The following is a 57,671-nucleotide window of genomic DNA, read 5'->3' on the forward strand; positions in this document are numbered from 1 at the left end:
CTCTAATAAAGTAATGGAGCGGGATTATGAACAATCCCACCCCAACTATTGACATAGAGCCTTTTTAGAGTTATCCATTTTATAATGTGTTTTTTTAGCAATGTAAAGAAGAGACCAGCTAACTAAAGTCAATTTTATTTACTTCCGAACTGGTCTGATATATTTAAAAAACCGTTCCGGATTAAAATAAAAGTAAATTATTCTACCGGGGGAAGTATCAAAGCAGTAACCAGTGCCTGCAAAATCAAAAGTTGCCATTGCCTTTTCAATCTTTTCCTCCACACTATGATTTTCCTGCTCATAATCGAATGGCCCATGTTCAAAAACAATATACTCGGCTTCGGGAACATCAATCATAAGCATTTGTGGTGGTACTTCGCCTTTATAATCAAAAGGAAGACGTACACCATAACACTCTGTACGTGGAATACCCCAATCGCAGAGTCTGCCGTCCGGGTCATTAATGTATGCCATAATCTGACCGCTGTTGCTGTTAGATTCGCTTCCACCATCGTCATCTAATTTGCCCTTGATACTATCGAGTAAGCCGCAAATTGTTTCGCAGTCCTGCCCCGGAATAAGACTTTGCTTTTGCCAAAAATCCCAATACCCATTACTCTCATAGTTTTTAATGTGCAAAAATTTGTGTGCGGGAATGGTTACAAAATAAATTTTAACATCATCTGTAGATTTCATCATACCAATCTCTCCAAATCCTAAAAAGTAGCGATCGAAAGGGTTTATTTTTGTACGAAGAACGACAGGCTTAGGCTTTTTTCGGTATTCACTTGGAGTTACACCATATGATCTCTTGAAAGCTCTGGTAAAAGCTTCATGTGATGAAAAACCATAATCAAAAGCAATGTCCAAAATACTTTTTTCACTATCCCGAACCTCTTTTAGTGCAAAGGCTAACTTTCTAAGTCGCAAATAATCTCTAAACTTCATACCCGATATTTCCTTAAATTTTCTGGTAGTATGAAATTCAGAATAACCCAACTTGTGAGAAAGAAACCGTAGTGTTAGTGCTTCATCGTGATGATGTCTGATACACTCGTCAATTTCATCAACGATTATTTGGATATGCTTGTGCCACTCGTACATTTGTCTATTCACCTCGTTTCAATCACCCTACATTTATTATAAAGGAATAGAGAGATTACTGCTTGATTTTACTTGCTGTTATTTCATTTTCCTTTTTTAAGTGCTCCATTTTTAGGAGGCAGCTTTCACAGAAATGTAATCCATATCAATTATCATTATCATACTTTCGCTAAAACGATATGCATCCAGTATATACATAATAGGGAATAATCGCAAATTTATACCCAAGAAACACGAAAACAAATACTACATAACATAAAATCTAATTTCGTTCTCATATCGTCACCAGAAATGAAATAAGCAAGGAACAGTTACAATATAATAAATAATGATGAAAATACAAATACTACTTCTAATTATAAAAAGAGAGGAAGTAGTTTTTGTATGCTAAGAGTAGCTAAAATTGATAGATGTAAATGGAACAGATATATCTAAAATCATGAATTGTATAAATTTTTGCTATACCCAAATATAGAAAGAACTTCTAAGTATCAATAAAACTAGAAGTTCTTTTTGAGTTTACTATGGAAGATGGCTATAGAAAATTAGTTTATGAAAAACCATAACTGTCCCATTAGTCCATTAGTCATTGATAAATTAAAAGCTATTAAATAGAAAATTTATGTATTAAAAGAGCATTTAGGTGAAAAGCTAGGAATACCTAAACAGCATCAAAAAGCTCATAATGCACAATTATCTTCAGTAGTTGAACAATCTAAAACTCAATTGACCTTTACTAGCCTTATCTTTCAAAACGTATATTTTCCACATCTAGCCTTAATTTATAAAATTGCTTTAACCACTCAGGTTGGGCACTTACTTTATCTTTAAGCTTATAAAGTGTTCTTTTACCAATTCTTCTGTCTAGTATTGCAAATAATCTCACAAGAGGATTTGTTGAACTTATGCTCTCTGTTATTGAATGGTGTAGATAAAAATTAAGGGCTATTATGAATAGATAGGAATCAATTATACCTTTATTAATACAAATTTCATCGACTCTTTCTTCAAGCTCATTATTTTCATTATCATAAAGTGTTTCATCTCCATTCCATAAACGTTTTGGGATTTTTTGTTCTGCTCTAATTTTATTTGAAATAGGATCAGCTTCTCTATAAAAATCAAATATATTACCACGTACAACTTCTTTTTTATCTATTAATATGGCTATTCGAGACTCATCATCATGAGACTTCCTATATTTGGTAATAAAATATCTAACTCTACCTCTTAATTTTTCACATAATAAATCTTGTTCTAGTTTTTTCTTAATTCCACTCCATGATTGTCCCATACGTACCTCCTAAACAATTTTTGTAGCTATTCTTTTTAACTTAAACACCATAATGTATAATATATTTATTTTCACTTATAGCCTTTGTAATCAATGTCATAAGATTTGCTAATTCTTCTGAAGTTTTAGATCTGCTGTCATTAGCTACAATACTATAAAAGGCTTCTAACGATTCTGGCGGTATTAATGTTACGCACCATCTTGCTAGTGCATATTCTGGTCTATTATAATTATGAAAATACGTCTTTATTAACATTAGTTCATTCCACCAATTATTTATTATATCGTCTTCAATGGCAATACAATTATATTTTTGTGGTTCATATTCTGAATAATCCTTGTTTTTATCAAAGTTGTCTACTATACCAAATTCAGCAACACACGCCATCTTATAGTCACCCCCAACTTTTATAAGTTATGATACCACAAATCAAAATCTAATAGAAGAAGGCTATAAGAAAATTAATTTATGAAAAATTATAACTGTCCCATACATATGAAAAATTATAACTGTCCCATAAGCCATAAGCTACATAAAATTTTTAGCTTTTTTAGAGTATGGATTAAGAACGCTTTGATAAATGTCTATATTCAATGGGACATAAACCAGTGCTTTTTTTAAATAGTTCTGAAAATCTACTAGCACTTTTATAACCTACAATTTTAGAAATTTGACCTATTGTCAAATCCGTATCTGTTAAAAGATGCTCAGCTTGGCTCATACGACGATGCTGTATATATTCAGTAGCAGTACATTTATATAGTTCTTTGAAGGATTTTTTGAATTTAGTAGTTCCCATGCATGCCATTTCACACAATTTAGATAGGGGTAATTCATTAGCATAATGATCATTAATATATGAAGCTACACTTTGTAAATGGTCTATATCTATTTGAGAAAGATTTGAATAAGTTTTTTTATGGGGGTTATATCTTTCGTATATAAGTGCCATTGCTTCTGAGACTTTGCCATCATAAAATAATTTAGCAGAAATACCATTGCCTTTATAATTTAATATTTGATGTAGTAACAAGACCATTTCTGGAAAATCCGTTGTTTCATTAATGTTTATTAAAGCTGAGCGAGGATTTATATACTCATCTGAAAATTTATTTGATAAAAATTCATCGCAATATTTTGGCATAAATTCTATTCCTATAGATTTTATAGGAATGTTTTTATGTAATAATGCTTTATATCTAGTTTTATTACACCAGTAACTTTTAACACATCCTGCATTTAAGCGAGAATAAGGATTTAATTCTTCGCCAGAAACAGATTCGTAATATGAAATACTAAAATACTCAGGAAGTAAACTTTCAAAATAAAAATCTTCGTGAAAATAAAAATCATGAATTACTATAGAGAAAAGATTTTCATGAATATAAATCCAATAATAACCTGATCCAATAGCAGGGTCTAATTCATAACAAGTTCCAATAGAATTATATTTTTTACAGTTATTACATTTATGAAAACCGTTCTTTAAAAGCAAAGATTCATGAATATTTAATTGTTGATTCATTTTCAGCCTCCTTTGCCGCGATTGGACTCTAATATATCGTGAATAGACGAATGATAATAATGTGCATTCTCAATACCGTTATTATAATATATACTATATACTAAAAATAGGTTTTATAAAATGTTAATTAGAAGATAGGTATAGAATTAGATTAACTAAATCAATATTTTAGGGGGAATACTTATGTCAAAACAATTAAGTAAGGCAAATAAATTAACTGTGAAGGATATGGTAACCACAGGGATTTTTTCTACAATTTTCACAGTATTTATGCTTTTAGGAGGAGTATTTTTTGCAACCAATCCTGTTCTAACTTTTCTTATGCCATTAGGGGCAGCATTACTTCCAGGTCCAGTGTATTTACTTTTATCTGCAAAAGTTCCAAAGAAAGGTAGTATCACGATTTTAGGAATTTTAGTGGGAATTTTTATGTTTATAACTGGTATGCACTGGAGCATGGCTGTTGGGTTTATGGTTTTAGGAATTATTGCAGATAGTATTACAGCAAGTGGAAAATATAAAAATTTCAAACTTACAATAATAGGATATTCATTATTTATGTTAGCGAATATAACATCATATGCCATGTTTTTTTTAGATCAAAAGAATTATTTGGCTTATATGCAAAAGAACAGTACAGCAAATCCAGCGTATTTTGATACAATGGTTTCAACTGGTCAGAGTTGGATGTTGCCAGCTATTATTATAGGTACAATTATTTGTGCTGTTATAAGTGGTTTAATAGGTAAAAGATTATTAAGAAAGCAGTTTAGAAAAGCTGGAATAGTGTCATGATTAATTATATTACAGTAGAAAACAAAGGGGAAAAAGGTGTTTTGAAAATTGATCCTCGAACAAAGATTATTTTAATGATATTAGGAAATGTGTCAATATTTCTTGCATTTAGTATTCAAATAAAAATGAGTCTTATAATTTTTTATTTAATTTTTGGTTTTTTATGTGGTGCATATAAGTCTCCAGTAAAGATATCACTTGGATATTTTTGCCTTATTTTAGTAGAATATTTGGCTAAAAAATATTTAAGTGGAACATTGGCGCTTATGATAATGACATTTTCACAATTCGTAAAGATGATATTACCATGTGCATTATTAGCAAGTATTATGATTTCTACAACAAAAGTTAGTGAATTTATGGGGGCTCTAAACAAGATGGGGGTATCCAAAAAAGTCATTATTCCACTAACAGTTATGATTAGGTATTTTCCAGTAGTATGTGAGGATTGGAAGAATATAAAAAATTCAATGAGAATGAGAGATGTAAGTCCTACATTTTGGGGATTCTTAAAAAATCCATCAGATACTATTGAATGTATATATGTTCCAATGCTTATGTCAGCTTCTAAAGTATCAGATGAACTATCAGCAGCAGCTATAACAAGAGCAATTGAAAATCCAAATCCAAGAACATGTATGGTAAAAATGAAAATGAGATTTTGTGATTATTTATCTATTGGTTTAGTGGTTATAGTTATTGTTTTAGAAGTATTAAGATAAGGAGATGGATTTTTTTGATTAATTTTAAAAATGTTTCATTTACGTATAAAGGAAAGGAAGAACCTTCTATAAAAAATATTAATCTTACAATAAAGGAAGGTCAATGTATAGTTTTATGTGGAAGAAGTGGTTGTGGCAAGACAAGTAATACACGTCTTTTAAATGGCCTTATACCAGATTTTTATCCAGGAGATTTAAGTGGAGCTGTAGAGATTGATGGTAAATTAATTTCAAATCTTCCAATTTATAAAATATCAGAAAAAGTAGGGTCTGTATTTCAAAATCCTAATACTCAATTCTTTAATACAGATACAGATAGTGAAATTGCTTTTGGTATTGAAAATCTTTCAGTTTCAGAAGAAAAATTAAGACCAATTGTAGATAAGGTATTTTATGATTTTAAAATAGAAAAATTAAGAAATAGAAGTATTTTTGAGTTATCAGGAGGAGAAAAGCAAAAAATAGCGTTTGCCTCTATTTATGCTATGAATCCAGATATTTATGTTTTAGATGAACCATCTTCTAATCTAGATAGTGATGCAATTAATGATTTAAAAGCCATATTAACCTTTTTAAAAAGTAAAGGAAAAACAATTATTATAACAGAGCATCGATTATATTATTTAAAGGATTTAGCAGATAATATTTGTTATATAGAAAAGGGAGAAATAAAGTCTATATATTCTCCGGAAACTTTTTTAAAACTTTCTGTTAAAGAAAGAGAAAATAAAGGATTAAGAGCATTAGATCTAAGTAAAGTTGAACCAATAAAAAAAGAACAATTAGAAAAAAATAACTATTTAACAATAAAAAATATGATTTTAAGATATGGAAAAAAACAGATTATTAAAAAAGGTTTTGATATAACTGCATCTAGAGGTGAATGTATAGGTATTATAGGTCATAATGGAGCAGGAAAAACAACATTTTCAAAAGCTTTATGTGGATTACACAAAGACTATGATGGGCAAATTGTTATAAATGATAAAGAATTTACAGATAAACAGCGTCTAAAAAAGTGTTATTTAGTTATGCAGGATGTTAATTATCAGCTTTTTGCAGAAAAAGTTGAAGAAGAATGTTGTTTTGGAATAAAAAATTTTAATAGAGAAGAAGTGCTTCAAGTACTTAAATCTTTAGGACTTTATGAATATAAAGATCATCATCCAAACACCTTGTCAGGAGGTCAAAAACAAAGGCTTGCTGTTGCAACAAGTATTGTAAGTAAAAGAGAAATTTTAATATTTGATGAACCCACAAGTGGATTAGACTATGATAGTATGATTAGAGTTTCAAAACTTATAGATAAACTGAGAAAAGACGGAAAAGTTATATTTTTAGTTACTCATGATTATGAATTTATTTGTAATACTTGTACTAGAATATTGTATTTCGATAAAGGTACATTAATGGAGGATTATTTTTTATCAGATGAAGAAGTAAAAGATAAATTAAAAAAATTTTTTATTCAATAATAGAACTATATGAGTTATGATGTGTCTTTGTAATATGGAAGCAAAAGAAATTTGTAAAGTGATGAGCAATATTACTTCAGGGAGAGTATCAAATTTTTCCAATAGTTATTGATTATTGTTCTATAGGTGTAGTAAAATAGAAATAATTATTTTAAGTTAAGAGCTTTAAGAGAAGAAATAAATTTTGTTATCTTATGGAATGATTATATTTCAATCATCTATAAATTAAACGATAATAAATGCAGGATTTAATGTAGAAGTAAATCTTTTTGTAAGGAACAATGTTTATACATTGTAAGTAAATCGAGAAAATTTAAAGAAGGAGAATATAATGATAGAAAAAATATTGGATTTTAATCGTACTTTTGTATCTGAGAAAAAATATGAAACTTATAGAACAAGTAAATATCCAAATAAAAAAGTTGCTATTGTTACTTGTATGGATACTCGTTTAATAGAATTGCTTCCAGCAGCATTAGGACTGAAGAATGGAGATGCTAAAATTATCAAAAATGCTGGAGGAATCATTTCCCATCCTTTTGGAAGTGGGGTTCGCAGTTTATTAGTTTCCATATATGAATTGAATGTTAATGAAATTATTGTCATTGGACATACTGATTGTGGAATTCAACATATGGATAGTGAAAAAATACTTGATCATATGAAACAGAGAGGAATTCCTTCAGAAAGAATTGAACTAGCTCGAGATTTTGGAGTGAATATAGATGCTTGGTTAAGAGGTTTTGAGGATGTGAATACCTCAGTACAAAATTCAGTAGCATTGTTACGCCGTCATCCACTTATTCCAGATGATGTGAGTATATATGGATATGTAATGAACTCTGTTACAGGAGAGCTTACATCTGCTTGTGATCATTATTAGAAAAAATGAAGCTGATCTATATGGCATCGAAAATGAAAATACTACTTCTAATTATAAAAAGAGAGGAAGTAGTTTTTGTATGCCAAGAATAGCTAGAATTAAAAGTATAAATTCCATACTTCCATGTGCAGAAAGCCTTCTGAAGGAATGTAAATTAGACCAAAAATAAAGAAAGGGATGATACCTATTAAATTTAGGTATCATCCCTCATGATCTTTTATTTGTTGTCTATTTATTAATTAGGATCTGTTCATGTTGATACATATTTTCTCTATTACTATCAATTGCATTATTATATTGATTTGCTAAATGATTTATACGTTGTTGGTCTTCAGGAACAACTTGATACATATTTCCAATCTTGGAAGTCATTTGCTGATCTGCTTGCTCTAAAGGATAATATCCTTTGTCCACCATATATTGCCATACATCATAAGCATGAGAACTACTCATTAAAAATGCTGTTTCTAAAAAACCACGAATTTCAGGATTAGCTGTTTCCATGGCAGCCCATGCATATTCTCTTCCAGCACGTTTTAAAGTAAGCAAGTATGCTGTAGCCATTTCTCGATCATCCATATCTGTAACAGTAGTTCGAGGTTGAATTGGTAGATATTCACTAATTATTGATTGAGCATAATTTGTTAGATTCCCATTGATTTTAAATCTAGGAAGTTCCTTTTGTGCACCTTGCTGATTATTAATAAATTCTACTTTCATATTGTAATCACGAACATGATATGGAAAATGTCTTTTCAACATGTCTTTAAATTCTGGATCTTTTACATGATCTAGCATATAGGCCATATTGGTTATACTATTAACACAACTCATTGTTAATTCATTTAAATCGTGTAACTCATGTGCTGCTAATTTCATAAATAAAAAGTCCTCCTCCTATAATTTTTTAATCAAACATAATTTGTACATTTTTAATTAAATATATTCTTATTTAAATGTCAAACTGAGTTTTTAAATCTATAATAATCTACTTTAAGAGCCTTCAGTAAAGGCTCTTAAAGTAGATTATTGTAGTGGTGTTGTATTCTGAGATTTATTGTATGCATTTGTAAGTTGTTGTGAAGGGGCATTGTAAGGATCTTCCCAAGCAAGCTCCATTAATGCAGTGTGTCCTCCTATTACTTGATTTAAACTTGATCCATACATTGGTATACCTTTAATTCTACCTTCAATTTTTATTTTTTCATCTATTATTATCTTCATTAAATAGTATTTTAATCATTCAATTTATTAAATTATTTTAACATCACTTGGTAGATATATTAGGTTATAATGATACTAGCAAAGCCTGAAAATCTTTACTATGTATCTGTGTATTTTACAAAAAACAACTGGGAAAGTAATTTAATTTCTTGCTCAAAAAACGCTATTTCAAGATTAGAAGACGAATTGAAACTACATTTTTACAATTAACATGGTAGCTAAACATCGATAAAGTCTTGGAAAAATCTTTATTATGGTTTGTGATAAGGTTTAGAACAAAGGTGTTAGCTCATAATCTCTCTCATTGTATCAATAGAATTCTCGGTAAAGATATAAATTTAGGAGGAAAAATTATGACAAAAAAGTATAAGCTATATCAAATAGACTCATTTACAAAGGCGAAATTTACAGGAAATCCAGCTGGAGTAATAACAAATGCTGATGGGTTAACTACTGATGATATGCAGAAAATAGCTAGAGAACTTAATAATTCAGAGACAGCTTTTATGTTTTCTTCTAATAGTGATGAGTATGATGTTTATATACGCTTTTTTACTCCAATAAAAGAAGTGCCAATTTGCGGCCATGCTACTATTGCTGCTCATTATGCTCGAGCTATTGAAAATAAGCTTGATGCTTCAAGAGTTTATCATAAGACAGGTGTTGGAATTTTACCTGTTGATATAGAGAAGGAAGATAATGATTATAAAATTGTTATGACACAAGGCAATATTGAGTTTGGAAGTATTATTGATGGAGCAAATAAAAAAACTCTTTTATCAGCACTTAATATAAGTAATGATGACTTGCTAGAAAATTATGAGATGCAGATTGTTTCAACAGGGCATTCTAAAGTTATGATTGGAATAAAAAGTATTGAAATCTTAAACAAAATGAAACCAAACTATGATGAACTTTCTAAATTGAGTAGAATTATTAATTGCAATGGATATTATGTTTTTACAATTAATTCGCAGGATAGTGATATTTTAATACATGGTAGAATGTTTGCACCTGCAATAGGTATAAATGAAGACCCTGTAACTGGAAATGCAAATGGTCCTTTGGGAGCATATCTTGTTCATCATAATATGATTAAGCATAATAATTCTTTATTTAGATTTAAGGCTAAGCAAGGTGAAGCTATGAAGCGACCAGGGATTATTGAAGTTGAAGTAAAAATAGAAGATAAAGAGCCTGTAGAAGTTAAAGTCTTAGGAAACGCTGTAATAATATTTAAGTCTGAACTGTCATTAGAGAATTAAAAGAATCAAAGAATGATATGTATATTAAAGAGGATCATATAAAATGTATAAATATTATAAAATCAATATAAAATAATGTATTATTTACGATATGCTTCAAAAGTAATGATTTGATTTTTATCTGTAGGATAGACATTAAACTTATAATCAGAAGAAATAATAATATCTTTAAATCCAATTTTCTCTAGAATTAATCTGAATTCCTCTACTCCATACCATCTAAGTGACAAACGTTCCAATTCAGTTTGTATCAACTGATTGTTGCACCATTTTTCATATCGCAAATGGGAAACTGTATATTGATTAATAAAATTAACTTCGACAAGGGATTCGTTTAAGGTGATTAAGTCTCCGGGAGGAGTAACCCAAGTCCTTGTTGAAGTATATCCAGTATTAAAATTTGATGGTATAAATAGATCTATAATAAGACGTCCATCTATATCAAGATGTTCATAGAAGCATTTTAATCCATTAATAGCATCGATTGAATTTTCAAGCAGTAAAAAGGAGCCTGTAGGGATAATGATTGCTTCATATTTATAAGGTAAAGAAAAAGATTGCATATTTTTCTGATGAAGGTCAGCCTTAAGACCTTTTTGTTCACAATGAGAGCTACATAAACTTAGCATCTCAGGAGAAGAATCTATCCCATCTACAATGAAACCTGCTTCTAATAGAGGAACTAAAATACGACCTGTTCCTACTGCTGGTTCAAGAATTCTTCCTTTAACAGGTTCAAGTCTTTCTTTGTAAAATTCCACATCACCAAAGGAGTATCCAATAGGTTTGTCTATATTGTATACTTCTGTAGAGAGCTTACCATAAAAACTAAACATATTCCTTCACCTCGATATAATTATTATAATGGAGAAATTCACTATACTATTTAATAGTATGCAACTTTTTTAATATTCATCTCAGGTAACTTAAATCAAAGAAGTATAGTATATGAAAATCCACCATGCTAGAGAGATACCCTATAAATTAATAATATCATGTAAGCATATAGTTTGCCTATCCTACTTTTTTAATTTTAAAAGTCTAAAGAAAATCATTTTCATTTCAAGAATTTTATAAGGATAGTAAGATTGCAATCATGCTTGATATCATAAACCACTTATGTTGGGATAGTTGTTGTATGATATAAAAAATGATATAGTTAAATATCAGATTTAGGCGCGATAACTATGAGTGACAAAACAATAAAAAATAGGGCTTATTAAACAAGATTGACATAATCATAGTTATAAAATAGTAGAAGGTGATGAATTTGACAGATAGCAAAACTAAAAAAATATATGATCATAAAAAAATACAAATAAATCAAGACTATCATAAAGAATATGATGAAAATGGAAGGAACAGTAAAGAAAAAATCAAAAGATGGATGGAAGAAATAAAAAAATCAAAAGAGAACTATGTGAGGTGAAATGTTGTGAAACGTTTAAAAGAAACATTTACTAACAGTATCAAAAAAATTTCCCTAGCAGGATTTCGGTTTCCAATGACGGTGGCTAACTTATTGGCAGTAGCTTCCATTATTTTTAGATTGATCGCCATTGATGAGGCACCGTCTGTGATGCTTCAAAAGCTCATGTTTACATTTGTAGTAGGTGCAGTTTTTGGAATGGTTGCACAATTTGCAGTTGAAAGATTTCACAAGCTTTCCGAAAAGAGGGTTTTAGTTTATGGAGGAGTACTTCTACTTCTTGCAGGTTATTTTCTGATTTTGTTGCCTGCACCCGAAATTAGTGCTGAGATTACAATAAGAAGTTTAGTTGCAGTTTTTGCTCTGGTTTGCATGGTATTGTGGATACCACCCTATAAGTCGGAAGTTAATTTCAACTTAGTTGCTTTGGTTCACTTTAAATCTATTTTTACTTCTGTGCTCTATTCAGTAGTTCTTTCGGCAGGAATTGCAGCCATTATTGGAACTATTGATATTTTGCTTTTTAAAGTTAATAATGATCTTTATGCGTATACCATGACAATTATTTGGGTAGTATTTGCCCCAGTCTACTATTTATCGCTCCTGCCAAGATTCAATTCAGAATTTGAAGCAGATCAAAGCATGATCAAACATGCCAGTAGTTATCCCAAATTTCTTGATATTTTGGTATCGAATATTGCAATTCCTTTGATTAGTATATATACGTTGGTATTAATTGCTTATTTTCTAAAGATACTTTTCACACTTACTTGGCCGTCTGGGCAGGTTGGACCAATGGTATTGATTTATTCTATAGCTGGTATTTTGATTTTTGTATTATCAAGTTTACTTGAAAATCGATTTGTTTTATTCTATCGCAAGATATTCCCCAAAATTCTTATTCCTATTGTTATTATGCAGTTAATATCTGTGGGCATTCGTTTGAATACCTATGGGGTAACTGAGTCAAGATACTATATTGCCATCTTTGGAGTCTTCTCCATCATAGTAGGAGTGCTTTTAAGTTTTAGCAGTGTTTCAAAAAATGAATGGATTGCTTTACTTGCTGCTACATTTGCGATTATTTCAATTATTCCCCCAGTTGATGCTTTTACTGTTTCTCGAAGAAGTCAAATTAACAGAATTCAATCCATCCTTGAAAATGAAGGGATGCTTATTGATGGTAAAATTATCAAGAAAGAGGATGCTTCTGAATATACCAAAGTTGAGACTACTAATATTTTGTATTATCTCGAAAGAAGCAGCTCACTAGAGTATATAGATTGGATACCAGAGGATTTTAAAATCTATAATGATTTCAAAGCAACATTTGGATTTGAACCGACGTATTCTATCCATAAGAATGGGGATCAACAATATATTAATGTGGAATTAGATACACAGCAACCTTTACCAGTTTCAGGGTATGATGTTCTACTCAATACTTTTGTAGGCAGATATATGAATGAAAAAGAGATGAAAGACCTTGCTTTTGAATTAAATGGTAAGACTTATGGATTGAAAGTAAATAGGATTTCAAATGATGAAGTGCGTGTTTCTATTTTGGATTCATCAGGGACTGAACTTGTTGGAACAGGTCTCAATGAATTTGCTAAAGGAATCGTGGGGGAAACTCATGTGACGAAGGAAGCTTTATCGCCAAAAGAGATGAGCTTTGATGTCATAAAAAATGGGTATAGGTTGAAAATTATTTTCCAAAACATAAGTTATACATCTGGAAGGGGATCTGATTCAGGCACTGATTATGCTATATATGTTTTGTTTGCAGCGTCTAAGTAAAAAAATACATCTTTATATTTGTTTAGAGCTTATGGAGGATTATCATGGGAGCAAAATAACCTTTCAATTTATATCAGAGAGATTCAGCTATTTGCTGAGGTTCTTTTTCTGATTTAAAAGGATACATAAATCATGCTAATGAATATGAAATATTAGATAAGAGTTTTTTGGGAGACGTGGTTAAATTATATAATAAAAAGAATTTTAAAGATAGACAGAAAATATATATGGAAGTAAATTATAAAAATTCAGATGATTATAGAGAAAGAAGCCCTTCTATTGGAAATACTTTAAGGAAAAAGGATAAAGAAAGGGAAGTATTTTAAAATAGATATAATAGGTTCAAGAGAAAAATATTTTGCAGATAAATTTGATCTTAAATCTATAAAATATGATATAATTTTTAAAAAGCTACAAGGTGGTGGTATTTATGGATAAAGAAATTTTAGATATTTTAAAATCAATGCAAAATGATATGAAGTCGATGCAAAGTGATATGAAGTCGATGCAAAGTGATATAAAAAATATCAAAACAACACAAGATGAGCATACTCAAATTTTAAGAGCGTTAGAACATAAAACTAATATTATAGCTGCTGAACAAGAAAATTTAAAGCATGAAGTTGCTGAAATTAATGGAGAAGTAAAAAATATAAGAAAAGATTTAAGTAATGTTGAATTGATTACAGCAAGTAATTGGTCGGATATTGCAAAATTAAAAGCTATAAAATAGAAAGTAAAGTATAATAATGGCATTTAATCTTATTAGGTTAAGTGCTTTTTTAGTATAATATACTGAAGTGGTTTTATATAAATAAAAGCAAACTAAGCACTAGATACAAAAAGTATTTAGTGTTTTTTGCTTGAATTTAAAAGGAAATCTGCATAATATATAAAAAATATATTGTTGATAAATTGTGTAAATAAGTGAAAAATATAGGGGTGAATTTGAGTAGAGATAGATGGATAAATATTAAGAAAAATTCTTTTATGCTTAGATGTGATATACTGAATAAAATGAAAATATAAGTAAAAGGGACGAATTGTATGGAAAGATTACGTGGAGTAGTAGAACGTATTACTTATGCTAATGAAGAAACTGGATACAGTGTGATCAAAGTGAAATGCAAAGGATACATGGAACTTGTAACAATTATCGGAAATATGACTACGGTTAATATAGGGGCAGTTGTTTATGTAAAAGGATTTTGGTCAAATAATCCTAAATATGGAAGACAGTTTGAAGCAAAAGAATGGGAAGAAGCACTTCCCGCTAGTATTTATGGAATAGAAAAATATCTAGGAAGTGGTCTTATTAAAGGCATTGGTCCTGTATATGCTAAAAAGATTGTTCATTTATTTCAAGAAAATACTTTAAATATTATAGAAGAAGAACCAGATAGAATTATAGAGGTACCGGGTATAGGTAAAAAACGTGTAGAAATGATTAAAAAGGCTTGGCAGGATCAAAAGGAAATTAAAAATATTATGTTATTTTTACAATCTAATGGAATTTCTACTTCTTTTGGTAGTAGGATTTATAAGGTATATGGGAATGAGAGTATAAATATTTTAAAAGAAAATCCATATAAGCTTGCTGATGATGTATATGGGATAGGTTTTAAGACAGCAGATCAATTGGCATCCAATTTAGGGATAGATAAAGATTCTTTTAAAAGGTGTAGAGCAGGAATCTTTTATACACTTAGTCAATTTTCAGAGGAAGGACATTGTTATGCAACAAGTAAACAGCTCATTTGCAAATGTGTAGAAATACTTGAGATTGAAGAGCCTAAAATTGTGATGACTATGGATCATTTGCTAAAGGAAAAAGAGTTAATCAAAGAAGAACCAGATATTATTTATCTACCTCCTTTTTTTTATAGTGAAAGAGGAGTAGCACGTAGATTAAAGCAAATTATGGAGGAAAGAACTAAGAAAAGCATAGTAAATAGTGACAAAGTGATTTATTTGTTAGAAAAGAAAGAAAATATAAATTATGATACAATACAAAAAAAGGCTATTAAACAAGCTGAAAACTCTAAAGTAATGGTATTAACAGGTGGACCGGGTACAGGAAAAACTACCACAACTCATGGAATTATTAGTTTATTTAAACATTCAGGAATGGAAGTTGTATTAGCAGCACCTACGGGTAGGGCAGCTAAAAGAATGAGTGAAGCTACAGGTATGGAGGCTAAAACCATTCATCGTCTATTAGAATATAAACCACCACATGGATATAAAAAAAATGAAGAAAATCCTATTGATGCAGATGTACTTATTATAGATGAAGCATCTATGATCGATATTATTCTTATGTATAATTTATTAAAAGCTGTTTCGGATCATATGATTCTTATTATAGTGGGAGATATTGACCAACTTCCATCTGTAGGTCCAGGAAATGTTCTAAGAGACATTATTGCATCAGAAGCAGTGCCCACTATTAAACTAGAGCATATTTTTAGACAGGCTATGGGAAGTAAAATTATTACCAATGCCCATAGGATTAATAAAGGAGAAAATCCAGACCTTACAGGAGGTAAATCTAGTAATTTCTTCTTTATAGAAAATGAAGAAAATAATCATGTGATTAATAGCATTGTACAACTTTGCACAAAGAGATTACCTAAATACTATAAGGTAGACCCTATTCAAGATATTCAAGTACTTACACCTATGCAAAGAACTGAAACGGGAGCTGCTAATCTGAATGTAGTATTACAATCAGCTTTGAATCAAAATACTATTTATTTAAAAAGAGGAGCTATAGAATATAGACTTTATGATAAAGTCATGCAGATTCGTAACAATTATGACAAGGAAGTTTTTAATGGAGATGTAGGATTTATTTGTAATATTGATACAGAAGAAAAAACTTTAAAAGTAAATTTTGATGGTAGAGAGATAGAATATGAAGCATTAGAATTAGATGAAATTGTTTTAGCATATGCTACAACAATTCATAAGGCTCAAGGAAGTGAATACCCTATTGTAGTAATGCCTATAACTTTTAGTCACTACATAATGCTTCAACGTAATTTGTTATATACAGGCATCACTAGAGCAAAAAAAGTAGTTGTTTTAGTAGGAAATAAAAAAGCAATTTATTCTGCTGTAAAGAATAATAATGTAAAAGACAGAAATACAAAACTTGCTCAAAGATTAAGGGAAGAGTTGTTAGATTTGAGTTTTGATCTTGGTTTGAACCAAGCAAATAAAAAATAGGGAGCTATCTATAAGACGAATAGAAACATTAAGAGGGATTAGTTTTAGTGTAATAAGAAGAGATTTTTTAATTTACAAGTTGATTTTAAAAAGATATACAGGGTATATGTTTTAATATATACCATTTTAATATAAAATAATGACAATAAAGGGGATTGACAATGTTTAAATTTTCAAAGAAAAAACCATGTGAAGAAGCAAGTTGTATTATTAAATATGTAGAGGAGAAACTTGAAGGAAAGGAAACTTTAGTACCGAAAGTAGAGTATCCTATACATAAGAATCTGCTCAAAAATTATGAAAAGCTTTTTTTAAATGAAAAAATCATGTCTTCTTCAGCAAAGAAGTTGTTAGATGTAAATGCTTCTTTGAGTGATTTTGATGTACAAATGTCAAGCATTTCTTATCAACTCATTGACTTTGCAAAAGAAATGGCGACTCTCAGTGAATCTAACTTAGCTGTAGTGGAGCAAATTACAGCGAGTATGAATCAAGTGAATTATACTATTAATGAAACTTCTGAAACGTTAAAGGACTTGTCTATATCTTCTACGGAATTAATAGATCAAAATCATAAAAGTCTTTCTGAAATTAAGGAGATTAATCAGTTGAAGCAAGAAGTTCTAAATGATGCAAATATTATGAGTATGCAAATTGAAAGGTTAGTTGAAATGGCCAATAAAGTAAATGATATTGTAATGGGTGTTGGAGCCATAGCAGATCAAACTAATTTGTTAGCTTTAAATGCTTCTATTGAGGCTGCAAGAGCAGGAGAATATGGTAGAGGATTTACTGTAGTAGCAGAGGAAATTAGAAAACTTGCAGATGATACAAAAGCTAGTCTTAAAGGTATGGAAAGTTTTGTAAGTCATATTCAAAATGCTGCTACAGAAGGTAAACAAAGCATGGATAATACAATTTTATCTACAGAAAAAATGAGCAAAAAAATTGATTCTGTAACAGATACTACAAAAAAGAATGTACAGATGCTTGAGGACACAGTAAGTAATGTGTATACAATCAATGAGTCCATGGGTGGAATTAGTGCAGCTGCAATAGAAATTAATCAAGCTATGGATATTTCAAGTAAGGATGCAGAAAGTTTAAGTATGATGACTAATGTTATTCATCAAGATGCATTAAAAAGTGCAGATTATGCTAAGAAAATTTCAAAAATAGATGATGTACTTTCAGGGACTTTAAAAGATATGATGCAAGGATTAAATGGAACTGTTCATGCTATTGATAATGACGAATTTTTAGAATATATGCAAAAAGCTAAAATAGCTCACAAAATATGGGTAGATAATTTAAAATATAGTGTAGATACAATGAAAATTCATCCATTGCAAACAAATAGCTTTAAGTGTGCATTTGGACATTTTTATCATTCAATAAAAATAATACCTAAAGTTATTGAAAAAGATTGGAAAGAGATTGATCATTTTCATGAGGAACTTCATAAATTAGGAGAAAGTGGATTACAAGCAATTAAAGATAAGGATAATTTTCAGGCTCAAAAATATTATGGAGATGCTGAAAAATTATCAAAGAAGATCTTTGAGTTAATTGATGAAGTAATTACACAAGTAAAGAGTCAAAGCAAAGAAGGTATTGAAATATTTCAATAATCATACTTATTTTACCTCCAATTCTATGTGTTTTATTATAAATGAAAATACCTTATAAGGCAGACCTTTTTTAGTGTCTTGTTTAATAGGGTGTTTTTTAAAATAAAGAAATAGTTTTTATTTATATTATTTTTAAAAGGAATAGACGATAGAATGTAGAAATAATATCTATAAATAGTATTAATTTACAAAAAATAGAAAGGGGATAATAAGATGTATTTAAAAACTAAGGGTTTTGCTACAAAAGCCATTCATGGAGGACACAAAGATAATGGAGTAGGGGCATTAGCTACACCTATATATCAGTCCTCTACCTTTGTTTTTGATTCTGCAGAACAGGGAGGAAGAAGATTTGCATTAAAAGAGGATGGATACATATATACAAGACTAGGAAATCCTAATTGTACTGAATTGGAAGAAAAAATTTCTTTGCTAGAGGGGACTGATGCTGCAATAGCAACAGCTTCAGGAATAGGAGCTATAACTTCAGCCTTTTGGACTATCTTAAAAGCAGGAGATCATGTAGTGGCTGCGGATACACTTTATGGATGTACGTTTGCGTATTTAAGACATGGACTTACTAGATATGGTGTTGAGGTAAGTTTTGTTGATATAAAAGATCCAGAAAATGTTAGAAAAGCTATGAAAGAAAATACAAAGATAGTGTATCTAGAATCACCTGCAAATCCTACTTTGGATATAACAGATATTAAAACCATAAGTATGATAGCTCATGAAAATAAAGATTGTCTAGTAATGGTGGATAATACTTTTTGTACTCCTTATATACAAAGACCCATTGAATTAGGAGCAGATATAGTAATTCACTCGGCTACTAAATATTTAAATGGACATGGGGATGTGATAGCCGGAGTAGTTGCAGGCACGAAACAATTTATTGATCAAGTTCGTTTCTTTGGAGTTAAAGACATGACAGGTGCTAGCCTAAGCCCCTTTGATGCTTTTTTAATATCTAGAGGAATGAAGACATTAGAAATAAGAATGAAAAAACATTGTGAAAATGCCATGAAGATAGCTCAATTTTTAGAAAAACATCCTGCTGTAGAAAAAGTATATTACCCTGGTCTTAAAAGTTTTCCTCAATATGAATTAGCTAAAAAACAGATGAAACTTCCAGGGGCTATGATAGCCTTTGAAGTAAGAGGAGGAATTTCTGAAGGAATAAGAGTTATGAATAGTGTGAAACTTTGTGCACTAGCAGTAAGTTTAGGTGATGCTGAAACACTTATTGAACATCCAGCTTCAATGACTCATTCTGCTTATACTACGGAAGAAAGAAATGAAAGTGGTATATCTGATGGGCTTATAAGATTATCTATAGGCTTAGAAGATCCAGAAGATATTATGGAGGATTTAAAAGAAGCTTTAGATACTATTTTGTAAGGTATAGAATTTTAGAAAATTTTTATGGAGAAAATGATTTTAATAAAATAGGAAATTGAAAGTAGAGCCATCAAACTATATTGTATAGGTTAAAGTGATGGCTTTACTTTATAGGTGTATTTTATAAAAAAAAGATTGTACATATTATATTTGAATATAGTGAGATTTATGATGGTATCATAGTACATATATTGTTATAATAGTAATTGATTTGAATTTAATGATAAAGGATATAGTGTAATGAGAAGAAAAACTAAATCAATTTTATTGATAAAAATATTTTATTTACGACTAGATTTATCTTATTATGAGTAAAAAAGATAAAAAAGGAGTTGGTTAAATTATGAGTATTAAAATCATTAGAGCAAAGGAACAAAAAGAATCTTTATGGAGTGGAGGATCGACAAAAGAAATATATATATATCCACAGAAAACATCTTATGAAGAAAGAAATTTTGATATTCGAATTAGCAGAGCTGTTGTAGTAGATGAAAAATCAACATTTACAAAATTAAAAGAATTTGATCGTAAACTAATGATTTTAGATGGAAGTTTAGAAATTCAACACACTTTACCAGAAGGAGAATGTATTAAGAATCATCTAAAACCTTATGAAGTGACATCCTTTGATGGAGGATGGGATACAACTAGCATAGGCAAAGTAAGTGATTTTAATTTGATGATGAAAAAAGGTCTAAAAGGAGATCTAAAAAGATTAGTGGTTCATGAAAATGAGAAGATACAACTTCAATTTCATAATAAAAGATTGGCATTACTTTATTGTTTAAATGGAGTAGTAGAGATATATATACAAGAAGAAACATACAACAAACAATTTTTATATGATGGAGATGTACTTGTTATAGAAAATGCAAACAATCAAAATATAAAAGATTCTATATATTTCAAAAAAATAGATCCAAAAACACAAATTATTAATGCATATGTTTTTTGAGATTAAGAAGGGTCGTGGTTGCATTCAAATGTAAAATCTTTATCTCAAATGATATATTTATTATAAAATAGAATATATAAAACAGATAATGGTATTCTTAAGGACAGTGAAAGAGTTGAATTATTTGATGAAATATATAATAAAATCTACTAAGGAGAGATGAGATTGAAATTTGGAATTGATACGAAACTTTTTAAAAAAATTGATTGGGGCCTTGTATTTATAATAATAGTACTTTGTACTTGGGGAGTCATTATGGTTGCAAGTGCTACTAGAGATTTGGATAGTGCAAGATATGTAAAAACTCAAATTTCTTCTGTTGTAGTGGGAATAGTTGCTGTTTTTATAATTCTTTCTTTTGATTATAAATTGTTTGAAAAAATATATATTCATATATATGTTATTAGCAATGTATTGCTTATAATTGTGTTGTTATTTGGACAAGGTAAAGAACAATGGGGTGCAGATCGCTGGATTAGAATTGGAGGATTTGGATTTCAACCTTCTGACTTTGTTAAAATTGCAATGATTATTTGTTTAGCTAAAGTTGTAGATGATCATAAAAAATATATTGATTATATTCCTACTCTAGGAAAAATACTTGCTTTTATAGGATTTCCTATGTTACTTATTTTAATTCAACCAGATTTAGGAACAACTCTAGCTTTTGGAGTATTTACGTTTGGAATTTTATTTATTGCTGGATTAAAATATAAATATATTCTAAATTCAATAATGATAGGTATTTTTAGTCTTCCTTTTCTTTGGATGGGATTAAAAGATTATCAAAAAAGTAGAATAATGGTATTTTTAAATCCAGAAGAAGATCCAACTGGAAGTGGTTATCATATTTTACAATCTAAAATAGCTATAGGATCAGGTGAATTTTGGGGTAGTGGAATATTTAAAGGAATACAGCATATACATGGTTTTTTACCAGAGAAACATACAGATTTTATATTTTCTATGCTCACGGAAGAACTAGGGTTTTTAGGATCTGGAATACTTATTTTATTATATTTATTTTTAATTTATAGATGTATTAATATTGCTCGTAATGCTAGAGATGACTTTGGTAAGTATTTAGTAATGGGAATTACTTTTATGATATCATTTCATATTATTGCTAATATTGCAATGACAATGGGGTTGATGCCTATTACTGGAAAACCTCTTCCATTCATGAGTTACGGAGGAACTTTTATGCTTTCAAATATGATTGCAGTTGGAATTGTATTGAATGTTAATATGAGAAGAGATAAAATAAATTTCTAAAAAGAATATAATGTTTAAAAAAAAAGAAAAAAACCTATTGACTTATTTTTAAAATAGTATATCATTAAAGAGAACCTTAATTCAAAAGTAAATAATTTATTATGAGAAAATTTTTCGATTGATCTAAAATGAAGCATAATTTTAAGTATAGATTTAGAAATTTTTATAGATAACTTATATTTACAAAGAATTAAAGGAATAAAAATTTCGGAGGTAAGAAAACATGACTGGTACAGTAAAATGGTTTAACGCAGACAAAGGATTTGGATTTATTACAACAGAAGAAGGAAATGATGTATTTGCTCACTTCTCACAAATTAACAAAGAAGGATTCAAAACTTTAGAAGAAGGACAAAACGTATCATTTGATGTTGTTGATGGAGCTAAAGGTCCTCAAGCTGAAAATATTACAATCATCTAATAATATTAAATTTAAAAATGATTATTTAAACCTGAAGATTGATCTTCAGGTTTTTTTAGTGTATAAGAATTAATAAAAATGAAATATGACATGAAAGAATATTTTTTATTTTGTATAAAGAGAAAATAAGTTATTGATATCAGATAGAAGTTGTAGGATTTTTTCTAGATGATAGTTATATACTAAATCTAAATTGTTATTACTTTTTATGTCAAAGTGAGGAGGTACTTCTTTGTTAAATAAACATTTTAAAGATTTATTATTGATATCATCTATATAAGAAGAGTTTTCTATGGAAGTGATAATGCTTAAGTGATTATAAGTATGTTCGAATAATTCAAATATATATTCAAAGTTAAAACAATTATTATTTTTACACAAATTTAATTTTGTTTCATTTTTTAAAGTATCGCATTCTTTTTCCATACTAAACAAGTTTTTTCTTAGAGCTTCTAACTCGATATGTTCTTCCTTCCATATTATAATTTCAAGCATGTTTTTAATTTGTGAGTACATATTACTAATAGATTCGTTTATATTATTTACTACGTTATTTGGAAGTATGAAGTAATTTATTAATGTACCTATAATTAATCCAACTAAAGTATCTAAAGTTCGATAAAATGCATAGATGAGTCTACTTCCTTCTTCATAATTTACAAGAATAGATAAAAAAACTATAGTAGAGATCTTTACAGATTCTCTCCACCCAAACATGTTGCATGTATGGATTATGATGATTATTCCAACACCTATAAAAAAAGGATTGATCGGTGTTATTAATGAGAATAATAAGGCTATAATACCACCAAGTAAAGTACCGTACATTCTATTTCTTCCTGAAATAAAAGATGCTGATACAGAAGATTCCATAGACATAATTGTAGCAACACCTACAAAAAAAGGACTTTTTATATTAATTAATTCAGCAATAATCATAGTTAGAAAAACTGCAAAAGCTGTTTTTATTGTACGCATTCCAATTTTTTTTATTTTCAAAAAAATCACCCTTTTGATATTGTGTGTATATTATATCAATCAAATACATATATGACAAGATACTTTATAGTTTTACAAAAAACACAATATAAAATGAGATAATTAATAAAAATATTAATTAAAATGAAGGCGTTGTTTGGAATTGTTAAAAATAGTAGTAACTAGAATAGGCTTTTAGATTATGATAAAGGATTTTGTGTTAAATGATAAAAAGTAGGTAATGGTACTAGTTGGAGGTATAGATCTAAAAAGTAGAAAGTTTAGGATAGAAATGTTATACTATAGAATATATTCCTAGATTTGTAATATGTGAAATGAGTTAGAACTTAATAAAAAATATATCTAGAATTAAATAGGAGGGTTTCAATTGAGTAATTTAGATTTTATATACAAAAGAAAAAGTGTTAGAAAATTTAAAGAACAAGATGTTCCGATGGAAGATATTAAAGAAATGCTAAAGGCTGCAACCTATGCTCCTTCAGGAAAAAATGTTCAAAATTGGCATTATGTAATTGTAAAAGATAAAAATAAGATTGAACAAATAGCACAAGCCATAGAAAACGTGTACGATAGAATTATAGAAAAAGTAAATGATCCAGAAAAAACAAAAGGACTTACAAAATTTTTAAAATATTATACAGTATTTAGAGAAGCTCCAGTTTTAATTATGGCATACATGGGACATTATGAAGAAAAAGAAATAGAACTTTTAGAAGAAATAGGTATGTATGATCAGGCAAATGTAGTAAAAAGAACTGCTTCAAGAGTGCAAAATGTTGCAGCTTCATTAGAAAATTTTATGTTAGCTGCTGCAAATATGGGTTATGGAACTTGCTGGATGACAGGAGCTTGTTTTGCAACTTTAGAAATTGAAACTCTTATTCCTATGGAAAAAGAAGGTTTTGATCTTATGGCTATATCTCCTCTAGGAATACCTTTAAAAGATTCTACAGCACCGAAAAGAAAAGAAGTTGAAGAAATTTTTACTTTGATTGAGTAAATATTGATTTTTTATGAGTACCCTTCTTATTTTGAGTAGGGTACATTTTATATTATGAAAAATATAGATAACTATAAAATAAAAAAGTTTCATTTTTTTATAGATACAAAGGATAAAATTTTAATCAATAAAGCAAATAATAGATGGATTAAAAGTATGAGTAAAAATAATTTAGAAGAAAAGACAAGTTTAGAAGACCAAGATAAATTTAAAAATATGGATTTAAAAGAAGAAAAAGTAGGTATATGTATATGATAAGCGGTTAGAAAAATCACTGGCATAGTTAAGATCACAAAAACACCTGAAAAAATAGAATGAACAATTTTAGAGAAAATATAAATACTTATACTTAAATCAGTTTTACTAATTAAGCTAGAAGCTTGAGCATGAATAGAAAAACCACTAAAAGAAATAAGAATGGTAGACAATAAAGATTGTTGTAAAAAAGAAAGATTAGTGATTTCAGATAAAGTTTTACAACCTACAGTCATTTCAAATATTCCACCGATGAATGCATTGCAAATGTTTTTAGGAATAGGCAAAATATTTTGTATACAAGAACAAAGATAGTTTAGTATACCTAAAGTAGTCAAAAGCTTGATAATTACAGAAAATAAAATAATAAATCCCCCTATACTTAGAAGTGTTTCAACGGAATTTTTTACAGCTTTGCCTAAAAGGATACCAAAAGTATTTTCTTTTTTTTGTGAAATATTAAATAGGTCTAAAAAAGCTTTTCTGATAGATGTGTGTTTTTTTTTTCTAGAAGGTTCTCTTTGTAGTGTAAAAGGATAAAATCTAAAAAGAATACCTGTTGCAATAGCTCCTAGATAGTGAGAAAGAGCAATACTTGTACCAAGCTGTGGATTTTTAAACATTCCAATAGATACAGCTCCAATCATAAATAAGGGTCCAGATGTACTACAAAACGAAAGAAGCCTTTGGCCTTCAACACGAGTGCATATTCCATTTTCTCGAAGCTGTGTAATAAGCTTTACACCCATAGGATAACCTGAGGTAACACTCATAGCCAAGATAAAAGAGCCTTCTCCTGGCACGTTAAAAATAGGTCGCACCAAAGGCTCTAACAAAACACCTAAAAAATTTACAACACCAAGGCTTATGAGCAATTCAGCTCCAATAAAAAAGGGAAGAAGAGCAGGAAATACAATATAAAACCAAGTATCTATTCCTAGTTTTGCAGCTTCAAAAGATTCTTTTGGAAATTTAATAATACTAAAAACTAAAAAAGAAACTACAAAAATGATGAAGCACTTTTTTATTATAAAAATAAAATTAGAATTTTTCACTTTACAATTCATCAGATACAATCCTCCTAAAATTCTGCTTATATTATATATATTTTCAAAGAGGATCTTTATGCTTTCATTTATTTTATAAATGGGGTTTGATAATAATCTTGCCCAGCTTTTTTATAAGATATATTTTTATGACCTAGTGCATAGATATCTGTAGCTAAAATATCAAAATCAAGCATCTTTTGAGAGAGTGGATTTTCTAAAGTTTGTTTATTTATATTTGTAAGAACAGGAATTTTAGAAGTTTTTTTCATTTTTTTCAATAATTCAGTTCCAGCTTTAGAAAAAGCTAGTATTCGTGCATATTGAGCTTTTGAATTTTTATGAAAGGACAGAAAATCTTCTTTTGTAATTTTTAAAAGAGTATGAATGAAAATTCGTTGTAGTCTTGTTTGGGTATATCTCTTTGACTTGGATAAAGAAATTAAGGTATCTATGTTATAAGCACTGTTAGAGGCTGATTTTAACTTGTTTTCAAGACCCTCTACTACATCCGTAATTTGTATAAGTTCATCAACAGGTGTTGTGCGAAGTTTGTATAAAATTAAATCTTCAAAATTTGTATATTCCATAGGACCATGTTGATTTTTTATACTGTCATTTAAAATAGAAAAGCTTTTTTGTGGCATTACTCTTTTTAAATAGTCAATACAATCTTTATGATGAAAAATATATTCTCTAATGGCAGTAGCACTACATATATCTTCTTCTATATTTTTAGAATGATAATCTGCTTTGATTCTTGAAATAGTATAAGGAGTTATAGAGCTATTTAATTTGATTAAACTTTTTATGTATTCAATTGCTAAAATATTATTAGGCATTAATAGATCTTGATGAAGATTTGAATTTTTAAAATAATTTTCTATAGCCTTTTGACGTGCTTTAGGAAAAGACATGCCTTGTGATAAAAAATCTTTCAAATGATTTTTATAAGAAGTAGGTTCTTCTATAAAAATTTTTGCTATTTTTTGTAGATTATCAATATTTGCTGATTCACTTCCAAAACAAATACAATCTACAATTCCTATATTTTCAAGCAATGATATGGCTCCGCATGCAAAAAATTCAGCACTGTTACATGCATATATTACAGGAAGTTCGATGACTAAATCAATTCCTTCAGCTACAGCCATTTTAGAACGAATCCATTTGTTTAATAGTGCAGGTTCACCTCTTTGTAAAAAATTCCCACTCATAATGGCGATAGTGTGAGTAGAATTAGTTTTTTTCTTAGAAGATAAAAGATGATATTTATGACCATTATGAAATGGATTATATTCTGTAATAAGTCCTAATACTTTCAATGAAATTCCTCCTTAATAAAATGATAAAGTTATATATAATATTACAAGATTTGGTTAATAATATCAAAAAATAAGATAAATATTGTTTTTCCTACTTGAAAAAGTTTTATAGTCCATTATAATTAAAATGGTAAACGATACAGTGTATCAGATTTGTAGTAAATTTATCTGATGACTAAGAATTCGAATATACATATTTTTATAAGTGTAGTATAAGGATTGTGTAGTCCATAGATAACATGACTTAGATTATAGATGGTGAAAAGATCCTATCTATAATTAGTCTTAGTTTATGATATAAAATATATTAAGGAGGATATGAAATGAACATATTAGTTATTAATTGTGGTAGTTCATCACTTAAATATCAATTAGTAAATATGAGTGATGAAAGTGTTTTAGCAAAGGGGCTTGTAGAAAGAATAGGGATTGAAGGTTCCGTTTTAAAACATGAAATAGAAGGAATGGATAAGGTAGTTATAAAAACTCCTATGAAGGATCATAAAGTAGCTTTAGGTTTGGTTTTAAATGCTTTAGTAGATGAAAAACATGGAGCTATTAAAGACATGAGTGAAATTGGTGCAGTAGGACATAGAGTTGTTCATGCTGGAGAAAAATTTAGTGCATCTGTGGTGATTACAAATGAAGTAATGAAAGCTTTAGAAGAATGTATAGAATTAGCACCTCTACATAACCCTGCTAACTTAATGGGAATAGATGCTTGTAAAGAATTAATGCCAAATACACCAATGGTAGCAGTTTTTGATACGGCATTTCATCAAACTATGCCAAAAGCATCTTATATCTATCCTCTTCCTTATGAACTTTATGAGAAATATGGAGTTCGTAGATATGGATTCCATGGTACAAGCCATAGATACGTTTGTCAAAGAGCTGCAGATTTTATAGGAAAAAAACTAGAAGATTTAAAAATTATTACATGCCATTTAGGAAATGGTGCAAGTTTAGCAGCTATTGATCATGGTAAATGTATTGATACAAGTATGGGCTTTACACCACTAGAAGGTCTTGTAATGGGTACAAGATGTGGAGATATTGACCCTGCTATCGTTACTTATATCATGGAAAAAGAAAAATTAGATCTTGAAGGAGTTAACAATCTTTTAAATAAACAATCAGGAGTACTAGGTATTTCTGGAGTAAGTAGTGACTTTAGAGATATCGAAAATGCAGCAGAAGAAGGAAATGAAAGAGCTCAATTGGCACTAGATGCTTTTGATCAACGTGTTAAAAAATATATAGGATCTTATGCAGCACTATTAGGAGGAGTAGATATTTTAGTGTTTACAGCAGGACTTGGAGAAAATTCTAAGACGAATAGAGCTGATATTTGTAAAGATCTAGAATTTATGGGTATCAAAATTGATCCTCAAAAAAATAATATAAGAGGCGAAGATGCTGTTATTAGTACAGAGGATTCAAGCGTAAAAGTTTTAGTTATTCCTACAAATGAAGAATTAATGATTGCACAAGATACAAAAGAACTTGTGAAATAGGAAAAAAGGTAGGAAATTTCCTACCTTTTATCTATCATAAGACATCTATCAAGTATTTTTACTTGACAAATATCAGCTCCGTTTGTATAATTAATTCTGTTAATATAATGAGGTGAAATTAATGAAAATAAATATAGCAGAATTGATGGATGGTCAAAAAAGTCAATTATCTATAGAAATTAAAGATGAAATTGAAAAATTAGACAGCTTTGGAGATGAGATCATATTAGTAGAACCAATTATTTTTAAAGGAAGTATATATATTTCAAATGAAGATTTTTATATAAAAGGAATTGTTCAAAGTACAGGAGAATTTTATTGTCATAGATGTTTAAAAAAATTCGAACAAAATTTTTGTGGGGAAGTTGATGAAAAACTAGTAGCAGAAGATTCTCTTGAAGCTGAAACAGGAGAATGTTATGTGATTAAAAGTAAGCAGTTAGATTTGTCTGAGATCATACAAAATACATTAATTGAATCACTTCCTATGAAAATTGTTTGTCATGAAGATTGCAAGGGATTATGTTTGGTCTGTGGGAAAAATCTTAATGAAGATACATGTGAGTGTTTAAAAGATGAGATAGACCCCAGACTAGCTAAACTAAAAGATTTGCTACAATAATGATAAGGAGGTGGAAAAAATGGCAGTACCTAAGAGAAAGACATCCAAAGCAAGAAGAGATAAAAGAAGAGCATCAAATATAAAAATGACAGCAATCAATGTCGTAGAATGTCCACAATGTCATGAAACAAAAGTGCAACATAGAGTATGTAAAAAATGTGGTTTTTATAATGACAAAGAGGTAATGGAAGTAAAGTAATCTAAGATAGTAATGATGATATCATCATTACTATTTTTTTATAATACATAGAAAATTTATGGATAAATATATAAATGGCGTTATGAATTTGAAAAAAATGTGGAATTATAGTATAATGCAAATTTTTTAAAATAGTTGCTTTGTAGAAAAACTTATTATATACTTAATATTAGTATCAGGTACTAATTTCAGATGCTAAAAGAGGTGGAATATATGCCTAGTAAAAGAAAAAGTAAAAAGACAAGACAAGTGGAATTGACAGAAAAAATTGAAAAAGAACCTTTTGTAACAGATGAAGAATTAAGTGATCATTTTGGAGTAAGTATACAAACCATTCGTTTAGATAGATTAGAACTTGGGATTCCAGAATTAAGAGAAAGAATTAAAAAGGTTGCTCAAAAAAATTATTCAAAAGTAATTAGTTTAAGAGAAACTGAAATCGTGGGAGAATTGATTGATTTAAATTTAAATGAAAGTGGGATCTCTATTCTTGAAACAACTATTGATTTGGCGTTTAAAAAAACAAAAGTAATAAAAGGACATCATATTTTTTCTATGGCTGAATCTTTAGCTATGGCAGTGATTAATGCAAAGGTAGCTTTAACAGGAGTTGCCAATATGAAATATAGAGTTCCAGTTTTATTAGGGCAAAAATTAGTGGCAAAAGCAGAAGTAGTCAATCAAAGAGGAAATAAGTATTTTGTTCATGTAAAAATATATGTAAAAACAGAACAAGTTTTTAGGGGGAAATTTATTCTCGTATCTATTGGGGAGGAATAAGAGATGAGCAAGGTAAAAATTGCTGTAGATGGCATGGGAGGAGACCATGCTCCATCAGAAATTGTAAAAGGTTGTATAGAAGCCATATCACAACTAGATGTAGAAATTTTTTTGATAGGAAAAGAAGAAGCTTTAAAAAATGCACTGCATGGAAAGAATTTTGATAAAGATCAAATACATGTGATTGATGCTCAAGAAGTTATTGAGAATACAGATAAACCTGTAGCCGCAGTTAGAAAGAAAAAAGATTCTTCTATAGTAGTAGGCATCAATTTATTAAAAGAAAAAAAAGTAGATGCTTTTGTATCAGCAGGAAATACAGGGGCATTACTTGCAGGAAGTTTATTTGGACTCGGAAGGATAAAAGGAATAGACAGACCAGCCATTGCATCTTTTTATCCTACAAAAAAAGGGAAATCCCTTTTGGTAGATGCGGGGGCAAATGCAGAGTGCAAGCCTAGGAATTTGTTAGAATTTGGAATAATGGGATCAATCTATGCTCAAAGAGTACTAAAAATAGAAAATCCCTCTGTAGGAATTGCAAATATTGGTGTAGAAGAAGGGAAAGGAAATCCATTGGTAAAAGATTCTTTTGAATTATTCTCAAAAACTTCTATGAATTTTTATGGAAATGCAGAAGCAAGAGATCTTCCATCAGGAATTGTAGATGTGATTGTATGTGATGGATTTGTTGGAAATATTATATTGAAATTAACAGAAGGCGTAGCTATGAATATGATGAGTATGTTAAAGGAACAATTTTTAAAAAATACAATAACAAAAATAGGGGCTACACTTTTAAAATCTTCTTTAAAAGAATTTAAAAAAGTTATGGATTATACAGAGTATGGAGGAGCACCTTTATTAGGGGTAGAAGGTGCAGTGATCAAAGCACATGGAAGTTCGAATGCTAAGGCGATAAAAAATGCAATCAAACAAGCTAAAGATTTTGCACAAGAAGAAGTGATAAAAAACATAAAAGTACAGATTCAAAAAATAGGAGATGAAAAAGATGCAAAACAAAATTAGACCAGTAGGAATACTAGGGACTGGAAGTTATCTTCCACCAAAGATTATGACAAATCATGATATTGAACAAATAGTAGATACTAGTGATGAATGGATTGTGGCTAGAACGGGAATTGAAAGAAGACATATTGTAGATGAAAATACTACTACTGCTCACATTGCTACGAAGGCTGCAAAGCTAGCGTTAGAAGATGCAAAAGTTTTGCCAGAAGAAATAGATCTTGTTATTGTAGCTACAGTAACACCAGATATGTTTTTCCCATCTACAGCTTGTATTGTACAAAAGGAGATTAAAGCTATAAAAGCAGCAGCTTTTGATTTAGCAGCAGGTTGTTCTGGATTTTTATATGGATTAAGTGTTGCAAAACAATTTATTGCTACAGGAATGTACAAAAAAGTTTTAGTTATTGGAGCAGAGACTTTATCAAAAATATTAGATTGGAAGGATAGAAATACTTGTGTTTTATTTGGAGATGGAGCAGGGGCAGCAGTCTTAGGTCCTACAGAAGAAAATTATGGAATCTTATCCTCTACTATGGGAGCAGATGGAGAAGGTGGAAAATTCCTAAATATGCCTGGCGGAGGTTCGTTTATGCCTGCATCTATAGAAACTATAGAACAAAGACTTCATTATTTAAAGATGGATGGAAGTGAAGTATTTAAGTTTGCAGCAAGAACGATGCCTAAGGCTTCTATAGAAGCGTTAAATTTAAGTGGATATAGTATAGATGATATAGATTATTTAATTCCTCATCAAGCAAATATTAGAATTATCAAATCTGCTTCCAAAAAATTAAATTTGCCTATGGAAAAAATATTTGTCAATTTAGATCGAGTAGGAAATATGTCTGCAGCATCTATTCCTGTTGCTTTAGACGAAGCAGTAAAGCAAAGTAAAATTAAAAAAGGTGATTTAATTGTTTTGGTAGGGTTTGGTGCAGGACTTACTTGGGGATCAAATGTGATACGTTGGAATAAGTAAATAAAGGGGGTGTGTATATGATTCATTCAAGGGTATGTAAATTATTAGGTATTCAGTATCCAATATTTCAAGGAGCAATGGCATGGATTTCTACAGCTGAATTAGCAGCAGCTGTATCTAATGCAGGGGGACTTGGAATTATAGCTGCTGGAAATGCACCTGCTGATATTGTAAAAAAAGAAATTGATAAAATAAAATCTTTAACGGATAAACCTTATGGACTAAATGTAATGCTACTGTCTCCTTATATAGATGAAATCATGGAACTGGTTCTTTCTGAAAAAGTACCTGTTGTGACTACTGGTGCAGGAAATCCGTCAAAGTATATAAAAGATTTAAAAAGTATAGGTACAAAAGTCATACCAGTAGTTCCTACCATTGCTCTTGCAAAAAGAGTTGAAAAAGCAGGTGCAGATGCAGTAATCGTAGAAGGAACTGAAGCAGGGGGACATATAGGAGAACTTACAACTATGGTTTTGGTTCCTCAAATTGTAGATGCAGTCAATGTTCCTGTCATTGCAGCAGGGGGAGTTGCAGATGGTAGAGGGATGATGGCGGCATTTTCTTTAGGAGCAGAGGCTGTACAAATAGGAACAAGATTTGTATGCTCTAAAGAATGCCAGGTTCATGACAAATATAAAGAAATAATCTTAAAGGCAAAGGATCGAGATACAGTAGTGACAGGAAGAAGTACAGGACATCCTGTAAGAGTCATTAAGAATAAGTTAGCCAAGGAATTTGATCGGTTAGAAAAGAGTGGTTGTTCTATAGAAGCATTAGAAGAACTAGGTGCAGGGAAATTAAAAATGGCGGCCATTGATGGAGATGTAGAAAATGGATCCATTATGTCTGGACAAATTGCAGGAATGATTGACGATATCAAAAGTTGTAAAGAAATTATAGAAGAAATCATATTAGGAATGAAAGAAAATTACCAATCTATGAATAATATATGGCAATAAGGAGTGGATAGGATGAAAAAAATTGCATTTGTATTTCCAGGACAAGGAGCTCAATATGTTGGAATGGGAAAAGAAATTTCAAATCAGTATAAAGTAGCAGATGAAATCTTTCAAGAGGCAAGTTTATCTGTAGGTTATGATATGAAAAATATGTGTTTTGAAGGGCCTGAAGAAGAACTTAAAAAAACAGAAAACACACAACCTGCTATTTTAACTACTTGTATAGCTATTGCAAAGGTTTTAGAAGAAAAAGGAATACATCCTCACATTACAGCAGGACTTAGTTTAGGAGAGTACGCATCTTTAGTGATATCTGGTGCAATGGAATTTAAAGATGCAGTAGCTTTAGTCAAAAAAAGAGGAAAATATATGCAAGAAGCAGTTCCGTTGGGAGTAGGAACAATGGCTGCAATCCTTGGAATGGAAAGAGAAGACTTATATAAAGCATTAGAAAAAGGAAAAGAATTTGGAATTGTAGAAGCTGCAAACTTTAACAGTCCAGGACAAATTGTTATATCAGGGGAAATTGTAGCAGTAGAAAAAACTTGTGAGTTTGCGAAAGAGTTAGGTGCAAAAAAAGCAGTGGTTCTTCCAGTTAGTGCACCTTTTCATTGCTCGATGCTTATAGAAGCAGGTAGAAATTTATCTAAGGAATTAGAAAATATAGAGATAAAAGATTTAAAAGTACCTGTTATTGCAAATGTAAATGGAGGTTACTATAAAGATTCATCACAGGTAAAAGATTTACTTATAAAGCAAGTTAGTCAGTCTGTATTATGGGAAGATAGTGTTATAAAAATGCTTCATGAAGAAATAGATACTTTTATAGAAATAGGACCAGGAAAATCATTAAGTGGATTTATTAAAAAAATTAGTAAACAAGAAGATAAAAAAGTAGACATCTACAATGTAGAAGATATAAAAACTTTAGAAGCAGTAGTAGATGCTGTTTTAAAATAGGAGGAGATTATGATGAGATTAGAAGGAAAAACTGCTATTGTTACAGGAGGATCTAGAGGAATAGGAAAAGCTATTGCACTAAAACTTGCAGATCTAGGAGCTAATATTGTTGTCAATTATACAAGTAATCCTCAAAAGGCAGAGGAAGTAGTAGAAGAAATAAAAAAAATAGGAAGAGAAGCTATTGCACTAAAAGCAGATGTTTCTAATAGTGAAGAAGTAGCAGAGTTTATAAAAGAAGTAGAAAGTAAATTTGAGTCTATTGATATTTTGATTAATAATGCAGGAATTACAAAAGATAATTTATTAATGAGAATGAAAGAAGAAGACTGGGATCAAGTAATTAGCATTAATTTAAAAGGAACATACAATTGTACAAAAGCAGTTACTAAAAAAATGATGAAGCAAAGAAGTGGTAAAATTGTAAATGTAGCATCTGTAGTGGGTGTAACTGGAAATGCTGGACAAGCAAATTATGCTGCATCCAAAGCTGGAGTAATAGGATTTACAAAATCTATTGCAAAAGAATTAGGATCAAGAGGGATCAATGTAAATGCAGTAGCTCCAGGATTTATTCAGACAGATATGACAGAAATTTTATCAGATGAAGTAAAAAAACAAATAATGGATCAAATTCCAATGAAAGAATTAGGAAAAGCAGAGGATGTAGCCAATGCTGTAGCTTTTTTATGTATGGATGAATCAAAATATATTACAGGACAAGTGCTTCATATAGATGGCGGAATGGCTATGTAGTATCAAAAACATTTTTACAATAAGATTAGGGAGGTTTTCATTTTGAATAGAAGAGTTGTTATAACTGGACTTGGACCAATTACTCCTATAGGAATTGGAAAAGAGGAGTTTTTTAAAGGATTAAGAGAAGGGAAAAATGGAGTTGGAAAAATTACAAAATTTGATACAGAAAAATATACTACTCAAATTGCGGCCGAAGTAAAAAATTTTGAACCAACGGATTATATAGATAAAAAAGAAGCAAAAAGAATGGACAAATTTACTCAGTATGCAGTAGCTGCTAGTAGGCTGGCTATAGAAGATTCTAAATTAGATTTAGAGAAAATAGACAAAAATAGATTTGGAGTCGTAGTAGGATCAGGTATAGGGGGAATAGAAACTTTTGAAAAGGAGCATGAAAAACTTCTTCAAAAAGGACCAGGTAGAGTAAGTCCATTTTTTATTCCAATGATGATTTCAAATATTGGAGCAGGACAAATCTCTATTACTTTTGGAGCAAAGGGGCCAAATACTACAGTCGTTACTGCATGTGCTACTTCTACCAATGCAGTTGGAGATGCTTTTAAAATCATTCAAAGAGGAGATGCAGATATTATGATTACAGGAGGAGCAGAGGCTTCTATTACTCCTTTAGCCGTAGCAGGATTCGCATCTATGAAAGCATTGTCTACAAGAAATGATGAGCCAGAAAAGGCAAGCAGACCTTTTGATCAAGATAGAGATGGATTTGTCATGGGAGAAGGAGCAGGAATATTAATTCTTGAAGAATTAGAACATGCAATAAATCGTGATGCTCATATTTATGCAGAAGTAGTAGGTTATGGAATGAGTGGGGATGCATATCATATTACAGCTCCAGCTCCAGAGGGTGAAGGAGCTAAAAGATCTATGGAAAATGCCATAAAAGATGCTAAAATTTTACCTAAAGATGTAGATTATATTAATGCTCATGGGACTTCAACATATTATAATGACAAATTTGAAACAATGGCTATCAAATCTTTATTTAAAGAACATGCATATAAACTAGCAGTAAGTTCAACGAAATCTATGACAGGTCATTTATTAGGAGCTGCAGGAGGGGTAGAAGCAATTGCTTGTATTATGGCACTTACACAAAATTTTATACCTCCTACTATGAATTATACTACAAAAGATGAAGAATGTGATTTAGATTATGTTCCAAATCAGGGAAGAGAAGCTAATGTAGAATATGCACTATCTAATTCATTAGGTTTTGGTGGTCATAATGCATCTATTTTATTTAAAAAATATTAGATAAAATGGGGAGTCTTTAAAAGACTTCCCATTTTATCATATATAGAAAATATGGAAATTTTATATTTTAATGGGAACTTTTAAAATAGATCAAAAAAGTGTACAATAAACTAAGATGAAAAAGTGCATCAATATGAAGGAGGACAAAAATTGCAGCGTATAAAACAAGAAAGAGAAGAAATTTTAAAGGAACTAGTGAAAAAGTTAGGATATGAATTTAAGAATATAAAACTTTTGAATGAAGCTTTAACACATAGTTCTTATGCCAATGAACATAAAAAAAGAAAGATTCCTTATAATGAGAGATTGGAGTTTTTAGGTGATTCAGTACTTAGTATTGTAATTAGTGACTATCTTTACAATCATTTAGCTACTCTACAAGAAGGAGAGCTTACTAAAATAAGAGCAAGTATTGTATGTGAGCCATCATTAGCCAATTGTTCTATAAATATGCAGATGGGAAATTATCTTCTGTTAGGAAAGGGAGAGGAAGTCACAGGAGGAAGAGAGAGGGTATCTATATTAGCAGATACTTTTGAAGCGATTATAGGAGCTATTTATTTAGATGGAGGATTAATAAAAGTAAGTGAATTTATATTAAGAACTTTACATGAAACTATACAAGATGCTATTGAAGGTAAAATTTTTAAAGATTATAAAACTCAATTACAAGAATTTGTTCAAAGTATCAACACAAAAAAGATTTCTTATGAAGTGATCAATGAAGAAGGACCAGATCATAATAAGATTTTTTATGTACAAGTAAAAATAGGAGATGAGGTTTTAGGAGAAGGGGCAGGTAAAAGTAAAAAAGAAGCAGAACAAAATGCAGCACAAAAGGCTTTAAAGAAGGTGATGTAACATGGCAAAAAAACACTATATTATTCCTATATTTGTGCCTCATAAGGGATGTCCTTTTGACTGTGTTTTTTGTAATCAAAAAAAAATCACTGGATGTGAAGAAGAAATTACAAAAGATCAAGTCAACCAGCAGATTATAGATTATATGGCTACAATACAAAGTGCAGAAGATAAACATGTAGAGATTGCATTTTTTGGAGGAAGTTTTACAGGAATAGAACAAAAAAAGCAACAAGAGCTTTTAGAGATAGCCTATAAATGGAAGACTAAAGGGATGGTTAATGATATTAGGATCTCCACTCGACCTGATTATATTAATGAAGCTATTGTTGAATTTTTACAAAAATATGGTGTATCTATTGTAGAGTTAGGAGTACAGTCTATGGATAAGGAAGTACTCAAAAAAAGCAATAGAGGACATTCACCTAAAGATGTGATAAAAGCTGTTGAAGTCTTGAGAAAATTCAATGTAAAAATTGGTCTTCAAATGATGGTAGGACTTCCGTTTGATACTCTTGAGAAAGCAGAATATACAGCTAAGGAAATTATTAAGCTAAAGCCTAATTTTGTAAGAATATATCCTACTTTAGTAATTAAAGGTACGTATCTAGAGAAAATGTATGAAGAAGGAGAATATCATCCGTTATCTGTAGAGGAAGCGGTGCATATAAGCAAACAATTATTACTACAATTTACAAAACACAATATTCCTGTTATAAGAATAGGACTACAGCCTACAGAAAATATTTTGTTAGGAAGAGAGGTTGTGGCAGGGCCTTTTCATTCTGCTTTTAGACAATTAGTAGAATCTAAAGTTTTCAAAGAAGTACTCGATGATGTATTTTTTATACATAAAATAAGGAATATTCAATGGGTAAAGTTGATGGTTCATGAGAAAAATATTTCAAGTATAGTGGGACATAAAAAAGAAAATATAGATTTTATTAAAGAAAAATATAAAATTCAAAAGATTAGTATTGTCAGGAATAATGACTTGAAATTGAACCAATTACAAATTTTTTATGGGGAAAATAAAGTCCTCTATACTAAAAAATAGTATTTGGATAATGCAATTTAAAACTTATCTATGAAAGATAGGCTTTAAATTGCATTGTAATTAATTTTTTATATATGATAAAATGTGACTAAAAAAGAAGAGGTGTTTCAAATTTGTACCTAAAGAAAATTGAACTTCAGGGATTTAAATCTTTTGCAAATAAAATACAAATAGATTTTGAAAAAGGGGTTACAGGAATTGTAGGACCTAATGGAAGTGGAAAAAGTAATATTTCCGATGCCATTAGATGGGTGCTAGGAGAACAAAGTGCAAAAACTTTAAGAGGAAGTAGAATGGACGATGTAATCTTTGCTGGAACGACAAAAAGAAAACCAGTAGGAATGGCAGAGGTATCTTTAACTTTAAGCAATGAAGATGGAAAGCTACCAGTAGACTATACAGAAATTACTGTTACTAGAAGAGTATATCGTTCAGGAGAAAGTGAGTATTCTATTAATAAATCTTTGTGTAGATTAAAAGATGTTAGAGAACTTTTTATGGATACAGGAGTAGGCGTAGATGGATATTCTATTATTGGACAAGGAAAGATAGATGAAATATTAAACAATAAGTCAGGAAATAGAAGACTTTTATTTGAGGAAGCTGCTGGAATTGTAAAATATAGAACAAGAAAAGAAGATGCTCAAAAAAAATTAGAAAATACCACACAAAACTTAATTCGAATTGATGATATTATTAAAGAATTAAAAAGTAGAATAGATCCATTGAAAATACAAAGTGAAAAAGCGAAAAGTTTTTTAGAATTACAAGAGAAACTAAAAGATTTAGAAATTAATTTATTTGTTCATGAAATGGAAAACTTGAAATATGAAATGAAGGAATTACAAGAACAAAAAGGAATTATATTAGATCAGTTTGATCATTATTCAGAAGAGAAAAAACAAATTGAAAAAACGTATGATTATTATAAAAAGGAAATGGAAGAATTAGAAACATCTATTGCTCAACTCCAAAACAATATATTTGATACGCTTCATTTTATAGAAAAAAAAGATGGAGAAATAGGACTTTATCAAGAAAAAATTCATAATAACATAAATAATATAGATAGACTCAATAAAGAAATAGAAGATACAAAAAAAGATGAAGAAAAATATATGATTGAGTTAGAAGGTATAACGAAGGATTATGAAGAAGAAAATAAATTTTTACAAGTACAAAAAAAATCATTAGAAGATAAACTAAATGTACTTAAAAATATCAATCAAGTATTGAAGCAACAAGAAGATGAAATGGAGAATGAAAAGACAAATGTTATTGAAATATTAAATGAAATGGCATCTTATAAAACTTATATGCAAGGGTTAATAAATTTACAAAAGAATATGATTAAAAGAAAAAATCAAATTGAAGAAGAAAAAAATCAGATACAGACCAATAAAAATATTATGCTTCAAGAGAAAGCTCAAATAGAAAATATTTTAAAAGAAAAAGATGAAAGTTTAAATAAAATCAAAAAAGATCAAGATTTTCTTCAAAAAGAAATAGAACAATTTCAAAATATGATACAAAAAGATCAAGAACAAAATGTGAGAATCAAAGAAAACATTCAGCAAAAAACAACAAGAAAAAGCTTGTTAGAAGAAATGGAAAAAGAGTATGAAGGTTTTCATAAAAGTGTAAAAAATACTTTGGTAGAAGCTCAAAAAAATGAAGACTTAGGAAATGGTATAAAAGGCGTTGTGGCAAAACTTTTAAAAGTACCAAAAGGACATGAGACAGCTATTGAAGTAGCTTTAGGAAGTAGTATGCAAAATATAGTTTGTCAAAAAACCCAAGATGCAAATAAAATGATTCAACATTTAAAGAAAAATAACTTAGGAAGAGTGACTTTTCTTCCTATGGATCGTTTTTTGGATAAAGAACATTCTAAAAAAGAAATTTTTAAACACGAAAAAGGGTTTATGGGCTTTGCTGTAGATATAGTAAGTTTTCCTAAAGAATATAAAAATATATTTGAATATTTACTAGGAAGAATTGTTTTGGTGGATGATATAAAAAATGGAATTATATTATCTAAAAAAATAAAATATAAAATTGTCTCTTTAGATGGAGATGTGATAAATCCAAGTGGAGCTATAACTGGAGGAAGTTACCATTCTAAAACGTTAAATATATTAAGTCGAAAAACAGAAATTGAAGAGTTAAATTATGATTTAGATATTCTTTATAAAGAGTATGATCAAAAAAATGAAGATATAAAAGAAAGAAAAGAAGTATTACGAATAAAGATGAATCAATTGAAAAATAAAGAACAAGAATTAAAAGAAAAAGAAATTGATTTGATTCATATAAAGAATAAAAAAGAACAGTTTGATAAAGATATAAAAAATTATGAAGAAAGCATAGAAAGAATTTATTTAGAGATGCATCAATTAGAAGAAGATACTATTGATACACAAAATGAAATACAACAAAAAGAAGATGAAATAAAAAAATTACAGAAAGATGAAATAAATATTAAAAATGGAGTATCTTCTAAAAAAGAGATCTATGAAGATAAAAAAATTAAAAAAGAAGAGATATCTCAAGAAGTAACTCAACTTAAAATAAAGATTGCTTCTTTAGAAGAAAAAAAAGAACATATGAATAAAAGTATGAAAGATTTTAAAAACAAACTGAATCAATTAAAAGAAACAAGAGAAAGTAAGAAAAAAGAAATTGAATCATTTATTAGAAATAAAGAAATTTTACAAAAAGAACTAGATAAATTTAAATTAGAAATTAAAGATGCTGAAGTTTTGAAAAAACAATGTCAATTCAATATGGTGCAGGAAAAAGAAAAAAAGAATAAAAATACAAAAGGATTTGAAGAAGTTCAAGGAAAATTAAAAAATGTTACACAAAATGTAGTGGAATTACAAGATAGTAGTCATAAAATAGAAGTGAAACTTGCTAGACTAGAAATGCAACAAGAATCTTTTTATAATAAATTATTAGAAGAGTATGAAATGACTTACATGGAAGCGCTGGAATACAAAAAAGACTGTGTGAATATAGCGGAATCAGGGAAAGAAATTAAAAATATTAAAAAGAAGATCAAAGAATTAGGAACTGTACATGTAGGATCTATAGAAGAATATAAAGAGGTATTAGAAAGATATGAATTTTTAACAGGACAAAAAGATGATTTAAAAACTGCTATAGAATCACTTGAAAAAGTAATCAAAGAAATGGAACATACTATGAAAGACCAGTTCTATGAATCTTTTACAAACATAAAAATGAATTTTAATGAAGTGTTTCAAAAGCTCTTTGGAGGGGGAAAAGCAGAACTTTTATTAGAAAATGAAGAAGATCTTTTAAATTCTGGGATAGAAATTGTTGCTCAACCACCTGGAAAGAAACTTCAAAATCTTTCTTTATTATCTGGAGGAGAAAGAGCATTAACTGCTATTTCTTTATTGTTTGCTATTTTAAAAGTAAAACCTACTCCATTTTGTATTTTAGATGAAATTGAGGCAGCATTAGACGATGCTAATGTATATCGATATGCAAACTTTTTAAAAGAGTTTTCAAAACAAACTCAATTTATTGTGGTGACTCATAGAAAAGGAACTATGGAATCTGTAGATGCTTTATATGGAGTGACTATGCAAGAGCATGGAGTTTCTACATTAGTTTCTGTAAAATTAGAAGAACAAGCTAGCTAAGGAGGAAAATATATGTTTAAAAAATTTTTTTCAAAATTCAAAAAAAATAAAGAAGAGGAAATAAAAGATCAACCTCAATCTATGGAAGAAATCAAAGAAGAATCTATAGATGAACCGATAGAGGAAGTTAAAGAAGAAACAATTAAAGAAGAGTTAGCAGATGAAATAAAGGAAGAAATAATCAAAGAAGAACCGATAGAACAACAACCAATAGAACCACAACCAATAGAACCAGTGAAAGAAGAAATGATCATACAAGAGCCTGAAGCTACAGAAAAAATAAGAGAAGAGCTCATAGAAGAAGTTAAAGAAGAGCCTAAAGAAAAGCTTACCTTTTTTGCAAAATTAAAAAAAGGTCTTACCAAGACAAGAGAAGGAATAGCTGGAAAAGTAGATGCAGTTTTAAAAAGCTATAAAAAGATAGATGAGGAATTATTTGAGGAAATTGAAGAAATATTAATTACATCTGATGTAGGTGTAAATACTACTATGGAAATTATTGAAAGATTGAAAAATTTATCTAAAGAAAGAAAGATTACAGAATCAGAAAGTCTAAAAGGACTGTTAAAAGAAATTTTAATTGAACTATTAGATAAAGGACAAGAAAATGAAATCAATATAGAACCTTCTCCAGCCATTGTTTTAGTAGTAGGAGTCAATGGAGTAGGTAAAACTACATCTATTGGAAAAATTGCCCATAGATTTAAGTCAGAGGGAAAAAAGGTATTACTAGCAGCAGGAGATACTTTTCGTGCTGCAGCTATTGATCAATTAGAAATTTGGGGAAATAGAGTAGGAGTAGATGTAATTAAACATCAAGAGGGAGCAGATACAGCAGCAGTTATTTATGATGCCATTGCTTCTGCAAAAGCTAGAAATATAGATGTACTCATTTGTGATACAGCAGGAAGACTTCATAATAAGAAAAATTTAATGAATGAGCTTGGAAAAGTATCAAAAATTGTAGAGAGAGAATTTGGTAATGCTACACAAGAAATTTTATTAGTATTAGATGCAACGACAGGTCAAAATGCTATTCAACAAGCAAAAACATTTAAAGAAGTTACGGATATTACAGGAGTTGTTCTTACAAAGCTAGATGGAACAGCTAAAGGAGGAGTAGTTTTAGGGATTAGTGCAGAACTAGGAATACCAGTAAAATTAATTGGAGTAGGAGAAGGAATGGATGATCTTCAAAAATTTGTACCAAAGGATTTTGTAGATGCATTATTTGGAGAAGAAGATTAAAAAAATTATTGACAGTTTTAAAAATGTAGTATACAATACATCTGTAAAGCAAAACACCTTTACAGTTAAAGGAGTGTCTTCATGTTTGATAAAATACTCCAAATGAGTTTATTATATGATTTTTATGGTCAATTATTAACGGGCAAACAACAAGAAATACTTGAATTGTATTATGGAAATGATTTTTCATTAGGAGAGATCTCAGAAGAATTAGGAGTGAGCAGACAAGCTATCTATGATACGATTAAACGAACAGAAAAATTATTATTTGGATATGAAGAAAAGTTAGGACTTTTACAGAAATTTTTATTAAATAAAAAGCAAGTAGAAGAGATCTTAAGTATTGTAGAAAAAATAGAAAAAAATGAAAATATACAAAGTAATCTTTCATATATAGAAAAAGAAATTGAAACCATAAAAAAGCTGTCCTATGCTATACTAGAAAAATAGCCCCCCAAGGAGGTGGAAAAGTGGTTTTTGAAGGATTAGCAGATAAGCTTCAAGATGCACTTAAGAAGCTAAAAAGCAAAGGAAAACTTACTGAAAAAGATGTTAATGAAGCTATGAGAGAAGTAAAACTTGCACTTTTAGAAGCAGACGTTAACTTTAAAGTAGTTAAGGATTTTATTAACAAAGTAAAAGAAAGAGCTGTCGGAGCAGAAGTAATGGAAAGCTTAACACCAGGACAGCATGTAATAAAAATTGTAAATGAAGAATTAACTGCTCTTATGGGTATAACTCAAAGTAAATTGACATTTTCTTCTAAACCACCGACTGTCTATATGTTGGTAGGACTTCAAGGAGCAGGAAAGACAACTACTGGAGGAAAACTTGGTGGATATCTTAAAAAAATGGGTAAAAGACCATTATTAGTTGCAGGAGATATTTATAGACCTGCTGCCATCAAACAGTTACAAGTAGTCGGGAAACAGTTGGATATTCCAGTGTTTTCTATGGGAGATAAAGTAAGTCCTGTAAACATTGCAAAAGCAGGAGTAAATCATGCCAATCAACATGGAAATGATATAGTGATTATTGATACAGCTGGTAGACTTCATATAGATGAAGAATTGATGGATGAATTAGAAAATATAAAAAAAGAAGTAAATCCTCAAGAAATCCTTCTTGTAGTAGATTCTATGACAGGTCAAGATGCAGTCAATGTAGCAGAGCATTTTAATGAGAAATTAGGCATAGATGGAGTTGTTCTTACTAAATTAGATGGAGATACAAGAGGAGGAGCAGCCCTTTCTGTTAGAGCTGTCACCCAAAAGCCTATCAAATTTGTAGGGATGGGTGAAAAATTAGATGATTTAGAACCATTTTACCCAGAACGAATGGCGTCTAGAATATTAGGTATGGGAGATGTGCTGAGCTTAATTGAAAAAGCACAAGCTAATTTTGATGTTCAAAAAGCAAAGGAACTTGAAAAAAGAATAAAAAATCAAGAATTTTCCTTTGACGATTTTTTAGATCAGTTACAACAAATGAAGAAAATGGGACCTATGAGTCAATTGTTAGAGATGATTCCAGGAATCAATAGCAAACAATTAAAAGGTTTGCAAATTGATGAAAAAGAATTAGTTCATATTGAAGCTATGATTCAATCTATGACTAAAAAAGAAAGAAACGATCCAAGTATTATTAATGGAAGTAGAAGAAAGAGAATTGCAAAGGGCAGTGGAATGACTGTAAATAAAGTAAATAGTTTATTAAAACAATTTGCTCAGACAAAAAAAATGATGAAACAATTCTCGGGGATGGAAAAAAGCATGAAAAAGGGTGGAAAAATGAAATTTCCATTCTTTGGAAAATAAATTCAAACTTACTATTGAAGGAGGTGAAGATCAATGTCAGTAAAAATCAGATTAAAAAGAATGGGAGCTAAAAAGAAGCCTTTCTATAGAGTTGTAGTTGCAGATTCTCGTTCACCTAGAGATGGAAGATTCATTGAAGAGGTGGGTTACTATAATCCTGTAGTTGAACCAGTAGTAGTAAAAATCGATGATGAAAAAGCTATTAAATGGTTACAAAATGGCGCTCAACCAACTGATACAGTAAAAGGACTATTCAGAAAATATGGTGTTTTAGAAAAATTTGAACAGTCTAAGAAAGCATAGTGAGGCTTTCAGGGGGTGTAAAGCATGGGTGAATTAGTAAAAACTATTGCGAAGGCTTTAGTGGATAACCCTGATGAAGTATGTGTTACTGAAATAGAAGGAAGTCAATCCTTGATTGTGGAACTAAAAGTTGCTCCAGAAGATATGGGGAAAGTTATAGGAAAACAAGGTAGGATTGCAAAAGCAATAAGAACTGTAGCAAAGGCTGCTGCTACGAAAGAAAATAAAAGAGTAGTAGTAGAAATCATTCAATAATGTAAAAAGGATTAGGGGATACCTAATCCTTTTGTAATATAAAGATGAATTTCGATAGGAATATGCGAATTTTTAGAATCTTATCCTTTGAAGTGGGTAATATATAAGAAAAAGGGTGATGTAATGGTCAAATTATTTAAAGTGGGGCAAATTGTAAATGTTCAAGGAATTCGTGGAGAAATAAGAGTGTATCCTCTTACGGATTATAAAGAAAGATTTGAGGAATTAGAATTTGTATATATAGATGACTCTGATAAAAAGTTTTATATTGATCATGTAAAGTATAAAAACAATTTAGTTATTTTAAAGCTAAGAGGAATAGACGATCGAAACGAAGCACAAAAGTATAAAACCAGATATTTAATGATTGATGAAGAAGATAGAAGAGATTTGCCTGAAGATACTTATTATATTTCAGATTTAATAGGGATTAAGGTTTATACTCAAGATGAAGTATTCATTGGAAATATTAAAAATATCATACAAAATACAGCTCAAGATGTCTATGAAATAGAAGATGTAAAAAATCCTAAAAAAACAATATTGATTCCTGCTGTAGGTGAATTTGTTAAAGAGGTAGACATAGAAAAAAGAATCATGACCATTGCGACTATTGAAGGGTTGATAGAATGAAAATAGATATTTTAACTCTCTTTCCAGATATGTTTGTACCATTAACTGAAAGTATTATTGGAAGAGCTATAGAAAAAAATATAGTAAATATCAATACAATTAATATAAGAGATTTTAGTGTAGATAAACATAAAAAAGTAGATGATTATCCTTATGGTGGAGGTGCAGGAATGGTTATGACCCCTCAACCTATTTATTCTGCAATGGAGCATATTCATGCACAAGGTAAAAGAGTTATATATATGTCTCCTAAGGGAAAAACATTTAATCAAAAGATAGCAATGAATCTTTCAAAAGAAGAAAATTTGATTTTTTTATGCGGACATTATGAAGGAATTGATCAAAGAGTTATTGATACTTGGGTAACAGATGAAATATCTATAGGAGATTATGTACTTACAGGAGGGGAATTGCCTACAATGGTCATGATAGATACAATTTGTAGGTTGCTTCCTGGAGTTTTAGGACAAGAGGAGTCTTATATGGACGAATCTTTTTATAATGGGCTTTTAGAATATCCACAATATACAAGACCAAGTGTTTTTTTGGATGTTAAGGTACCAGATATACTTTTATCTGGAAATCATAAAAAAATTGCAGAGTGGAGAATGCTGGAATCTTTTAAGATGACAAAAAGAAATAGGCCAGATTTATTTGAAAAATATATACAAGAAAAAAATTTAAGTAAAGAAGAAAAACATTTTATAAATATGATTTTGGGAAATAAAGTTGACTTTTAAGAACAATTGTGATATCATACTAATCTGTAGGTAGCCGCACAAATCGGGTTTTAAAACTTTGTTACCTAGTATTTGGCGAGTCTGGTTAGAGGAGGTGTAATTATGTACGCAATCATTGAAACAGGTGGAAAACAATATAGAGTACAAGAAGGAGACACTTTATTCATTGAAAAGTTAGAAGTGAGTGAAGGAGAAGCTATTGAATTCGATAAAGTATTAGCTCTATCAAAAGACGGAAAATTATCTGTTGGAGCACCAGTTGTAGAAGGAGCGAAAGTTTCTGCTACTGTAGTTGAAAATGGAAAAGGCCCAAAAGTTATTATATTCAAATATAAAGCCAAAAAAGACTACAGAAAGAAACAAGGACATCGTCAGCCTTATACAAAAATTAAAGTTGAAAAAATTAATGGATAAAGGTCGTTTTATAAATGATTTCTATTTCTATTAAAAGAAACTTTAAAAAAGAAATAATTGCCTATTCAGTAATAGGACATGCAAACTCTGCTGAATATGGAAAAGATATTGTTTGTGCAAGCATTTCTATTCTTGCACAAACTACTATTCTGTCACTTCATGAATTATTAGGTATAGATGTTACTTATGAGATCAAAGATGGATATTTATATTGTGATATTCCTTTATTAACAAATGATTTAAGACAGAAGGCAGATTTAATTTTAGAAACCATGGTCATTGGAATGAAAGGGACGAAAGAGTCTTATAAACAGTATATAAGTTTTGTAGAAGAGGAGGTGTAGAGGATATGTTATTTCAAATGGATCTTCAGTTATTTGCGAGTAAAAAAGGAGTAGGTTCTTCTAAAAATGGTAGAGATAGTCAATCAAAAAGATTGGGTGTAAAAAGAGCAGATGGACAATTTGTAAGCGGCGGAAGCATACTTGTTCGTCAAAGAGGAACAAAAATTCATCCTGGAAACAATGTAGGTATAGGTGGAGATGACACTCTTTTTGCAAAAATTGACGGAGTTGTTAAGTTCGAAAGAAAAGGAAAAGACAAAAAACAAGTAAGCGTATATGCAAGAGAAGTTGCAGTTGCAGAATAATTTAAACCCATGCTTGACAGCATGGGTTTTATAATATGTAAATAATAAATAAAAATTTGGAAATAATAAAAGAACGAATAAGCTGAAATTTAAGGGTGATGATATGTTTGTAGACAAAGCGAGGATTTTTATAAAAGGTGGAAAAGGTGGAGACGGTGCTGTCTCTTTTAGAAGAGAAAAGTATATTCCTGCAGGAGGCCCAGATGGGGGAGATGGAGGAAGAGGCGGATGTGTAATCTTTATCGTAGATGAAGGATTAAGAACATTGATGGATTTTAGATATCAAAAAAGATATATAGCTGAAAATGGTGAAAGTGGAAAAGCAAAAAAGCAATTTGGAAAAGATGCAAAGGATCTGATTATAAAGGTTCCGCCAGGGACGATTGTCAGAGATGAAGAAACAGGAAAAATTATTGCAGATTTAGTAGAAAATGGACAAAAGGCAGTTGTTGCAAAAGGTGGAAAGGGTGGAAAAGGGAATGTTCACTTTACTACCTCTACGAGACAAGCTCCAAATTTTGCTGAAAGTGGAAATGTTCCAGAAGAAAGATGGATAATTCTTGAATTAAAACTTTTAGCAGATGTAGGATTAGTAGGATTTCCTAATGTAGGTAAATCTACAATTTTAGCTACAGTAACAAGTGCAAAGCCTAAAATTGCAAATTATCATTTTACAACAATAACACCTAATTTAGGGGTAGTATCCATCAATCAAAATAGTTTTGTATTAGCAGATATTCCAGGGCTTATTGAAGGAGCTCATGAAGGAGTAGGTCTGGGATTAGAATTTTTAAGACATGTAGAGAGAACAAAACTTTTGATTCATGTAGTAGATATTTCTGGAGTAGAGGGAAGAGATCCTTATGATGATTTTTGTAAAATTAATGAAGAATTAAATCAATATACAAAGAGATTATCACAAAAACATCAAGTGATTGCTGCTAATAAAATAGACATTCTTTCTGATGAAAGTATATACAATCATTTTAAAGAAAAAATGGAAAAAGAAGGTCATCAAGTATTTCCTATTTCTGCTGCAACAGGTAAGGGATTAAAAGAATTAATGAGTTATGTAGCAAATAAATTAGATGAAATAGAGGAAATTCCTTTTATCGAAGAAGATGAACTGTACAAAGAATATAAATTAACAGAAGAAGATAAAAAAGATATTATTGTTCGAAAAGAAAGTGATTATTATATCCTAGAAGGAAGAAGAATTGAAAAACTTTTTTATTCTACTAATTTTGAAGATATGGACTCGCTAAGATATTTTCAAAATTTCTTAATGAAAAATGGAGTAATAGATCAGCTTAAGGAATTAGGTATTGAAGATGGAGAGACGGTAAAAATATTTGATTTTGAATTTGAATTTTATGATTAATGGAGGTTTCAATGAAAAATATTGATATATTAACAGGAAAACAAAGAAGTTATTTAAAAAGTATTGCAAATGGAATTAAACCCATAGGACAAATAGGTAAAGGTGGAGTTACAGATAGCTTTATCAAACAATTAGATGATGCATTAGAAGCAAGAGAAATTATTAAAATTCATGTATTAGATAATAGTCTTTTAGATACGAAAGAAACTGCAAATGAAGTAGCAAAAAAGACAAATGCACATTTTGTACAAGCTATTGGAAATAAATTTGTATTATATAGACAAGCTAGAAAAGATCCACAAATACAAATACCAAAGTAAAAAAATCGAGTGTATACTCGATTTTTTGTATGTTAAAGTTTTTGATTTTTATTGTCAAAATTTGATAATCGTATATAATAGAGTTACGAAACAAAATATAATTTTAATAAATATTCTGGAGGAGAATATATGTCAACCGTACATGGATTAGATATTATTCAAAAGCCTAAAAAGGAGCATACAAAGATTGGAATCATGGGGGGAACCTTTGATCCTATTCACTATGGTCATCTTGTGATTGCAGAGCAAATCCGCTGTGAATATGATCTTGAAAAAATTATTTTTATTCCTGCAGGAATCCCTCCGCATAAAGTAGATTCTTGCTTAACGGATGGCAAGCATAGATATTTTATGACTCTTTTAGCTACAATTACAAATCCCCACTTTGAAGTATCTAAAATTGAATTAGAAAATAATGAAATATCTTATACAATTTGTACGATAGAGAAATTAAAAAAAATATACACAGAAGATACCAAGCTTTTTTTCATTACAGGAGCAGACGCTATTTGTGAACTAGGAACATGGAAAAATGTAGAAAGACTATCTATGTTATGCAATTTTATAGCTGCTACTAGACCTGGAATGAATGCTTCTTATGTAGATGAAAAAATTGAAGAATTGAAACAAAAATATGGAACCTGCATCAAAAAAATTGATTTACCAGCTCTTGCTATTTCCTCAACAGATATAAGAAATAGAGTTAGAAAAGGACAATCTGTTAAATATTTATTACCAGAAGCTGTTGAATATTATATTTATAAAAACAACCTATATATATAAAGAGGTGTAGAAGTTGATAGATATGAACAAAATTAAAGAAGAACTTAAAAATTCGTTATCTCATAAAAGATATATACACTCTTTAGGAGTAGAGGAAACAGCTATAAAGCTTGCTCGAATTTATAATGAATCCATTGAAAAAGCATCTATAGCAGGACTAATCCATGATTTGGCAAAAGATTTTTCTAATGTAGAATTATTGCATTATGCAAAAGATTTTGATATACTACACAATGATATATTTTCTTTTCATCCATCACTGCTTCATGGAATGGTTGGAGCAGAACTAGCAAAGAGAAAGTTTCATATTAAGGATGAAGAAATTTTAGATGCGATTCGTTTTCATACTACTGGAAAAAGAGATATGTCTATCCTTGAGAAAATTATTTATTTGGCTGATTATATAGAGCCTAATAGATCATTTCCAAAGGTAGAGGAATTGAGAAAGGTTGCTTTTTTAAATTTGGATGAAGGCGTGTTAAAGGCACTAGATCATACGATTCATTATATTGTACAAAAAGGAGAACTTCTACATCCGGATACTATTCATGCTAGGAATTTTCTTCTACTACAGAGAAAGTCATTTTGATAGGAGTGAGATTGTGAAGAGTTTTTTTAAAGTACTTATCATAGCTTTTACTTGCTTTACTATTGCTATGGTTACTGGAACTTATATATTTTTAACTGATATTAGCAAGGGTCAAAGTTATAGTGATGAAAAAATTACCAATGAAGATACGCCGCCAGAAAAAAAGGAAAGAGTAAATGTATTAGTTGTAGGAGTAGATGCTAAAGATAAAAAATCTAGTGAAAAAGCTAGAACGGATACGATTATGTTAGCAAGCTTTGATCCTGATACAAAGAAGGTAGATGTCATTTCTATACCTAGGGATACAAGGACATTAATTAGAGGAAGAAAAGGACAAGATAAAATTAACCATGCGCATGCTTATGGAGGCATAGATCTTTCTATGAAAGCTGTAAAAGATCTTTTGGGTGTTCCTGTCCATTATTATGTTAGAATAAATTATACAGGAGTAGCAAAAATTATAGACGATATAGGTGGAGTAGAGGTAGATGTACCTATTAACATGAATTATTATGATCCAAAGGCAGATCCACCATTAAGAATCAATCTTAAAAAAGGGAGACAAGTATTAGATAGTGATAAATCTATGCAATTTTTAAGATATCGAAAGGGCAACAATGGTGGAGGATATCCAGATGGAGATATTGGAAGAATTAATGCTCAGCATAATTTTTTAACGGCATTATCAGATAAATTGTTATCACCTAAAACAATTGTAAGGTTACCTAAATTATTAAGTACTTTTACTACTTATGTAGATACAAATATGCCAGTTTCACAGATGACCTCTTATGCAATGTACGCCAAAGATATAAATAGAGAAGATATTCATATGGTTACTATTCCAGGAGTTCCAAAGATGATCAATGGAATTTCTTATTATGTACCTGATATGAAAAATACAGAAAAAATGATACAAGAAATATTTAGTGGAAATTATAAGACAAAAGAAAGCATAGATCGTGTAGAGACAAATGATGGTGATCAAAATAAGAATAAAAAGAAGGTTACAGTTGAAGTTTTAAATGGTTCTAACATTAATGGATTAGCGACCAAGATAGGTAATCAATTAAAAAAAGAAGGCTATGATGTTATTAAAGTAGGAAATGTAGACGGAATTAAGTATGCTAAAACTCATATTTATGATAGGAAGAATAAAGAATCTGAAGCAAAACATATTGCAAAACTCTTAGGAGTCAAACAAGTAGAAAGTGATATTCATACAGATGCAAAAGTAGATATTACTATTATAGTAGGAGAAGATATGAAACAATAGCTGAAATATTTCAGCTATTGTTTCATATTAAATAAAAATTTATATATTTAGAATGTAGTTTTATTTTTATTTGTAATATCTAACCAATTATTTTTGTATATATATAGTGATATAAAAAGAATTGGGAGGATATTATGGAAAACTTAATTATTTTTGGATTGTTTTTAATAGGATTAATTATGATCATTAAAGGAGGAGATTTGTTTGTAGATGCAGCAGTAGAAATTGCTATAGTTACAGGAATACCTCCTATTTTAATAGGAGCAACTTTGGTCAGTTTAGCTACTACTTTGCCAGAATTTTTTGTATCTACAATTGCCACATTAAAAGGTCACCCAGAAATGGCTGTAGGAAATGCATTAGGGTCAACCATATGTAATATAGGTTTTGTATTAGGAATTTGTTCGTGTATTTCTCCCATAGCTATAAGAAGAAGATTTTTTAGCATGAAAGGGTTTTTGATGATTGCTTCTTTAGCTTGTTTTTATGGATTTGCAATAGATAAAGTAATTTTAAAAAAGGAAGGGTTGATACTGCTATCCTTTATCATTATATATATCATTATAAATATAGTAGAAGTGAACTATAAAGGATCTAAAACTTCAACTTATTCACATAAAAATATAAATAAAAAAAATATATTTTTTAATGGTATGAAATTTATTTTAGGAGGTTTTTTAGTTGTATTAGGGGCAAGACTATTAGTAGATAATGGGGTAGAAATAGCTAAGATTTTTCATGTTCCTGAGCAAATTATAAGTCTTACATTGATTGCGTTAGGGACTTCTTTACCTGAATTAGTAACATCAGTTACTGCTACTCTAAAGGGTCATGAAGGAATATCCGTTGGAAATATAGTAGGTGCCAATTTTTTAAATATGACTATGGTATTAGGAACTTGTTGTATGATTCCTAAAAATGGATTATACTTATCTACTAGGGATATAACCTTTTTAAATAAAAGTCTTTTAAATGTTCCTCAAACTTTAGTATTTGATATTCCATTTTCTCTTCTTTTAATGAGTATATTGGTATTATGTGGAACAATGAAAAAACAAATTGATAGAAAACATGGAATGTTACTGTTTACAATATATGTAGTATATATAGGATTATTAGGTGCAATTTCTTTGTAAACATTATTATAAAAGATATAATTAGGAGGTTTCATATGAATACATCTAGAAAAATTGCTTGTGATGTTGCAAAATATATAGATGACAAAAAAGGCCAGGATATTCGCATCTTAGATATTAAAAATATTTCTAGTTTTGCAGATTATTTTGTTATTACTCATGGAAGTTCAACAAGACAAGTAAAAGCTATAGCAGATGAAATACAAGATCAATTAGGTAAAAAAGGGATCGTACTGGATCATAAAGAAGGATATCATGAAGGTAGATGGATTTTATTAGATTATATTCAAGTAGTAGTACATATTTTTATAGAAGAAGAGAGAAGTTTTTATGATATAGAGAGAGTATGGAAAGATGCTACTGTAGTAGATATTGACAATCTGTAAAAAAGCATTTATAATAATGATAAAATTCTATCTAAAATGATCATTAAATAGGTAAAGAGAAGTAGTAAAAAGGAAAGCTTTTTCAGAGAGTCGATGGTAGGTGTAAATCGATAAAGATACCTTTTGAACTTGCCTCTATGAATGTTACCTATAGTAACCAATGAAGAGGACAATATTTGTCAATTAGGGTGGTACCGCGGGGGAATCCTCGTCCCTATACAGGGATGTGATTTTTTAGCGGTATTTTTTATTGATTAGGAAACTATATAAATGAATAAATTGTGGATAATTTCAGTACATAAAATATTATATTAAAATATATAGGAGGAAATGCATATGACAAGATATAACTTTAATGAAATTGAGAAAAAATGGCAAGATCATTGGGAAGAAAATAAAATATTTCAAACCAGTGAAAATGAAAAAGAAAAATATTATGCATTAGAGATGTTTCCATATCCATCAGGAAAGCTTCATATGGGACATGTAAGAAATTATTCTATTGGAGATGTAGTAGCTCGATTTAAAAAAATGAAAGGGTATAATGTGCTACATCCTATGGGATGGGATGCATTTGGACTTCCAGCTGAAAATGCTGCTATTAAACATGGGATTCATCCAAATGAATGGACATGGAAAAATCTTGAAGAAATGCGTGATCAATTAAAACAATTAGGGATTAGTTATGATTGGGATCGAGAAGTGACTACTTGTCATCCAGATTATTATAAATGGACTCAATGGATTTTCTTACAATTTTATAAACATGGTTTAGCCTATAAAAAACAATATCCAGTAAATTGGTGCCCTTCTTGTGAAACAGTTTTAGCAAATGAACAAGTAGTTGGAGGAAAATGTGAACGTTGTGATAGTGTAGTAGGAAAAAAAGATTTAGATCAATGGTATTTTAAAATTACAGATTATGCAGATCGTTTATTAGAAGATATAGATAAGTTGGAAGGTTGGCCAGAAAAAGTAAAATTGATGCAAAAAAATTGGATTGGAAAAAGTGTAGGAGCAGAGGTAGATTTTTCTATTGATGAACATGAAGAAAAATTAAAAGTTTTTACAACGAGGCCAGACACTATTTATGGTGTAACTTATATGGTATTAGCACCAGAGCATCCGTATGTATCTCAATTTACAAAGGGTACTAAATATGAAGAGGAAGTAATAAAGTTTAAAGAAAAGCTTCAACATTTATCAGAAATAGAAAGAACAGCTACCAATGTAGAAAAAGAAGGCTTATTCATAGGAAAATATGCAATTAACCCTGTAAGTGAAAAGAAAATTCCTATCTATATTGCTAATTATGTATTAATGGATTATGGAACAGGAGCAGTCATGGCAGTACCTGCTCATGATGAAAGAGATTTTGAGTTTGCAAAAAAATATGATCTTCCTATTATTCCTGTTATAAAGGGAAAAGATGAAGAAATAAAAGAATTAAAAGAGGCTTATGTTCATGAAGGTGTTATGATCAATTCTGATTTATTTAATGGAGTAGATAATAAAGAGGCCCTTGTAAAAATTTCTGAATATCTTGAAGAAAAAGGATTAGGAAAAAAAACTATTAATTTTAGATTAAGAGATTGGTTGATTTCAAGACAACGATATTGGGGAACTCCTATTCCAATGGTTCATTGTCAAGAGTGTGGAGTGGTGCCTGTACCTGATAAAGATTTACCTGTAACTCTTCCAACAGATGTAGTTTTTTCTGGAAAAGGAGAATCACCGCTTACAACAAGTAAGGAGTTTGTTTATACAGATTGTCCAAAATGTGGTAAAAAAGCAAGAAGAGAAACAGATACAATGGATACTTTTGTAGATTCTTCTTGGTACTTCTTAAGATATACAGATGCAAACAATCAAGAAGAAATATTCAAAAAAGATAATGCAAAATACTGGATGGGAGTAGACCAATATATAGGCGGAGTAGAACATGCTATTTTGCATTTATTATACGCTAGATTTTTTACAAAAGTACTTTATGATTTAGGATATTCTCCTATAGAAGAACCATTTGATAATCTTTTGACACAAGGAATGGTATTAAAAGATGGAACAAAAATGTCAAAATCTAAAGGAAATGTAGTTAGTCCAGAAGAAATCATAAAAACATATGGAGCAGATACAGCAAGATTATTTATTTTATTTGCAGCACCACCAGAGAGAGATCTTGAATGGAGTGATACTGGAGTTGAAGGATGCTTTAGATTTTTAAATAGAGTATGGAGAGTAGTAGATGAATTAAAAGATTTTATTGGAGATGAAAAAGAAATAGGTATTTTAACAAAGGAAGACAAAGATTTAGAATATATGATTCATACAACCATTAAAAAAGTTACAGAAGATATTGAAGAAAGATTTAACTTTAATACAGCTATTAGTGCTATAATGGAGTTAGTAAATGAAATTTATAAATATAAAGAATTAGGAGAAAATTGTAATAAGCCTTTATTAAGACAAGGACTAGAAACTATGATTATTTTATTATCTCCTTTTGCACCTCATATGACAGAAGAATTATGGAACAATATAGGACATGAACGTAGTGTCTATGAAAATATGTGGCCAACTTATGATGTTAATGCTACTGTAAAAGATCAAGTAGAAATGGTTATTCAAATCAATGGAAAAGTGCGTGATAAAATAGAAGTTTCAGCAACAGCTACAAAAGAAGAATTAGAAAAAGAAGCACTTTCTAATGAAAAAATTAGTGCATTGATTGAAGGAAAAAAACTGATTAAGGTAATTGTAGTTCCTAAAAAATTGGTAAATATTGTAATAAAATAAATAAATTTTAGGAGGGGTATTATGGAAAAAGCTATGATTCATACGAATAACGCTCCAGGGGCAATAGGACCTTATTCACAAGCGGTAAAAGTAGGGAATTTTGTATTTACATCAGGGCAACTCCCTGTAGATCCTAAAACAGGAGAATTGATAAGGGGAGATATTCAAAAGGCAACAAAACAATCTCTTGAAAATGTATCAGCTATTTTAAAAGAAGCAGGTACAAGTATGGACAATGTTGTAAAAACTACTGTATTTATTAAAGATATGAATGAGTTTTCAAAAATAAATGAAGTATATGCACAGTATTTTTTAAATGATAAACCAGCTAGATCTTGTGTAGAAGTAGCAAGACTTCCAAAGGATGCTGATGTTGAAATAGAAGTTGTAGCTTTAATCAAATAAAAATGGTGACCAAGTGGTCACCATTTTTATTTGATTATTTTTTCTATAATGGAAAGGAGTGTCTGTATTTCTTCTAGAGTAGTTTCAGCCATATGACCAATTCTAAAAGTTTTTTCTTTCAGATTTCCATATCCATTAGAAATAACATATCCATATTCAGATAATTTTTCATTTAGTTGTGCAACAGAAATGTTTTTTGTATTTTTAATAGTAGTGACAGTATAAGAAGCATAGTCTTCATCTGCAAATAAATCAAAATTTTCTTTTGCCCATTGTTGTACATAATTTGCCATTTGTTTATGACGAGTAAATCTATTTTCTAATCCTTCCTTTAAAATTTTATCTAATTGATAATCAAGAGCAAACATATGAGATAAAGAAGGTGTTGAATGGTATTGATAATCTTTCTTTTGAATATATTCATATAATTTTAAAAGATCAAGATAAAAACCTCTATTTTTTACTTTTTTAGCAGCTTCTATAGCCTTTTGAGAGATAGAACAAATACTCATTCCTGGAGGAAGTCCTAAACATTTTTGAGTAGAGGCAATACATATATCTACACCTAAATCATCTACATTTATGTTTACACCTCCGAGAGAACTTACTGTATCTAGGCAAAATATTACTTCTGGATATTTTTTTATGACTTGAGAGATTTCTTCCATAGGATTCATAATTCCAGTAGAAGTTTCATTATGAGTAATAGTAATCAAATCATATTTTCCAGTAGATAAAACTTCATCTACTTGTTTTGGAGAAGTTGGTTTTCCAAGTTCAGATGAAAAAAGATCTGCTGTGATT

60 protein-coding genes and 1 other annotated feature (1 of these 61 running past the window's edge) are annotated in these 57,671 nt (G+C 29.7%); of the genes, 49 read left to right on the plus strand and 11 right to left on the minus strand.

Features of this window, described 5'->3' with window-relative positions; genetic code table 11:
• Positions 1 to 138 precede the first annotated feature (138 nt).
• The 4 genes from EK368_RS05455 to EK368_RS05470 all read right to left on the minus strand — a co-directional run bounded on the left by EK368_RS05455 (position 139) and on the right by EK368_RS05470 (position 3,924).
• Positions 139 to 1,104: a helix-turn-helix transcriptional regulator gene (locus tag EK368_RS05455; RefSeq protein ID WP_129597232.1), complete on the minus strand. Its 966-nt coding sequence runs from the start codon at positions 1,102 to 1,104 to the stop codon at positions 139 to 141.
• A gap of 742 nt (positions 1,105 to 1,846) precedes the next feature.
• The gene (locus tag EK368_RS05460; protein ID WP_129597234.1) at positions 1,847 to 2,398 is read right to left on the minus strand and encodes an SF0329 family protein; all 552 of its coding nucleotides are present in this window, start codon (positions 2,396 to 2,398) and stop codon (positions 1,847 to 1,849) included.
• 40 nt (positions 2,399 to 2,438) lie between these two features.
• On the minus strand, positions 2,439 to 2,786 hold the full coding sequence (locus EK368_RS05465; protein ID WP_129597236.1) for a hypothetical protein: 348 nt from the start codon (positions 2,784 to 2,786) through the stop codon (positions 2,439 to 2,441).
• A 175-nt stretch (positions 2,787 to 2,961) separates the two neighbouring features.
• Positions 2,962 to 3,924: a helix-turn-helix domain-containing protein gene (locus EK368_RS05470; protein ID WP_129597238.1), complete on the minus strand. Its 963-nt coding sequence runs from the start codon at positions 3,922 to 3,924 to the stop codon at positions 2,962 to 2,964.
• 183 nt (positions 3,925 to 4,107) lie between these two features.
• On the opposite strand from EK368_RS05470, the gene EK368_RS05475 reads away from it, so the two are divergent.
• The 5 genes from EK368_RS05475 (at position 4,108) to EK368_RS05495 (ending at position 7,968) form a co-directional block, all read left to right on the plus strand.
• Positions 4,108 to 4,719: an MptD family putative ECF transporter S component gene (locus EK368_RS05475; protein WP_129597240.1), complete on the plus strand. Its 612-nt coding sequence runs from the start codon at positions 4,108 to 4,110 to the stop codon at positions 4,717 to 4,719.
• Complete coding sequence (locus EK368_RS05480; protein WP_129597242.1) at positions 4,716 to 5,441, plus strand: energy-coupling factor transporter transmembrane component T; 726 nt, start codon at positions 4,716 to 4,718, stop codon at positions 5,439 to 5,441. The genes EK368_RS05475 and EK368_RS05480 overlap by 4 nt, the downstream gene beginning before the upstream one ends.
• Positions 5,442 to 5,455: 14 nt before the next feature.
• Positions 5,456 to 6,916, plus strand: a complete 1,461-nt coding sequence (locus EK368_RS05485; protein WP_129597244.1) for an ABC transporter ATP-binding protein — start codon at positions 5,456 to 5,458, stop codon at positions 6,914 to 6,916.
• Positions 6,917 to 7,247: 331 nt separating this feature from the next.
• Positions 7,248 to 7,799, plus strand: a complete 552-nt coding sequence (locus EK368_RS05490; protein ID WP_129597246.1) for a beta-class carbonic anhydrase — start codon at positions 7,248 to 7,250, stop codon at positions 7,797 to 7,799.
• Positions 7,786 to 7,968, plus strand: a complete 183-nt coding sequence (locus tag EK368_RS05495) for a hypothetical protein (protein ID WP_129597248.1) — start codon at positions 7,786 to 7,788, stop codon at positions 7,966 to 7,968. Before EK368_RS05490 ends, EK368_RS05495 begins: the two co-directional genes overlap by 14 nt.
• 59 nt (positions 7,969 to 8,027) lie before the next feature.
• On the opposite strand, the gene EK368_RS05500 is transcribed toward EK368_RS05495, so the two are convergent.
• Both EK368_RS05500 and EK368_RS05505 read right to left on the minus strand, forming a co-directional pair.
• Positions 8,028 to 8,678 carry a spore coat protein gene (locus tag EK368_RS05500; RefSeq protein WP_129597250.1) on the minus strand — a complete coding sequence of 217 codons (651 nt, stop codon included), beginning with the start codon at positions 8,676 to 8,678 and terminating at the stop codon, positions 8,028 to 8,030.
• A 147-nt stretch (positions 8,679 to 8,825) separates the two neighbouring features.
• Complete coding sequence (locus EK368_RS05505) at positions 8,826 to 9,023, minus strand: hypothetical protein (RefSeq protein ID WP_202976433.1); 198 nt, start codon at positions 9,021 to 9,023, stop codon at positions 8,826 to 8,828.
• Positions 9,024 to 9,376: 353 nt separating this feature from the next.
• Here EK368_RS05505 and EK368_RS05510 point away from each other — a divergent pair, with 353 nt between their 5' ends.
• A complete protein-coding gene (locus EK368_RS05510) occupies positions 9,377 to 10,288 on the plus strand; it encodes a PhzF family isomerase (RefSeq protein WP_129597251.1) in 912 nt (303 codons plus the stop codon).
• A gap of 80 nt (positions 10,289 to 10,368) precedes the next feature.
• Here EK368_RS05510 and EK368_RS05515 read toward each other — a convergent pair whose 3' ends face one another.
• A complete protein-coding gene (locus EK368_RS05515; RefSeq protein WP_129597253.1) occupies positions 10,369 to 11,124 on the minus strand; it encodes a class I SAM-dependent methyltransferase in 756 nt (251 codons plus the stop codon).
• Between the two features lie 434 nt (positions 11,125 to 11,558).
• Between EK368_RS05515 and EK368_RS14820 the strand changes: the two genes are divergently transcribed.
• The 10 genes from EK368_RS14820 (at position 11,559) to EK368_RS05555 (ending at position 22,434) form a co-directional block, all read left to right on the plus strand.
• Entirely contained in the window at positions 11,559 to 11,717 is a 159-nt protein-coding gene (locus EK368_RS14820) for a hypothetical protein (protein ID WP_165000334.1), read from the plus strand.
• Between the two features lie 6 nt (positions 11,718 to 11,723).
• Entirely contained in the window at positions 11,724 to 13,517 is a 1,794-nt protein-coding gene (locus tag EK368_RS05520) for a DUF4153 domain-containing protein (protein WP_243109365.1), read from the plus strand.
• A gap of 176 nt (positions 13,518 to 13,693) precedes the next feature.
• Entirely contained in the window at positions 13,694 to 13,843 is a 150-nt protein-coding gene (locus EK368_RS15100; RefSeq protein WP_207670264.1) for a hypothetical protein, read from the plus strand.
• 104 nt (positions 13,844 to 13,947) lie between these two features.
• On the plus strand, positions 13,948 to 14,250 hold the full coding sequence (locus EK368_RS05525) for a hypothetical protein (protein WP_129597255.1): 303 nt from the start codon (positions 13,948 to 13,950) through the stop codon (positions 14,248 to 14,250).
• Positions 14,251 to 14,564: 314 nt separating this feature from the next.
• Positions 14,565 to 16,748, plus strand: coding sequence for an SF1B family DNA helicase RecD2 (gene recD2 / locus EK368_RS05530; protein WP_129597257.1), 2,184 nt, complete (start codon positions 14,565 to 14,567; stop codon positions 16,746 to 16,748).
• 161 nt (positions 16,749 to 16,909) lie between these two features.
• Positions 16,910 to 18,379 carry a methyl-accepting chemotaxis protein gene (locus EK368_RS05535; protein ID WP_129597259.1) on the plus strand — a complete coding sequence of 490 codons (1,470 nt, stop codon included), beginning with the start codon at positions 16,910 to 16,912 and terminating at the stop codon, positions 18,377 to 18,379.
• A 213-nt stretch (positions 18,380 to 18,592) separates the two neighbouring features.
• A complete protein-coding gene (gene megL, locus EK368_RS05540) occupies positions 18,593 to 19,783 on the plus strand; it encodes a methionine gamma-lyase (RefSeq protein WP_129597261.1) in 1,191 nt (396 codons plus the stop codon).
• Positions 19,784 to 20,126: 343 nt separating this feature from the next.
• A complete protein-coding gene (locus EK368_RS05545) occupies positions 20,127 to 20,738 on the plus strand; it encodes a HutD family protein (RefSeq protein WP_129597263.1) in 612 nt (203 codons plus the stop codon).
• Positions 20,739 to 20,903: 165 nt separating this feature from the next.
• Positions 20,904 to 22,013 (plus strand): rod shape-determining protein RodA, encoded by a 1,110-nt coding sequence (gene rodA, locus EK368_RS05550; RefSeq protein WP_243109366.1) that lies wholly within the window; start codon positions 20,904 to 20,906, stop codon positions 22,011 to 22,013.
• A 223-nt stretch (positions 22,014 to 22,236) separates the two neighbouring features.
• Positions 22,237 to 22,434 carry a cold shock domain-containing protein gene (locus EK368_RS05555; protein ID WP_129597268.1) on the plus strand — a complete coding sequence of 66 codons (198 nt, stop codon included), beginning with the start codon at positions 22,237 to 22,239 and terminating at the stop codon, positions 22,432 to 22,434.
• Between the two features lie 105 nt (positions 22,435 to 22,539).
• Here the strand turns inward: EK368_RS05555 and EK368_RS05560 are convergent, their stop codons facing one another.
• Complete coding sequence (locus EK368_RS05560; RefSeq protein WP_129597270.1) at positions 22,540 to 23,433, minus strand: aromatic acid exporter family protein; 894 nt, start codon at positions 23,431 to 23,433, stop codon at positions 22,540 to 22,542.
• 367 nt (positions 23,434 to 23,800) lie between these two features.
• On the opposite strand from EK368_RS05560, the gene EK368_RS05565 reads away from it, so the two are divergent.
• Positions 23,801 to 24,433, plus strand: a complete 633-nt coding sequence (locus tag EK368_RS05565) for a nitroreductase family protein (protein WP_129597272.1) — start codon at positions 23,801 to 23,803, stop codon at positions 24,431 to 24,433.
• Between the two features lie 89 nt (positions 24,434 to 24,522).
• Here the strand turns inward: EK368_RS05565 and ylbJ are convergent, their stop codons facing one another.
• On the minus strand, positions 24,523 to 25,755 hold the full coding sequence (gene ylbJ, locus EK368_RS05570; RefSeq protein ID WP_129597274.1) for a sporulation integral membrane protein YlbJ: 1,233 nt from the start codon (positions 25,753 to 25,755) through the stop codon (positions 24,523 to 24,525).
• Positions 25,756 to 25,823: 68 nt separating this feature from the next.
• Positions 25,824 to 27,059 (minus strand): nucleotidyltransferase, encoded by a 1,236-nt coding sequence (locus EK368_RS05575; protein WP_129597276.1) that lies wholly within the window; start codon positions 27,057 to 27,059, stop codon positions 25,824 to 25,826.
• Between the two features lie 323 nt (positions 27,060 to 27,382).
• Between EK368_RS05575 and EK368_RS05580 the strand changes: the two genes are divergently transcribed.
• From EK368_RS05580 to EK368_RS05735, 32 genes are all read left to right on the plus strand, one after another.
• The gene (locus tag EK368_RS05580; protein WP_129597278.1) at positions 27,383 to 28,576 is read left to right on the plus strand and encodes an acetate/propionate family kinase; all 1,194 of its coding nucleotides are present in this window, start codon (positions 27,383 to 27,385) and stop codon (positions 28,574 to 28,576) included.
• A 121-nt stretch (positions 28,577 to 28,697) separates the two neighbouring features.
• Positions 28,698 to 29,198 (plus strand): YceD family protein, encoded by a 501-nt coding sequence (locus tag EK368_RS05585; RefSeq protein WP_129597280.1) that lies wholly within the window; start codon positions 28,698 to 28,700, stop codon positions 29,196 to 29,198.
• A gap of 19 nt (positions 29,199 to 29,217) precedes the next feature.
• On the plus strand, positions 29,218 to 29,397 hold the full coding sequence (gene rpmF / locus EK368_RS05590) for a 50S ribosomal protein L32 (protein WP_129597282.1): 180 nt from the start codon (positions 29,218 to 29,220) through the stop codon (positions 29,395 to 29,397).
• Between the two features lie 213 nt (positions 29,398 to 29,610).
• Positions 29,611 to 30,177 (plus strand): transcription factor FapR, encoded by a 567-nt coding sequence (fapR, locus tag EK368_RS05595; protein ID WP_129597284.1) that lies wholly within the window; start codon positions 29,611 to 29,613, stop codon positions 30,175 to 30,177.
• Positions 30,178 to 30,180: 3 nt separating this feature from the next.
• Entirely contained in the window at positions 30,181 to 31,206 is a 1,026-nt protein-coding gene (plsX, locus tag EK368_RS05600; RefSeq protein ID WP_129597286.1) for a phosphate acyltransferase PlsX, read from the plus strand.
• Positions 31,202 to 32,188, plus strand: a complete 987-nt coding sequence (locus tag EK368_RS05605; protein WP_279222264.1) for a beta-ketoacyl-ACP synthase 3 — start codon at positions 31,202 to 31,204, stop codon at positions 32,186 to 32,188. The genes plsX and EK368_RS05605 overlap by 5 nt, the downstream gene beginning before the upstream one ends.
• Before the next feature lie 17 nt (positions 32,189 to 32,205).
• Entirely contained in the window at positions 32,206 to 33,150 is a 945-nt protein-coding gene (gene fabK / locus EK368_RS05610) for an enoyl-[acyl-carrier-protein] reductase FabK (protein WP_129597290.1), read from the plus strand.
• A 12-nt stretch (positions 33,151 to 33,162) separates the two neighbouring features.
• Positions 33,163 to 34,110, plus strand: a complete 948-nt coding sequence (fabD, locus tag EK368_RS05615; RefSeq protein ID WP_129597292.1) for an ACP S-malonyltransferase — start codon at positions 33,163 to 33,165, stop codon at positions 34,108 to 34,110.
• A 9-nt stretch (positions 34,111 to 34,119) separates the two neighbouring features.
• Complete coding sequence (gene fabG, locus EK368_RS05620) at positions 34,120 to 34,866, plus strand: 3-oxoacyl-[acyl-carrier-protein] reductase (protein ID WP_279222263.1); 747 nt, start codon at positions 34,120 to 34,122, stop codon at positions 34,864 to 34,866.
• Between the two features lie 42 nt (positions 34,867 to 34,908).
• A complete protein-coding gene (fabF, locus tag EK368_RS05625) occupies positions 34,909 to 36,144 on the plus strand; it encodes a beta-ketoacyl-ACP synthase II (RefSeq protein WP_129597294.1) in 1,236 nt (411 codons plus the stop codon).
• Positions 36,145 to 36,294: 150 nt separating this feature from the next.
• On the plus strand, positions 36,295 to 37,005 hold the full coding sequence (gene rnc, locus EK368_RS05630; RefSeq protein ID WP_243109367.1) for a ribonuclease III: 711 nt from the start codon (positions 36,295 to 36,297) through the stop codon (positions 37,003 to 37,005).
• Position 37,006: 1 nt separating this feature from the next.
• Positions 37,007 to 38,062, plus strand: coding sequence for an elongator complex protein 3 (locus EK368_RS05635; RefSeq protein WP_129597296.1), 1,056 nt, complete (start codon positions 37,007 to 37,009; stop codon positions 38,060 to 38,062).
• Between the two features lie 113 nt (positions 38,063 to 38,175).
• Positions 38,176 to 41,736, plus strand: a complete 3,561-nt coding sequence (smc, locus tag EK368_RS05640; protein ID WP_129597299.1) for a chromosome segregation protein SMC — start codon at positions 38,176 to 38,178, stop codon at positions 41,734 to 41,736.
• Positions 41,737 to 42,030: 294 nt separating this feature from the next.
• Positions 42,031 to 42,984 (plus strand): signal recognition particle-docking protein FtsY, encoded by a 954-nt coding sequence (ftsY, locus tag EK368_RS05645; RefSeq protein WP_341472776.1) that lies wholly within the window; start codon positions 42,031 to 42,033, stop codon positions 42,982 to 42,984.
• 81 nt (positions 42,985 to 43,065) lie between these two features.
• Complete coding sequence (ylxM, locus tag EK368_RS05650; RefSeq protein WP_129597303.1) at positions 43,066 to 43,434, plus strand: YlxM family DNA-binding protein; 369 nt, start codon at positions 43,066 to 43,068, stop codon at positions 43,432 to 43,434.
• Between the two features lie 20 nt (positions 43,435 to 43,454).
• Positions 43,455 to 44,801: a signal recognition particle protein gene (ffh, locus tag EK368_RS05655; RefSeq protein WP_129597305.1), complete on the plus strand. Its 1,347-nt coding sequence runs from the start codon at positions 43,455 to 43,457 to the stop codon at positions 44,799 to 44,801.
• A gap of 33 nt (positions 44,802 to 44,834) precedes the next feature.
• Positions 44,835 to 45,104, plus strand: coding sequence for a 30S ribosomal protein S16 (gene rpsP, locus EK368_RS05660; RefSeq protein WP_129597307.1), 270 nt, complete (start codon positions 44,835 to 44,837; stop codon positions 45,102 to 45,104).
• Positions 45,105 to 45,128: 24 nt separating this feature from the next.
• Positions 45,129 to 45,359, plus strand: coding sequence for a KH domain-containing protein (locus EK368_RS05665; protein ID WP_053956977.1), 231 nt, complete (start codon positions 45,129 to 45,131; stop codon positions 45,357 to 45,359).
• Positions 45,360 to 45,482: 123 nt separating this feature from the next.
• A complete protein-coding gene (rimM, locus tag EK368_RS05670; protein ID WP_129597309.1) occupies positions 45,483 to 45,992 on the plus strand; it encodes a ribosome maturation factor RimM in 510 nt (169 codons plus the stop codon).
• Entirely contained in the window at positions 45,989 to 46,732 is a 744-nt protein-coding gene (gene trmD / locus EK368_RS05675) for a tRNA (guanosine(37)-N1)-methyltransferase TrmD (RefSeq protein WP_129597311.1), read from the plus strand. The genes rimM and trmD overlap by 4 nt, the downstream gene beginning before the upstream one ends.
• 102 nt (positions 46,733 to 46,834) lie before the next feature.
• Positions 46,835 to 47,146, plus strand: coding sequence for a 50S ribosomal protein L21 (gene rplU / locus EK368_RS05680; RefSeq protein WP_129597313.1), 312 nt, complete (start codon positions 46,835 to 46,837; stop codon positions 47,144 to 47,146).
• Between the two features lie 14 nt (positions 47,147 to 47,160).
• On the plus strand, positions 47,161 to 47,490 hold the full coding sequence (locus tag EK368_RS05685; protein ID WP_129597315.1) for a ribosomal-processing cysteine protease Prp: 330 nt from the start codon (positions 47,161 to 47,163) through the stop codon (positions 47,488 to 47,490).
• 5 nt (positions 47,491 to 47,495) lie between these two features.
• Entirely contained in the window at positions 47,496 to 47,795 is a 300-nt protein-coding gene (gene rpmA / locus EK368_RS05690; protein ID WP_129597317.1) for a 50S ribosomal protein L27, read from the plus strand.
• A 103-nt stretch (positions 47,796 to 47,898) separates the two neighbouring features.
• Entirely contained in the window at positions 47,899 to 49,176 is a 1,278-nt protein-coding gene (gene obgE, locus EK368_RS05695) for a GTPase ObgE (protein ID WP_129597319.1), read from the plus strand.
• Positions 49,177 to 49,202: 26 nt separating this feature from the next.
• Positions 49,203 to 49,496, plus strand: coding sequence for a ribosome assembly RNA-binding protein YhbY (gene yhbY / locus EK368_RS05700; RefSeq protein WP_129597355.1), 294 nt, complete (start codon positions 49,203 to 49,205; stop codon positions 49,494 to 49,496).
• 129 nt (positions 49,497 to 49,625) lie between these two features.
• Positions 49,626 to 50,279: a nicotinate-nucleotide adenylyltransferase gene (nadD, locus tag EK368_RS05705; RefSeq protein WP_129597321.1), complete on the plus strand. Its 654-nt coding sequence runs from the start codon at positions 49,626 to 49,628 to the stop codon at positions 50,277 to 50,279.
• 22 nt (positions 50,280 to 50,301) lie between these two features.
• Positions 50,302 to 50,868, plus strand: coding sequence for a bis(5'-nucleosyl)-tetraphosphatase (symmetrical) YqeK (gene yqeK, locus EK368_RS05710; RefSeq protein WP_129597357.1), 567 nt, complete (start codon positions 50,302 to 50,304; stop codon positions 50,866 to 50,868).
• Positions 50,869 to 50,881: 13 nt separating this feature from the next.
• Complete coding sequence (locus EK368_RS05715; RefSeq protein WP_165000335.1) at positions 50,882 to 52,144, plus strand: LCP family protein; 1,263 nt, start codon at positions 50,882 to 50,884, stop codon at positions 52,142 to 52,144.
• Positions 52,145 to 52,278: 134 nt separating this feature from the next.
• Complete coding sequence (locus EK368_RS05720; protein ID WP_129597325.1) at positions 52,279 to 53,280, plus strand: calcium/sodium antiporter; 1,002 nt, start codon at positions 52,279 to 52,281, stop codon at positions 53,278 to 53,280.
• 35 nt (positions 53,281 to 53,315) lie between these two features.
• The gene (gene rsfS, locus EK368_RS05725; RefSeq protein ID WP_129597328.1) at positions 53,316 to 53,666 is read left to right on the plus strand and encodes a ribosome silencing factor; all 351 of its coding nucleotides are present in this window, start codon (positions 53,316 to 53,318) and stop codon (positions 53,664 to 53,666) included.
• A 42-nt stretch (positions 53,667 to 53,708) separates the two neighbouring features.
• Positions 53,709 to 53,885: a binding site (T-box leader), on the plus strand.
• Between the two features lie 117 nt (positions 53,886 to 54,002).
• Positions 54,003 to 56,462, plus strand: a complete 2,460-nt coding sequence (gene leuS, locus EK368_RS05730; RefSeq protein WP_129597330.1) for a leucine--tRNA ligase — start codon at positions 54,003 to 54,005, stop codon at positions 56,460 to 56,462.
• 21 nt (positions 56,463 to 56,483) lie between these two features.
• On the plus strand, positions 56,484 to 56,867 hold the full coding sequence (locus tag EK368_RS05735; RefSeq protein WP_129597332.1) for a RidA family protein: 384 nt from the start codon (positions 56,484 to 56,486) through the stop codon (positions 56,865 to 56,867).
• A 26-nt stretch (positions 56,868 to 56,893) separates the two neighbouring features.
• Here the strand turns inward: EK368_RS05735 and EK368_RS05740 are convergent, their stop codons facing one another.
• On the minus strand, positions 56,894 to 57,671 hold the 3' portion of the coding sequence (locus EK368_RS05740) for a pyridoxal-phosphate-dependent aminotransferase family protein (protein ID WP_129597334.1). 290 nt of this gene lie beyond the right edge of the window; the window shows 778 of its 1,068 coding nt (coding positions 291–1,068); its start codon lies beyond the right edge, outside the window — the gene reads right to left on this strand; the stop codon is at positions 56,894 to 56,896.

Origin of the sequence: Anaerophilus nitritigenes, assembly GCF_004138215.1 — a bacterium.
In the GTDB taxonomy this organism is placed as follows: Bacteria; Bacillota; Clostridia; order Peptostreptococcales; family Thermotaleaceae; genus Anaerophilus; species Anaerophilus nitritogenes.

What these genes read in the sequence shown, in the direction of transcription:
- EK368_RS05455 (WP_129597232.1), bottom strand. Translation starts at nt 1,104, where the DNA reads ATGTACGAGTGGCACAAGCATATCCAAATAATCGTTGATGAAATTGAC.
- EK368_RS05460 (WP_129597234.1), bottom strand. Translation starts at nt 2,398, where the DNA reads ATGGGACAATCATGGAGTGGAATTAAGAAAAAACTAGAACAAGATTTA.
- EK368_RS05465 (WP_129597236.1), bottom strand. Translation starts at nt 2,786, where the DNA reads ATGGCGTGTGTTGCTGAATTTGGTATAGTAGACAACTTTGATAAAAAC.
- EK368_RS05470 (WP_129597238.1), bottom strand. Translation starts at nt 3,924, where the DNA reads ATGAATCAACAATTAAATATTCATGAATCTTTGCTTTTAAAGAACGGT.
- EK368_RS05475 (WP_129597240.1), top strand. Translation starts at nt 4,108, where the DNA reads ATGTCAAAACAATTAAGTAAGGCAAATAAATTAACTGTGAAGGATATG.
- EK368_RS05480 (WP_129597242.1), top strand. Translation starts at nt 4,716, where the DNA reads ATGATTAATTATATTACAGTAGAAAACAAAGGGGAAAAAGGTGTTTTG.
- EK368_RS05490 (WP_129597246.1), top strand. Translation starts at nt 7,248, where the DNA reads ATGATAGAAAAAATATTGGATTTTAATCGTACTTTTGTATCTGAGAAA.
- EK368_RS05500 (WP_129597250.1), bottom strand. Translation starts at nt 8,678, where the DNA reads ATGAAATTAGCAGCACATGAGTTACACGATTTAAATGAATTAACAATG.
- EK368_RS05505 (WP_202976433.1), bottom strand. Translation starts at nt 9,023, where the DNA reads ATGAAGATAATAATAGATGAAAAAATAAAAATTGAAGGTAGAATTAAA.
- EK368_RS05510 (WP_129597251.1), top strand. Translation starts at nt 9,377, where the DNA reads ATGACAAAAAAGTATAAGCTATATCAAATAGACTCATTTACAAAGGCG.
- EK368_RS05515 (WP_129597253.1), bottom strand. Translation starts at nt 11,124, where the DNA reads ATGTTTAGTTTTTATGGTAAGCTCTCTACAGAAGTATACAATATAGAC.
- EK368_RS05525 (WP_129597255.1), top strand. Translation starts at nt 13,948, where the DNA reads ATGGATAAAGAAATTTTAGATATTTTAAAATCAATGCAAAATGATATG.
- recD2 (WP_129597257.1), top strand. Translation starts at nt 14,565, where the DNA reads ATGGAAAGATTACGTGGAGTAGTAGAACGTATTACTTATGCTAATGAA.
- EK368_RS05535 (WP_129597259.1), top strand. Translation starts at nt 16,910, where the DNA reads ATGTTTAAATTTTCAAAGAAAAAACCATGTGAAGAAGCAAGTTGTATT.
- megL (WP_129597261.1), top strand. Translation starts at nt 18,593, where the DNA reads ATGTATTTAAAAACTAAGGGTTTTGCTACAAAAGCCATTCATGGAGGA.
- EK368_RS05545 (WP_129597263.1), top strand. Translation starts at nt 20,127, where the DNA reads ATGAGTATTAAAATCATTAGAGCAAAGGAACAAAAAGAATCTTTATGG.
- EK368_RS05555 (WP_129597268.1), top strand. Translation starts at nt 22,237, where the DNA reads ATGACTGGTACAGTAAAATGGTTTAACGCAGACAAAGGATTTGGATTT.
- ylbJ (WP_129597274.1), bottom strand. Translation starts at nt 25,755, where the DNA reads ATGAATTGTAAAGTGAAAAATTCTAATTTTATTTTTATAATAAAAAAG.
- EK368_RS05580 (WP_129597278.1), top strand. Translation starts at nt 27,383, where the DNA reads ATGAACATATTAGTTATTAATTGTGGTAGTTCATCACTTAAATATCAA.
- EK368_RS05585 (WP_129597280.1), top strand. Translation starts at nt 28,698, where the DNA reads ATGAAAATAAATATAGCAGAATTGATGGATGGTCAAAAAAGTCAATTA.
- rpmF (WP_129597282.1), top strand. Translation starts at nt 29,218, where the DNA reads ATGGCAGTACCTAAGAGAAAGACATCCAAAGCAAGAAGAGATAAAAGA.
- fapR (WP_129597284.1), top strand. Translation starts at nt 29,611, where the DNA reads ATGCCTAGTAAAAGAAAAAGTAAAAAGACAAGACAAGTGGAATTGACA.
- plsX (WP_129597286.1), top strand. Translation starts at nt 30,181, where the DNA reads ATGAGCAAGGTAAAAATTGCTGTAGATGGCATGGGAGGAGACCATGCT.
- fabK (WP_129597290.1), top strand. Translation starts at nt 32,206, where the DNA reads ATGATTCATTCAAGGGTATGTAAATTATTAGGTATTCAGTATCCAATA.
- fabD (WP_129597292.1), top strand. Translation starts at nt 33,163, where the DNA reads ATGAAAAAAATTGCATTTGTATTTCCAGGACAAGGAGCTCAATATGTT.
- fabG (WP_279222263.1), top strand. Translation starts at nt 34,120, where the DNA reads ATGATGAGATTAGAAGGAAAAACTGCTATTGTTACAGGAGGATCTAGA.
- EK368_RS05635 (WP_129597296.1), top strand. Translation starts at nt 37,007, where the DNA reads ATGGCAAAAAAACACTATATTATTCCTATATTTGTGCCTCATAAGGGA.
- ylxM (WP_129597303.1), top strand. Translation starts at nt 43,066, where the DNA reads ATGTTTGATAAAATACTCCAAATGAGTTTATTATATGATTTTTATGGT.
- rpsP (WP_129597307.1), top strand. Translation starts at nt 44,835, where the DNA reads ATGTCAGTAAAAATCAGATTAAAAAGAATGGGAGCTAAAAAGAAGCCT.
- EK368_RS05665 (WP_053956977.1), top strand. Translation starts at nt 45,129, where the DNA reads ATGGGTGAATTAGTAAAAACTATTGCGAAGGCTTTAGTGGATAACCCT.
- rimM (WP_129597309.1), top strand. Translation starts at nt 45,483, where the DNA reads ATGGTCAAATTATTTAAAGTGGGGCAAATTGTAAATGTTCAAGGAATT.
- trmD (WP_129597311.1), top strand. Translation starts at nt 45,989, where the DNA reads ATGAAAATAGATATTTTAACTCTCTTTCCAGATATGTTTGTACCATTA.
- rplU (WP_129597313.1), top strand. Translation starts at nt 46,835, where the DNA reads ATGTACGCAATCATTGAAACAGGTGGAAAACAATATAGAGTACAAGAA.
- EK368_RS05685 (WP_129597315.1), top strand. Translation starts at nt 47,161, where the DNA reads ATGATTTCTATTTCTATTAAAAGAAACTTTAAAAAAGAAATAATTGCC.
- rpmA (WP_129597317.1), top strand. Translation starts at nt 47,496, where the DNA reads ATGTTATTTCAAATGGATCTTCAGTTATTTGCGAGTAAAAAAGGAGTA.
- obgE (WP_129597319.1), top strand. Translation starts at nt 47,899, where the DNA reads ATGTTTGTAGACAAAGCGAGGATTTTTATAAAAGGTGGAAAAGGTGGA.
- nadD (WP_129597321.1), top strand. Translation starts at nt 49,626, where the DNA reads ATGTCAACCGTACATGGATTAGATATTATTCAAAAGCCTAAAAAGGAG.
- yqeK (WP_129597357.1), top strand. Translation starts at nt 50,302, where the DNA reads ATGAACAAAATTAAAGAAGAACTTAAAAATTCGTTATCTCATAAAAGA.
- EK368_RS05720 (WP_129597325.1), top strand. Translation starts at nt 52,279, where the DNA reads ATGGAAAACTTAATTATTTTTGGATTGTTTTTAATAGGATTAATTATG.
- rsfS (WP_129597328.1), top strand. Translation starts at nt 53,316, where the DNA reads ATGAATACATCTAGAAAAATTGCTTGTGATGTTGCAAAATATATAGAT.
- leuS (WP_129597330.1), top strand. Translation starts at nt 54,003, where the DNA reads ATGACAAGATATAACTTTAATGAAATTGAGAAAAAATGGCAAGATCAT.
- EK368_RS05735 (WP_129597332.1), top strand. Translation starts at nt 56,484, where the DNA reads ATGGAAAAAGCTATGATTCATACGAATAACGCTCCAGGGGCAATAGGA.